Annotated in this window: 51 protein-coding genes, 8 tRNA genes and 1 other RNA gene (2 of these 60 cut by a window edge); 36 read left to right on the forward strand and 24 right to left on the reverse strand. The window is 70.4% G+C overall.

Annotated elements, in window-relative coordinates; translation table 11 throughout:
• Positions 1-376 carry the 3' portion of an HD domain-containing protein gene (locus ACIRJT_RS24220; RefSeq protein ID WP_403912477.1) on the forward strand. The gene continues 194 nt to the left of window position 1, outside the view, so the window shows 376 of its 570 coding nt (coding positions 195-570); its start codon lies beyond the left edge, outside the window; the stop codon is at positions 374-376.
• Here the strand turns inward: ACIRJT_RS24220 and ACIRJT_RS24225 are convergent.
• Positions 364-831 carry an NUDIX hydrolase gene (locus ACIRJT_RS24225; protein WP_403912480.1) on the reverse strand — a complete coding sequence of 156 codons (468 nt, stop codon included), beginning with the start codon at positions 829-831 and terminating at the stop codon, positions 364-366. The two genes, ACIRJT_RS24220 and ACIRJT_RS24225, sit on opposite strands and share 13 nt — an antisense overlap.
• Positions 818-1,591: an XRE family transcriptional regulator gene (locus ACIRJT_RS24230; protein ID WP_403912482.1), complete on the reverse strand. Its 774-nt coding sequence runs from the start codon at positions 1,589-1,591 to the stop codon at positions 818-820. The genes ACIRJT_RS24225 and ACIRJT_RS24230 overlap by 14 nt, the downstream gene beginning before the upstream one ends.
• Before the next feature lie 98 nt (positions 1,592-1,689).
• On the opposite strand from ACIRJT_RS24230, the gene ACIRJT_RS24235 reads away from it, so the two are divergent.
• The 9 genes from ACIRJT_RS24235 to ACIRJT_RS24275 all read left to right on the forward strand — a co-directional run bounded on the left by ACIRJT_RS24235 (position 1,690) and on the right by ACIRJT_RS24275 (position 8,934).
• Complete coding sequence (locus tag ACIRJT_RS24235; protein WP_403912485.1) at positions 1,690-2,382, forward strand: HAD family hydrolase; 693 nt, start codon at positions 1,690-1,692, stop codon at positions 2,380-2,382.
• Between the two features lie 108 nt (positions 2,383-2,490).
• Entirely contained in the window at positions 2,491-3,342 is an 852-nt protein-coding gene (locus ACIRJT_RS24240) for a radical SAM protein (RefSeq protein ID WP_403912488.1), read from the forward strand.
• Positions 3,332-3,877, forward strand: coding sequence for a helix-turn-helix transcriptional regulator (locus ACIRJT_RS24245; protein ID WP_191861113.1), 546 nt, complete (start codon positions 3,332-3,334; stop codon positions 3,875-3,877). Before ACIRJT_RS24240 ends, ACIRJT_RS24245 begins: the two co-directional genes overlap by 11 nt.
• A gap of 133 nt (positions 3,878-4,010) precedes the next feature.
• On the forward strand, positions 4,011-4,310 hold the full coding sequence (locus ACIRJT_RS24250) for a helix-turn-helix domain-containing protein (RefSeq protein WP_403912491.1): 300 nt from the start codon (positions 4,011-4,013) through the stop codon (positions 4,308-4,310).
• Positions 4,307-6,073 carry a tyrosine-type recombinase/integrase gene (locus ACIRJT_RS24255; protein ID WP_403912494.1) on the forward strand — a complete coding sequence of 589 codons (1,767 nt, stop codon included), beginning with the start codon at positions 4,307-4,309 and terminating at the stop codon, positions 6,071-6,073. The genes ACIRJT_RS24250 and ACIRJT_RS24255 overlap by 4 nt, the downstream gene beginning before the upstream one ends.
• A gap of 54 nt (positions 6,074-6,127) precedes the next feature.
• Complete coding sequence (locus tag ACIRJT_RS24260; protein WP_009067517.1) at positions 6,128-6,640, forward strand: hypothetical protein; 513 nt, start codon at positions 6,128-6,130, stop codon at positions 6,638-6,640.
• A gap of 177 nt (positions 6,641-6,817) precedes the next feature.
• On the forward strand, positions 6,818-7,870 hold the full coding sequence (locus ACIRJT_RS24265; RefSeq protein WP_403912497.1) for a hypothetical protein: 1,053 nt from the start codon (positions 6,818-6,820) through the stop codon (positions 7,868-7,870).
• A gap of 37 nt (positions 7,871-7,907) precedes the next feature.
• Positions 7,908-8,333, forward strand: a complete 426-nt coding sequence (locus ACIRJT_RS24270; RefSeq protein WP_403912500.1) for a hypothetical protein — start codon at positions 7,908-7,910, stop codon at positions 8,331-8,333.
• Complete coding sequence (locus ACIRJT_RS24275) at positions 8,326-8,934, forward strand: hypothetical protein (protein ID WP_403912503.1); 609 nt, start codon at positions 8,326-8,328, stop codon at positions 8,932-8,934. Before ACIRJT_RS24270 ends, ACIRJT_RS24275 begins: the two co-directional genes overlap by 8 nt.
• Before the next feature lie 332 nt (positions 8,935-9,266).
• Here the strand turns inward: ACIRJT_RS24275 and ACIRJT_RS24280 are convergent, their stop codons facing one another.
• From ACIRJT_RS24280 to ACIRJT_RS24290, 3 genes are all read right to left on the reverse strand, one after another.
• On the reverse strand, positions 9,267-9,992 hold the full coding sequence (locus tag ACIRJT_RS24280; RefSeq protein ID WP_403912506.1) for a PaeR7I family type II restriction endonuclease: 726 nt from the start codon (positions 9,990-9,992) through the stop codon (positions 9,267-9,269).
• A gap of 11 nt (positions 9,993-10,003) precedes the next feature.
• Entirely contained in the window at positions 10,004-11,680 is a 1,677-nt protein-coding gene (locus ACIRJT_RS24285; protein ID WP_403912508.1) for an Eco57I restriction-modification methylase domain-containing protein, read from the reverse strand.
• A 306-nt stretch (positions 11,681-11,986) separates the two neighbouring features.
• Positions 11,987-12,074 (reverse strand) — tRNA-Ser (locus tag ACIRJT_RS24290).
• Positions 12,075-12,218: 144 nt separating this feature from the next.
• On the opposite strand from ACIRJT_RS24290, the gene ffs reads away from it, so the two are divergent.
• The 11 genes from ffs to ACIRJT_RS24345 all read left to right on the forward strand — a co-directional run bounded on the left by ffs (position 12,219) and on the right by ACIRJT_RS24345 (position 26,166).
• Positions 12,219-12,313, forward strand: an RNA gene (gene ffs, locus ACIRJT_RS24295) — signal recognition particle sRNA small type.
• A 139-nt stretch (positions 12,314-12,452) separates the two neighbouring features.
• On the forward strand, positions 12,453-14,729 hold the full coding sequence (locus ACIRJT_RS24300; RefSeq protein WP_403912511.1) for a DNA polymerase III subunit gamma and tau: 2,277 nt from the start codon (positions 12,453-12,455) through the stop codon (positions 14,727-14,729).
• A 165-nt stretch (positions 14,730-14,894) separates the two neighbouring features.
• Positions 14,895-16,145, forward strand: a complete 1,251-nt coding sequence (gene purD / locus ACIRJT_RS24305; RefSeq protein ID WP_403912514.1) for a phosphoribosylamine--glycine ligase — start codon at positions 14,895-14,897, stop codon at positions 16,143-16,145.
• Positions 16,146-16,526: 381 nt separating this feature from the next.
• Positions 16,527-18,203, forward strand: a complete 1,677-nt coding sequence (locus ACIRJT_RS24310; RefSeq protein WP_403912516.1) for a hypothetical protein — start codon at positions 16,527-16,529, stop codon at positions 18,201-18,203.
• 388 nt (positions 18,204-18,591) lie between these two features.
• Positions 18,592-20,046, forward strand: a complete 1,455-nt coding sequence (locus ACIRJT_RS24315; RefSeq protein ID WP_403912519.1) for a N,N-dimethylformamidase beta subunit family domain-containing protein — start codon at positions 18,592-18,594, stop codon at positions 20,044-20,046.
• A gap of 217 nt (positions 20,047-20,263) precedes the next feature.
• Positions 20,264-20,683: a hypothetical protein gene (locus tag ACIRJT_RS24320; RefSeq protein ID WP_403912522.1), complete on the forward strand. Its 420-nt coding sequence runs from the start codon at positions 20,264-20,266 to the stop codon at positions 20,681-20,683.
• A gap of 5 nt (positions 20,684-20,688) precedes the next feature.
• Entirely contained in the window at positions 20,689-21,666 is a 978-nt protein-coding gene (locus ACIRJT_RS24325; protein ID WP_403912525.1) for a hypothetical protein, read from the forward strand.
• Complete coding sequence (locus tag ACIRJT_RS24330; protein ID WP_403912528.1) at positions 21,638-23,065, forward strand: peptidoglycan-binding protein; 1,428 nt, start codon at positions 21,638-21,640, stop codon at positions 23,063-23,065. The genes ACIRJT_RS24325 and ACIRJT_RS24330 overlap by 29 nt, the downstream gene beginning before the upstream one ends.
• Positions 23,062-23,796 carry an ABC transporter ATP-binding protein gene (locus ACIRJT_RS24335; protein WP_403912530.1) on the forward strand — a complete coding sequence of 245 codons (735 nt, stop codon included), beginning with the start codon at positions 23,062-23,064 and terminating at the stop codon, positions 23,794-23,796. The genes ACIRJT_RS24330 and ACIRJT_RS24335 overlap by 4 nt, the downstream gene beginning before the upstream one ends.
• Entirely contained in the window at positions 23,793-25,079 is a 1,287-nt protein-coding gene (locus ACIRJT_RS24340) for an ABC transporter permease (RefSeq protein WP_403912533.1), read from the forward strand. The genes ACIRJT_RS24335 and ACIRJT_RS24340 overlap by 4 nt, the downstream gene beginning before the upstream one ends.
• A 172-nt stretch (positions 25,080-25,251) precedes the next feature.
• On the forward strand, positions 25,252-26,166 hold the full coding sequence (locus ACIRJT_RS24345; RefSeq protein WP_403912536.1) for a phosphoribosylaminoimidazolesuccinocarboxamide synthase: 915 nt from the start codon (positions 25,252-25,254) through the stop codon (positions 26,164-26,166).
• A gap of 56 nt (positions 26,167-26,222) precedes the next feature.
• Here the strand turns inward: ACIRJT_RS24345 and ACIRJT_RS24350 are convergent.
• From ACIRJT_RS24350 to ACIRJT_RS24385, 8 genes are all read right to left on the reverse strand, one after another.
• Positions 26,223-26,298, reverse strand: a tRNA-Gly gene (locus tag ACIRJT_RS24350).
• 23 nt (positions 26,299-26,321) lie between these two features.
• Positions 26,322-26,942, reverse strand: coding sequence for a response regulator transcription factor (locus ACIRJT_RS24355; protein ID WP_003968028.1), 621 nt, complete (start codon positions 26,940-26,942; stop codon positions 26,322-26,324).
• Complete coding sequence (locus ACIRJT_RS24360; RefSeq protein ID WP_403912539.1) at positions 26,939-28,312, reverse strand: sensor histidine kinase; 1,374 nt, start codon at positions 28,310-28,312, stop codon at positions 26,939-26,941. Before ACIRJT_RS24360 ends, ACIRJT_RS24355 begins: the two co-directional genes overlap by 4 nt.
• Position 28,313: 1 nt before the next feature.
• Positions 28,314-29,135, reverse strand: a complete 822-nt coding sequence (locus ACIRJT_RS24365) for an ABC transporter permease (protein WP_403912541.1) — start codon at positions 29,133-29,135, stop codon at positions 28,314-28,316.
• Positions 29,132-30,148 carry an ABC transporter ATP-binding protein gene (locus tag ACIRJT_RS24370; RefSeq protein WP_403912544.1) on the reverse strand — a complete coding sequence of 339 codons (1,017 nt, stop codon included), beginning with the start codon at positions 30,146-30,148 and terminating at the stop codon, positions 29,132-29,134. The genes ACIRJT_RS24365 and ACIRJT_RS24370 overlap by 4 nt, the downstream gene beginning before the upstream one ends.
• 149 nt (positions 30,149-30,297) lie before the next feature.
• Positions 30,298-30,370, reverse strand: a tRNA-Gly gene (locus ACIRJT_RS24375).
• Between the two features lie 78 nt (positions 30,371-30,448).
• Positions 30,449-30,520 (reverse strand) — tRNA-Gly (locus ACIRJT_RS24380).
• 269 nt (positions 30,521-30,789) lie between these two features.
• A complete protein-coding gene (locus ACIRJT_RS24385; RefSeq protein ID WP_403912547.1) occupies positions 30,790-31,125 on the reverse strand; it encodes an Lsr2 family protein in 336 nt (111 codons plus the stop codon).
• A 421-nt stretch (positions 31,126-31,546) separates the two neighbouring features.
• On the opposite strand from ACIRJT_RS24385, the gene purS reads away from it, so the two are divergent.
• The 7 genes from purS to ACIRJT_RS24420 all read left to right on the forward strand — a co-directional run bounded on the left by purS (position 31,547) and on the right by ACIRJT_RS24420 (position 38,004).
• Positions 31,547-31,798 (forward strand): phosphoribosylformylglycinamidine synthase subunit PurS, encoded by a 252-nt coding sequence (gene purS / locus ACIRJT_RS24390; protein WP_003968034.1) that lies wholly within the window; start codon positions 31,547-31,549, stop codon positions 31,796-31,798.
• Positions 31,795-32,475 (forward strand): phosphoribosylformylglycinamidine synthase subunit PurQ, encoded by a 681-nt coding sequence (gene purQ / locus ACIRJT_RS24395; protein WP_402103510.1) that lies wholly within the window; start codon positions 31,795-31,797, stop codon positions 32,473-32,475. The genes purS and purQ overlap by 4 nt, the downstream gene beginning before the upstream one ends.
• Positions 32,472-34,721 (forward strand): phosphoribosylformylglycinamidine synthase subunit PurL, encoded by a 2,250-nt coding sequence (purL, locus tag ACIRJT_RS24400; protein ID WP_403912550.1) that lies wholly within the window; start codon positions 32,472-32,474, stop codon positions 34,719-34,721. The genes purQ and purL overlap by 4 nt, the downstream gene beginning before the upstream one ends.
• 113 nt (positions 34,722-34,834) lie before the next feature.
• Complete coding sequence (locus tag ACIRJT_RS24405) at positions 34,835-35,341, forward strand: ArsR/SmtB family transcription factor (protein WP_403912553.1); 507 nt, start codon at positions 34,835-34,837, stop codon at positions 35,339-35,341.
• 31 nt (positions 35,342-35,372) lie between these two features.
• On the forward strand, positions 35,373-36,248 hold the full coding sequence (locus tag ACIRJT_RS24410) for a M23 family metallopeptidase (protein WP_403912556.1): 876 nt from the start codon (positions 35,373-35,375) through the stop codon (positions 36,246-36,248).
• Between the two features lie 42 nt (positions 36,249-36,290).
• On the forward strand, positions 36,291-37,094 hold the full coding sequence (locus ACIRJT_RS24415; RefSeq protein WP_403912558.1) for a sterol carrier family protein: 804 nt from the start codon (positions 36,291-36,293) through the stop codon (positions 37,092-37,094).
• Positions 37,095-37,155: 61 nt separating this feature from the next.
• The gene (locus ACIRJT_RS24420; RefSeq protein WP_403912561.1) at positions 37,156-38,004 is read left to right on the forward strand and encodes an META domain-containing protein; all 849 of its coding nucleotides are present in this window, start codon (positions 37,156-37,158) and stop codon (positions 38,002-38,004) included.
• Between the two features lie 171 nt (positions 38,005-38,175).
• Here ACIRJT_RS24420 and ACIRJT_RS24425 read toward each other — a convergent pair whose 3' ends face one another.
• Complete coding sequence (locus ACIRJT_RS24425) at positions 38,176-39,639, reverse strand: sulfatase-like hydrolase/transferase (protein WP_403912564.1); 1,464 nt, start codon at positions 39,637-39,639, stop codon at positions 38,176-38,178.
• A 195-nt stretch (positions 39,640-39,834) separates the two neighbouring features.
• A complete protein-coding gene (locus ACIRJT_RS24430; RefSeq protein WP_350827157.1) occupies positions 39,835-39,927 on the reverse strand; it encodes a putative leader peptide in 93 nt (30 codons plus the stop codon).
• 518 nt (positions 39,928-40,445) lie between these two features.
• Between ACIRJT_RS24430 and purF the strand changes: the two genes are divergently transcribed.
• Complete coding sequence (gene purF, locus ACIRJT_RS24435) at positions 40,446-41,972, forward strand: amidophosphoribosyltransferase (RefSeq protein WP_403912566.1); 1,527 nt, start codon at positions 40,446-40,448, stop codon at positions 41,970-41,972.
• A gap of 59 nt (positions 41,973-42,031) precedes the next feature.
• Positions 42,032-43,105, forward strand: coding sequence for a phosphoribosylformylglycinamidine cyclo-ligase (purM, locus tag ACIRJT_RS24440; RefSeq protein ID WP_403912569.1), 1,074 nt, complete (start codon positions 42,032-42,034; stop codon positions 43,103-43,105).
• A gap of 136 nt (positions 43,106-43,241) precedes the next feature.
• Here purM and ACIRJT_RS24445 read toward each other — a convergent pair whose 3' ends face one another.
• Positions 43,242-43,499: a DUF3073 domain-containing protein gene (locus ACIRJT_RS24445; protein ID WP_007447468.1), complete on the reverse strand. Its 258-nt coding sequence runs from the start codon at positions 43,497-43,499 to the stop codon at positions 43,242-43,244.
• 290 nt (positions 43,500-43,789) lie between these two features.
• Positions 43,790-44,872, reverse strand: coding sequence for a Leu/Phe/Val dehydrogenase (locus ACIRJT_RS24450; protein ID WP_403912572.1), 1,083 nt, complete (start codon positions 44,870-44,872; stop codon positions 43,790-43,792).
• 174 nt (positions 44,873-45,046) lie between these two features.
• On the opposite strand from ACIRJT_RS24450, the gene ACIRJT_RS24455 reads away from it, so the two are divergent.
• Together ACIRJT_RS24455 and bldC are read left to right on the forward strand one after the other, a co-directional pair.
• Positions 45,047-45,892: a hypothetical protein gene (locus ACIRJT_RS24455; protein ID WP_403912575.1), complete on the forward strand. Its 846-nt coding sequence runs from the start codon at positions 45,047-45,049 to the stop codon at positions 45,890-45,892.
• Positions 45,893-46,579: 687 nt separating this feature from the next.
• A complete protein-coding gene (bldC, locus tag ACIRJT_RS24460) occupies positions 46,580-46,786 on the forward strand; it encodes a developmental transcriptional regulator BldC (protein ID WP_003949541.1) in 207 nt (68 codons plus the stop codon).
• A gap of 536 nt (positions 46,787-47,322) precedes the next feature.
• On the opposite strand, the gene ACIRJT_RS24465 is transcribed toward bldC, so the two are convergent.
• The 3 genes from ACIRJT_RS24465 to hrpA all read right to left on the reverse strand — a co-directional run bounded on the left by ACIRJT_RS24465 (position 47,323) and on the right by hrpA (position 51,938).
• The gene (locus ACIRJT_RS24465; RefSeq protein ID WP_403912577.1) at positions 47,323-47,607 is read right to left on the reverse strand and encodes a DUF6274 family protein; all 285 of its coding nucleotides are present in this window, start codon (positions 47,605-47,607) and stop codon (positions 47,323-47,325) included.
• Positions 47,608-47,785: 178 nt separating this feature from the next.
• Positions 47,786-47,860, reverse strand: a tRNA-Asp gene (locus tag ACIRJT_RS24470).
• Positions 47,861-47,987: 127 nt separating this feature from the next.
• Complete coding sequence (gene hrpA / locus ACIRJT_RS24475; RefSeq protein WP_403912579.1) at positions 47,988-51,938, reverse strand: ATP-dependent RNA helicase HrpA; 3,951 nt, start codon at positions 51,936-51,938, stop codon at positions 47,988-47,990.
• A 132-nt stretch (positions 51,939-52,070) separates the two neighbouring features.
• Here hrpA and ACIRJT_RS24480 point away from each other — a divergent pair, with 132 nt between their 5' ends.
• The 3 genes from ACIRJT_RS24480 to ACIRJT_RS24490 all read left to right on the forward strand — a co-directional run bounded on the left by ACIRJT_RS24480 (position 52,071) and on the right by ACIRJT_RS24490 (position 54,302).
• Positions 52,071-52,538 (forward strand): hypothetical protein, encoded by a 468-nt coding sequence (locus ACIRJT_RS24480; RefSeq protein ID WP_403912582.1) that lies wholly within the window; start codon positions 52,071-52,073, stop codon positions 52,536-52,538.
• 64 nt (positions 52,539-52,602) lie between these two features.
• On the forward strand, positions 52,603-53,424 hold the full coding sequence (locus tag ACIRJT_RS24485) for a DsbA family protein (protein WP_403912585.1): 822 nt from the start codon (positions 52,603-52,605) through the stop codon (positions 53,422-53,424).
• Positions 53,421-54,302: a cytochrome c biogenesis CcdA family protein gene (locus ACIRJT_RS24490; protein ID WP_403912588.1), complete on the forward strand. Its 882-nt coding sequence runs from the start codon at positions 53,421-53,423 to the stop codon at positions 54,300-54,302. Before ACIRJT_RS24485 ends, ACIRJT_RS24490 begins: the two co-directional genes overlap by 4 nt.
• 38 nt (positions 54,303-54,340) lie before the next feature.
• Here the strand turns inward: ACIRJT_RS24490 and ACIRJT_RS24495 are convergent.
• The 4 genes from ACIRJT_RS24495 to ACIRJT_RS24510 form a co-directional block, all read right to left on the reverse strand.
• Positions 54,341-54,417 (reverse strand) — tRNA-Phe (locus ACIRJT_RS24495).
• Positions 54,418-54,438: 21 nt separating this feature from the next.
• Positions 54,439-54,513: transfer RNA gene (locus ACIRJT_RS24500), tRNA-Asp, on the reverse strand.
• A 38-nt stretch (positions 54,514-54,551) separates the two neighbouring features.
• Positions 54,552-54,624, reverse strand: a tRNA-Glu gene (locus ACIRJT_RS24505).
• An 80-nt stretch (positions 54,625-54,704) separates the two neighbouring features.
• Entirely contained in the window at positions 54,705-56,324 is a 1,620-nt protein-coding gene (locus tag ACIRJT_RS24510; protein WP_403912661.1) for a metallophosphoesterase, read from the reverse strand.
• 112 nt (positions 56,325-56,436) lie between these two features.
• Between ACIRJT_RS24510 and ACIRJT_RS24515 the strand changes: the two genes are divergently transcribed.
• Positions 56,437-56,783, forward strand: partial view of a metallopeptidase family protein gene (locus tag ACIRJT_RS24515; protein ID WP_012380216.1) — the 5' portion only. 4 nt of this gene lie beyond the right edge of the window; the window shows 347 of its 351 coding nt (coding positions 1-347); its start codon is at positions 56,437-56,439; its stop codon lies off the right edge, out of view.

The following is a 56,783-nucleotide window of genomic DNA, read 5'->3' on the forward strand; positions in this document are numbered from 1 at the left end:
GCTGGCAGCGACAGGCTTTCATCCGCTGGATGGTGCCCGGTTCCTTCGTGACGGCCACGCTGCGGATGAGCGGCTGGTGCGGTTGGTGGCGAACCACTCGTTGGCGTTGCTGGAGGCCGAGGAGCGCGGCTTGCGGGGCGATCTGGAAGCCGAGTTTCTGCTGCTCGATGACCACCAGCTCGTGGATGCCTTGGTGTATTGCGACATGACGACGACCCCTGATGGGAAGGGCACGTCTGCCGAGGATCGGCTGGAGGAGATCATGGAGCGCTACGGTGCGGACAGCCTGGTGGCGCGATTCATCCGCCGGGCGAAGCCGGAGATCTCCGCTGCCGTGGAGCGCGTGGAGGTCGCGCTGGCGGCTCAGCCCAGGTAGGGGTACGTGCCGGCGAGGTAGTCGCCGATCTGTTGGCGCATGCTGGGGTGGATGTCGTACTGGTCCAGGTCGTTTGGGTGTACGTAGCGGACGCCGTCGGCTTCATCGTTGATCGTGGGCTCGCCGCCTACGGGGCGGCCGATGTAGGTGTTCTCGTACTGCTGGCGGATCTCGCCGTCGGTGTAGGCCACGATGTGGTTCGGGTTCGTGTAGACCCCCAGGAACCCCGTGACCTCGGCGATGATCCCGGTCTCTTCCAGGCATTCCCGCACGGCGCACTGGGCCGCCGTCTCGCCGATGTCCTGGGCTCCTCCGGGCAGGGCCCACTGGCCGGTGTCCCGGCGGCGTTGGAGGAGTATGGCGCCGTTGTCGTCGACGACGAGCAGGTTGTTGGCGGGGATGAGTGTGTTCGCCTTGGGGGCCTTGGGGTCGTTGTAGTACTCAGTCCTGCCCATGTGGCGAGGGCCCCTCCTGGTCTGGTGTCCAGGGCCGTGCGGTGGCCCAGACAGCTTCGAAACTATGAGCGTAGTTGTCGAACCAGCCCGCCGTGTCTGCTCTGCGGAGATGGAGGAGGGGGTTGGCGCTGGCCGGCTGGCCCCAGACGTGCGGGTTGATCAGAAGGTCATCGTCGTACCGGAACATGGAGGTGTAGAGCGTGGTGTCGTGCAGTCTCACCTCGCAGCCGGCCTCGGACAACAAGGGCCGGTAGTAGGTGAGGGAGGCGCGGATCTTGGCGGCGAGTGTGTCGCCGATTCCCTCTTCGTGGCCGCGGATTGCTGCGGCCTGGCCCTTCGAGTCGCCGAAGCAGAGCCGCACTCGCACCCCGCTCGATGCGCGCTCGGCGAGCATCTTGGCGACGTGCGGGTTGGACTGCGCGAAGAAGGTGCCGGAGAAGACGAGGACGCTGATCTGCTCCTGCGCGCTATTGAGCAGCGACAGCCACGTGTCCCGTGGGACGCTCGCCCGGTTCTGGTAGGTCCCGACCAGCTCCTGACCTGAACCTGCGAGTTGCTGGGGCGTGCTCGGCGCCGGTGCGGGCCAGAGGAACAGTTCTTCGACCCGTAAGTGCTTGGCGACGCGGAAGCGGTGGCGAGGATGGGGAACGCGCCCGCCGAGCCACCGGCCAACGGTCTTGGGGTCCACCTCGCAGACTTCCGCGAGTGATTCAGGTGGGATGCCGCGCTGGGCGAGCACGGAGTGCAATCGCTCGTTCACAGACGCCATACAAGCCGAGACCGGTCAGGAGCGGCAAGGACGTTTCGGGACGTTCCACGGAAGGAGGGGGTCATGGCTGCTGTATTTACGCTGGATGCATGGAGCTCATCGTCCTGTGGGACATCGACCACACCCTCATCGAGAACGCCGGGGTCAGCAAGGAGATCTACGCCGCCGCCTTCACGGCCCTGGCGGGAAAGGCGCCCGCAGGGCCGGCGCGGACGGAAGGGCGTACGGACCGGCTGATCATGCGCGACATGTTCGAGCGGAACGGCTTGGCCGAGCCGGACTGGGCAGCGGTCGAGGGGGCGCTGTCCGACGCAGGGGAGGCGCGTCTCCAGGACCTCAGCCGTCGGGGAACAGCCTTGCCCGGCGTACGGGAAGTCCTGAAGGAGGTCTCCGTGCACAGCAGTTGGGTGTCGTCGGTGCTCACAGGCAATATCGCGGACAACGCCCGCGTAAAGGTCGCGGCCTTCGGCCTTGATCCCCTCCTCGACCTTCCGGTTGGCGCCTACGGGGCTGATGCCCTCCAACGCCCCGACCTGGTCGCTGTCGCCCGGGAGCGGGCCCGGCGGCTGCGGGGCGCCCCGGATGGCGTGCCCGTCGTGCTCGTCGGAGACACTCCGAGGGACGTGGAGGCCGCACTCGTCACGGGTTCCGAGATCATCGCGGTCGCCTCCGGCGTCCACAGCACCGAAGAGCTGGCAGCCGCCGGTGCCCGTACGGTCCTGCCCGATCTGACGGACACCGGCTGTTTACTCGGGATTCTGGAGGCGCTCTCCGCACGCTGAAAACGTCCCAGGACGTCCTCGGAGCGTCCCGATACGCGGTGACGAGGTCCGTACCTGTCCCGCCAATATCAGGTCTCCCACCAGGCAAGCGCCTCGAAGGAGACCCTCGTGATCAGCGAAGTCACCGGGATCCGCAGGATCCGGATGCTGTACCTGCAGCTGCTCTACCGCTGCAACTTCGAATGCCTGCACTGCTTCCACGGCAAACGGCTCCAGCACGCCGACGCCTTCACCACGGACGAGGCGGTCAACCTCCTCACGCTGATGCGCGACGAGTACGGCACCGAGGCTGTCACCCTGCTGGGCGGCGAGCCGTTCGTCTACCGAGACCTCGCCCAGGTCGTCCGGTACGCCAAGCGGGACCTGGGCATGCAGGTCGAGATCTGCACCAACGGCTACCGGATCGAGCGCCGGCTGACCGAGATCGCCCCCGACCTGGACCTGCTCCGGGTGTCGCTGGAGGGCATCGGTACGACCAACGACAAGATCCGGAAGTTCGGAAGCTACCGCAGTGCCCTGAGCGCCCTCGAAATCGCCCAGCAGCTCGGCGTCCGCGCTGGCGCGACCATGACGGTCACCTCACGCAACATCGACGAGGTCGCGGTGAGGTCGCCCGGCGTGGGCTGGCGGCCGGTTCCCGCGAGGTGTGGCGCATTCGGCCGGGGTTCGTCCATACTGGACATTGAGCTCCTCAACTTGCGGGCCGTACGGGACGGCGAATCCCAGGCCATGCGGGTCAATCGTTCAGGGATGGGCGGTTACGAGAGTTCGTGCTTGGCCCCCGACGTTCGTAGCGTCGGGGGCTTTTTGCGTTCACCGCCGTTCGAGGGCGGACGTCTACAGTACCCGACGTTTTTGGAAGCGCAACGGTTGCATTCGTCTCCGGAATGGTGTTTAGTTTTCACCATCGCCCCGGCTGTCCGTCGGGCCCCGGCAAGGAGGTGCAGTGATGAGCAGTGACGAAGGCGCCTCCCGCGCGGGGCCGGACCGGCCGCCGGCCGAGGAGCATGTCGCGGAGCGGATCAAGCTCGAACGCGAGGCACGCGGGTGGAGCACGGTCACGCTCGCCGAGCGGATGGCTGATGCCGGCCACCCGGTCAACCAGTCCGCGATCTGGCGCATCGAGAGTGGGAAGCCCCGCCGAAGGGTCAACCTCGATGAGGCGCTCGGCTTCTGCAAGGTCTTCGATCTGACCTTCGACGAGCTGACCAGCCCGCCCGGCCAGCTCGCCAATCCGCTGGTCCGACGTCTCGTCGGCGAGTACGTCGCGAGATGGAGGGAATGGCGGGATCTAGGCAAGGACATGCGCCGAATCCAGGACGAACTGGCGGCGTACACGGACGCCAATCCCAACCAGGACGACATGGTCAAGGCGCTACTGACCCACGAGTTGACCATCGCCTCGAATGGCGAATTCCATCACCACCGCGGAGCCCCGACGCGGCTCCGCAGCTTCCTCGGCGAGCGCATGGACACGCCACCCGAACAGAGCTAACCGGCTCCCTCGCTGCTACGAACAGCGCGGGTCTTGCCATCTATGGCTCCTTCTCTTCACGCCCATCCCTGAACGATTGACCCGCGTGGCCTGGGATTCGCCGTCCCGTGGCTTGCCAGGAGAGGACCCTCCCTTGCACCGAATCGAACTTCCGCTTGCCCTGATAGCCGACCTGCTGGACGTCCCCGAGGACGACCTGCGGAACCTGATCTCCGAACGTCGGCCGGCCCAAGACGACACCACCCTCGTCGCCCTCACCGTCGCTGAAGCCGCGCGACGCATCGGCATCGGCCGCACGAAGCTGTACGAGTACGTCACTTCCGGCGAAATCTCCTCGGTCAAGATCGGCAGCTTGCGCCGCATCCCAGCGGAGGCGGTGAACGACTTCCTGGCTCGGCGCCTCACGTCCGGCGACTTCGGGACCGCAGCATGACGCGGGGCGCGACGGCGAATAGTCGTCAGCCCAACGGAGCCTCCAGCATCTATCTGGGCAAGGACGGTCGCTGGCACGGCCGTGTCACCGTCGGCGTGAAGGACGACGGCAAGCCCGACCGCCGTCACGTCAGCCGCAAGACCCGAGCCGAGGTCACCAAGGTCGTACGGGAGCTGGAGCGGCAACGAGACAAGGGTTCGGTTCGCAAGGCCGGACAGAGCTGGACGCTGGAGACCTGGCTTACCCACTGGGTCGAAAACATTGCCGCGCCGAACGTCTCCGAGAACACTATCGACGGCTACCGCGTCGCGGTGAATCATCACCTCATCCCCGGCCTGGGTGCCCACCGCCTGGAGAAGTTGGAGCCGGAACACCTGGAGCGCTTCTACAAGAAGATGCAGGAGACCGGCAGCGCCGCAGGCACCGCCCACCAGGCACACCGCACCATCCGTACCGCCCTCAACGAGGCCGTGCGCCGTGGCCACCTCACCCGCAACCCAGCCACGATCGCGAAGGCGCCACGCCTCGAAGAGGACGAAGTCGAGCCGTACTCGGTTGAGGAGGTCCAGCGCCTCTTGGCGGAGGCGGGAAAGCACCGCAATGCGGCCCGCTGGGTCATCGCCCTGGCTCTCGGCCTCCGCCAGGGAGAGGTCCTCGGCATGCAATGGACCGACGTCGACTTCGAACTCGGAGTCATCCGCGTCCGACGAGGCCGCCTGCGGCCCCGCTACGAGCACGGCTGCGGCAACCGCTGCGGGCGCAAGCCCGGCTTCTGCCCGCAGAAGATCAACGTCCGGCGCGAGACCAAGAACGTGAAGTCACGGGCCGGGCAGCGGCCAATCGGCGTTCCTGACGAGCTGATGACCCTGCTCCGCCGGCACAAGGAGGAGCAGGGCCGAGAGCGCGCTCTCGCCCGTGACCTCTGGACGGAGAAGGAGTACGTCTTCACCTCGCCGGTCGGCGAACCCCTGAACCCGAACACCGACTTCCACCGGTGGAAGGACCTGCTGAAGGCTGCGGGGGTTCGCGACGGCCGCCTTCACGACGCCCGCCACACGGCGGCCACGGTCCTGCTCATCCTCGGGATCTCCGACGCCGTCGTCGACAGCATCATGGGCTGGGAGCCCGGCAAGTCCGCACGGATGCGCCGCCGCTACCAGCACATGACCGGCCCCGTCCTGCAGCAGACTGCTGCCAAGATCGGAGCCCTGCTCTGGGCCGTGCCTGCGGACGCCGCGGAGGAGGTTGGCTCCCGTGCCGCCGTGCGCTCCGGCCCTGCCTCGGTCGACTCAGCTGTCTACCTCGCTGACCTTGGCGGCCGACGCCTGGCCTTCGCCGCCCGCGAGCACGCGGAGCAAGTGATTGCCCAGTGGAGCGAGGACCGGCCAGCCCAGGCGGCACAGGTCGAGGAGATGGAGCGGGAACACTGGGAGGCCGAGGCGGGAGGTGGAGCCCAGCTCATCCGCCATGAGGTTCCCGACCGCCGAATGGTGCACCACGCTCATGCCGTGTTCCTGACGGGAGGTGAACGGCTCAACGTCGGGCGTCCTGCCCGATGGTCAACATGGGCCTGGGACTTCGAGCCCGATCTGTACACGGACCTGCCGGTCCGCTGGCACACTTCTCGTCGGCCAGGCCAGGAGATCGAGGCGCACGTGCGGGGCACGGACGAGAACGCGGTCTCGTCGGCCTACGGGGAGGCGTGCGCACAGGCTGTGGACCGGGCGCGTAATCCCGCCACGTACGGCGATGGGCAGAGTTAGCGGCCCGCAGCGCGAGGAACGCGCTGCGAAGGAGAGCGATGGAGGCCCCACGGCATGAAGTACAAGAACGAAGCCGAGATCATGCACGCGCTCGGGATCGACACCTGGAGGCATCTTTCCAAGGAGAAAGCGGTCAAGTTCGCGGCCATGATGCCTGACATGGACACCGAAGTGGCCATGAAGATCGTCGAACAGTTCCCCGAGTTCAGGAAGTTCGCCACGGATGCCTTCGGAGCCATCGAGAAGGCCCACGAGGCCACTCTCGCGGACGGCAGGCATAGCCTGGATCAGGTCTACCAGGCCCTCCGGGAGAACCGGGTGATCTTCGAGCGAGAACTCCACAGAGGCGACCTGACCTGGGAACAGAGGAAGCACCTCCTCGAACTCATCCAGGAAACGGCAAGACTTGCTTCTCAGAAGGACTCTGAGCACAAGCGCCACGTGGACGGTCTACTGAAGAAGGTCATGGTCGGTGTCGGTTCCGGGCTGGCTCTGGCTGTGGTCTTCGTCGGAGGCCGGATCCTGATCCAGGGCAAGGAAGAACCCGATGACTCTGGGGAGTCGTGAGACCTGGCGGCCCCGGTCCTTGACCTCGGTGACCGTCTTATCGACCGGGCCGCGCTGGGCCGTGACTCCCGCTCAGAACGGGGGCGTTGTCAGTGGCGTGCGTCAGACTCGGAGCACGGTACACACCCGTGCCGGCTGTCTGTCCACGCACCGCACCTCCGCCCGCAAGGAACGGTCATGGCACATCTGCACAATCAGTTCGACGACCTGCTCACTCTGATCAACGTAGATCCCGACGTCCTCGCGGCGACGCGCGAACGTCTGGTGCTGGCGCGCAGGTTGGCCGAGCAGCACCCCGAGGGCCGTACGTCGTACAGCTCGGGTTCGATCCCCGTTCGCACCCACATTCAGCCGCACGCGGGAGCCGTCAGCGATGGGGACGGCGGGATCATCCTGGATCGTGTCCAGCACCCGGAGCTTGGTCCTGACGGAGAAGGGGAGGCTCCACACACCATCACCGACGAACTTGTCGCGTTCATCGGCCCGAAGCTCCGCGACCCGGAGCGCACCCCGTTCTACCCCAAGGCGCGGGTGTGCACGTCCCGGCGGGGCCTCAAGATTCACTTCGGCGCCCCGGTCAACGGCACGGATGTCACGGTCGATCTCATCGTGGCGCTGCGCCGCCGTGATGGGCGCGGGCTGTGGATCCCCGACCTGGAGCAGGCCCCTGGCTCCGCAAAGGCATGGAGTGCGAGCGACCCTCAGGGCCACGTAGAGCTGCTGACGTCCGGCGCCGACGCCCTGCGGCGCACCCGGCGCCGCGCCATCCGCATCCTCAAGGCGTGGAATGCTCAGGCCGCGAAGCCGGGCTTCTCCTCACACCAACTCTCCGTCTGGGCTTACGAGTTCGTCGAGCCGAGAATGGGCCTCGTCAGCGCCGTCCACACGGCGCTGCTGAAGGCCGCCCTGCGCCTTCAGCGCGGCGAGTCGACCAAGGATCCGCGCTCCGTCTCGCCCGACCTCAAGCCGCTGATCCCCGACGCGGATGCCGAGCGACGGCTACGGGTCGCGGCCGACAGGCTCGCGAAGGCCATAGCCGACCCCGACGATGTAGACACGGTGGCGGAGGTCCTGGAGTACCTCTTCCCCAAGACGATGCGTGAACGTGAGCGCGCCTTCTCCGTCGCGTCCTCTCCCCTGAGCACCACTGCCAGCCTCGGTCTCGCGGGTGCGAGCCTGCTCATCCCGAAGACGCGCTCGTGGCGGGAGGACACGGCCGTTGAGGGGTGACGGGCGTCCTGCGCGGCGTCCTTGGTTCGCACGTCCGATGGCCCGCGCCGAGCTGCTGACCGGGATGCGCTCAACGGGGCTCGACGCGCGCGAGGTGGACAAACCTGCCGACTTCGCGTTCGGTTTCACTGTCCAGGTCTACCCGCACGTTCGGATCCTGCCCTCACACAATCTCCGGATCGCCTTCGCCGCCGGCGATCCGGCATTCCCTCGCGTCCACGCACGCGGACCGGACTGCCCCGCCCACCGCAACCCCGACGGTTCCCTTTGCCTCTGGTACCCGAAGGACGCGCCCTCGCGCCGCTGGTCGCCCGGTGACGGCGGGCGGGTCCTCGTCGCGATCATCGTCCGCCATCTGCGATGGGAATCTGCCTATCGCGCCACCAACATCTGGCCGGGCTTCGAAGCACCCCACGGCCACGGTTCGCCGGGCCTCGACGAACAGGACCACATCATTGGCTGACGCGATCAAAGTCTTCGGCCCCTACGCCGCTGTTTTCGCCGCACTCGTGACCGGCATCGTCCTCGGCCTCCAGGCGCGGATTGGCCGTCGCGCCCAGCTACAGGAGCGGAAGCAGGAATTGTTCGCGAGCGCGTACGAGGTGAGCATCCAGTACGCGGAGATGGCTTACGCCGTGCGGCGCCGCCGCGCGGACGCTGCCGCCGAGGAGCGGGTCCGCCTGTCGGAGCAGCTGCGAGAGATCCAGTCCAGACTGACCTGGCACGAGGCGTGGGTCCGCTTCGAGGCTCCGGAGGTGGGCGCCGCGTATGACGAACTCGTCGCCCGTACGCGGACGGTGGCCGGGCAGAGCATGAAGGATGCGTGGCTCTCGCCCCCAGGGGCGGACGACACGGCGATGGTGATCCCGACGTCGGTGATCGACCTGCGGGCGCTGGCGGATGTCCGCGAGCGCTACATGGCCGCGGTGGAAGCACACCTTCGCCCCCGGGGCCGCGCCCGCCGCCTTTTCCCGCGCCCGCGCCGCGCCATGCCACCCCCACCCGTGCCTGCTCCCCCGGCCGGTGGGACGACCCCCGGCGGCCCCGTCGACGGCTCGCCGTGAGACGAAATACACGCACACCCCCGCCTCCGGCCGGCACTGGCCCTGGACCCACGTGATCATCGACGCCCTCGAACGGCTCGCTCTCCTACCGAACCCCGGGTGACCAGCAGGTCTCCCCGTTCCCACGCGAGCCCTTCACCCGGAGCAGTGGAACCCCGCGCCACCCCGAGACGACATTTGGGCCCCCGACCTGCCCCCTCTACCCACCACACGAAACGGCCGACCGACTCCGCGGCGGACCGTCAAGCAAGATCGAGTTTAGGGACCTCGCCCCTGCGAAGGCATCCGAATGCGGGGCCTCGACCGGATCGGTCGGGGCCCGTTCGTCTTTCCTAGCCGGGGATCCCGAGATCCTTCAGGTACGTGAGGCGGGCGTTTATGGCAGCCGAGAAGTGCCGCCAGTCAAGGCTGTTCACCAGTTCGACGGGCTTGGGGTCCTCGGCTGAGGACGTGACATAGCAAGCGGCGTCGTACAGCTGCTCGGCCACAAGGCGCTCGCAGAAGATCCCGAACCGGTCCTGATACGAGGTGCCGTGCCAGATTGAATCGGCAGGCAGCGCGCCCCCCGCGATGCTGACCGGCCTCCGAGAGCCGCTGCCGTCCTCCATGATGAAGAAGTAGCCGAGCCAGGGCTTCTCCTGCGGATACAGCTCGGCCAAGGCGGCCCGTCGCAGATCCACCGCGGTGCCGAGTGCTTCCTCAACCCGGTTGTTGTAGTTGTTTCCGAACGAAGGCCCACCGAGGGCCTTCAGTTCGAAAGCCGCAACCAGCACTCCCTCGTGGACCACCACGAGGTCCCACTGTTTCTGGGGGCGGTAGTAACCGGGGAGTTCCAGACCTTGTTTCTTGGTGACCCGGATGCTCTCGGGCGGATAGTCGGCTTCGAGGAAGAACTTCGACAGGAGGATCGCGATCGCGTCGAAGTGCTTACCACCGCGCACGGAGCCGGCGGTGCCGGCGCCGACCGCGGCCTTGATCGCGGACTGCTCCCGCTGCAGCTGCTTGGCGCCCCAATAGGTCGCTATCGCGTCCTCGAAGTCCTGGCGGGTGACCGTCAAGATCCGCTCTCCTAGTCAGGAAGCTCGGCAAGTCCGTAGACGCGCAGGGCGGCCTCCGTGGCGGCCCTCACGTCTCGCTTGTCGAAAGCTGCCGCCAGGGCTTCTCGGTCGCGCTCGCTGATCGTTTCCGGGTCTGGGACCCGGATCTTGCGAAGGTACTGAGCCTGGAAGCGGAGGGTCCCCCCTCGCATCTTGACCGCGTACGCCTCCACGAATGCTTCCGCGACCTTGGAGAGTAGGAGACCACCCAGCACGCGCATGTCCCAGACGTCCGAGACGATGAAGTACAGGTTGTGGTGAGGGTACAGTCCGCCCTCGTCGAGTACCGGATGGATCGTCAGCTTCATGTCCGGGAACAGCAGCTTGGGCCGCCGGGTCAGCGCGTGATCGACCTTGTCGATGGTCTTGTACCAGCGGTGCGGCTGTTTGACCGCCACATAGCGCTGGCGCAGCGCTGCTCCGTTTTCGTCGAGATATCGGGCAAGCCGCGGATACGCAGCGAGGTCGACCAGGTCGCCGCTGGCCGACCAGGGGTTGACCAGATAGGTGCCGTTCCAGTTCAGGGTCCCGCTTGTGGTGTCGCGGACCATGGCCATCGGCAGCAGTCGATCTTCCTCGATCAACTTGCCGTTGTTGGTGAGGAAGATCTTGTCCGCGCCAGTGGCGATCCCGATGCCGACCCGGGTACCGGTGCCGTCGTTCTCGAGCAGTTGGAAGCGCTCCGTCAGCTCTTCGAGCACGGCCAGCCGGGCCGGAGAGGCACTCGGCCATGAGTCCTCGTCCGGGAACCAGTGCGGCATGCGAGCAGCCTGGAAGGCTTCCGTCACGACCGCTTCATCCCGACCACTCGCGTACCAGCGTGCGAAGGCGGTGGCCTCAGGAGCACCGAAGGCTCGCGTGGTGTCCGCTGCCACAGCGGTGCCTTGGGGCCGCTTGCTGATCAGGGTGATGGCGGGGTACGCGGAGACCTGGTCGTCGAAGGCGTCCACATCGTGCATGACCAGTGCCAGGTCCATGCTGAAGCTCTTGGTCACCAGTTGGCGCAACTGCCGACCGTACTGATTGCGCATCCAACGGTCCGCGCAGATGAAGCCCAGCTGTCCGCCTGCCCCGAGGCTTCGGAGTGCGACTTCGAAGAAGCCAACGTAGATGTCTGCGCGGCCGCCCATGGTGGGGCACGCGTGACGGTAGACCGCCATCCTGTCCGCGGGAACGTCCTCCAGGCGGATGTAGGGCGGGTTGCCGACCACGTAGTCCGCGTGCTGGGTCCCTTCGGGCTGGAGTAGGTAGTCACCCTGCTCGACCCAGGCCGCCGCCACCTGCTGGGCATCTGTGGGGTTCCAGCCGTCGTCGACCAAGTGCTGCTCGACGACTTCGCGGCTCCTGCGGACGTTGCGTTCCAGTAGATCGAGCGCACGCACGGCATGGCTTGCGTCACTGATGGGACGGTTTTGCTCGCGGCAGGATGCGCTGATCCGCGAAGCCACGGCTCCTAGAAAGGCTCCTGAACCGCAGGCCGGCTCCACGAGCTTCAGGTCGCAGAGGGTTTTGTCAGAGGTGTAGCCCACAAGGTCGAGGATCAGATCGACGACCCAACGCCGCGTGAACACCTCGCCGTGCTCCACGGCCTCCTCGGGGACTGAGGGGAGGGTGTGGAGGGCGGTGTCGAAGAACAGGGGAGTGGCCACGTCTTGACACTACTAGGGAGGATTTCGGCCACGAGAGTTATCCACAGGGGCGCTCGCGCTCAACGGAGTGATCTGTTCCATCTGCGGAGCATCGGGCCCGTGGGATCGACATCCACTCGTACCCATGATCAACGGGAGCGCGCTTCGGCTCGTCGGCCGTGAGGGGGTGCGCGGCGGAGGAGAGCGGACCGGCAACCGAGCCGACGCGTCGCCTCGGAGCAACTGAGACCAAAACTGAGACCACCAACGTCGAAGGCCCCCGCAGCGAGCTGCGGGGGCCTTCGACGTATTGCCCGGTGAGAGCAATGGCGGAGGATACGAGATTCGAACTCGTGAGGGGTTGCCCCCAACACGCTTTCCAAGCGTGCGCCCTAGGCCACTAGGCGAATCCTCCGCCGCAAACAATACAAGACGTTGGAGGGTGCTCGCGAACACGTTCGCCGAAGATCGTCCGGAGGGGGTCTGCCGGGCGGTTCTGCTGTCGTCCGACGGGGTGGGCGGGTGGACCGGAGGGGGTGGGGATCCGCTAAGGTGGGCGTCAGCCCCTCACGTGGCGCTATCTGACTGAACTCCCCCAGGGCCGGAAGGCAGCAAGGGTAGGTCGGCTCTGGCGGGTGCGTGGGGGGCCCTTTGCGTTCCGGGGCGTTGGCCCCCCGGGGGCAGGCCCTCGGGCGGGCCGGGCGGTACCGGGTGGTGCTGTGCGGTGGTCTGGCGGTGAGGGGCTCGGGCGGCGTGGGGCCGGTTGTCGGTGGGCCCCGATAACCTCGTAGGTGTGTCGTCCCTTGCGCTGTACCGCCGCTACCGCCCCGAGTCGTTCGCCGAGGTCATCGGTCAGGAGCATGTCACTGACCCGCTCCAGCAGGCCCTGCGGAACAACCGGGTCAATCACGCGTACCTGTTCAGCGGGCCGCGCGGCTGTGGAAAGACGACCAGCGCGCGCATCCTCGCCCGCTGTCTGAACTGCGAGCAGGGGCCCACGCCGACCCCGTGCGGGGAGTGTCAGTCCTGCCAGGACCTCGCGCGCAACGGGCCGGGTTCCATCGATGTGATCGAGATCGACGCCGCCTCGCACGGTGGTGTGGACGACGCCCGTGATCTGCGCGAGAAGGCGTTCTTCGGGCCCGCCTCCAGCCGTTACAAGATCTACATCATCGACGAGGCGCACATGGTCACCCCGGCGGGCTTCAACGCCCTGCTGAAGGTGGTCGAGGAGCCGCCGGAGCACCTCAAGTTCATCTTCGCGACGACCGAGCCCGAGAAGGTCATCGGAACGATCCGGTCGCGTACGCACCACTATCCGTTCCGGCTGGTTCCACCGGGGACCCTCCGCAGCTATCTCGCCGATGTCTGCGGGCGGGAGAACAGCACCGTCGAGGACGGCGTCCTCCCGCTCGTCGTGCGCGCCGGGGCCGGGTCCGTCCGTGACTCGATGTCCGTCATGGACCAACTGCTGGCCGGTGCGGGCGACGACGGTGTGACGTATGCCATGGCCACCTCGCTCCTCGGGTACACCGACGGCTCCCTGCTCGACTCGATCGTCGACGCCTTCGCCGCCGGCGACGGTGCCGCCGCCTTCGAGGTCGTCGACCGGGTCATCGAGGGCGGGAACGATCCGCGTCGCTTCGTCGCGGACCTCCTGGAGCGGCTGCGCGATCTGGTGATCCTCGCCGCCGTGCCCGACGCCGGCGAGAAGGGCCTCATCGACGCCCCCGCCGATGTCGTCGAGCGCATGCAGGCCCAGGCTTCCGTCTTCGGTGCCGCCGAGCTGAGCCGTGCCGCCGATCTGGTCAACGACGGGCTCACGGAGATGCGCGGGGCCACCTCGCCGCGGCTCCAGGTGGAGCTGATCTGCGCCCGGGTCCTGCTGCCCGCCGCCTACGACGACGAGCGGTCGCTTCAGGCCCGCCTCGACCGGCTGGAGCGCGGGGCCTCGGCCGCCGCTGCCGCCGGGTTCGTCGCCCCGCCCGCCGCCGCGGCGCCGATGGGGTACGCACCGGGCGCCGACGCCCGCCCCTCCCAGGACCACGTCCCGCAGGCCTACGCCCCGCAGGCCGCCGGTCCGGACACGGCCCGTGCGGCCGTACGGGGCGATGCGCCCGCCGCTCCCGCACCCGCGACGCCCCCCGCCGCCTACGCACCGCCCGCCGTCCAGCCCGCCCCGCAGGCTCCCGCCGAGGCCCACCCGGCCGCCCCGCAGGCCGCCGAGCCCGCCCAGCGGCCCGGTTCCTGGCCCGCGGCGGCCGGCGGGGACCAGTCCCGTCGCCCCGGCGGCTGGCCCACCGCGTCCGCCCCCGGCAGCGGCCCGGCCGCCGCCACCCCGCCGCCCGCCGCCGCCCCGGCCGCCTCGGCGGCCCCCGCCGCGCCGGTCGCGCCCGAGGGCGGTCAGAGCATGGCCCAGGGCGCCGCCCAGGTGCGGAACATGTGGCCGGACATCCTGGAGGCGGTCAAGAGCCGCCGGCGCTTCACCTGGATCCTGCTCAGTCAGAACGCCCAGGTCGCCGGGTTCGACGGGACGACGCTGCGCATCGGCTTCCTCAACGCGGGAGCCCGGGACAACTTCGCGAGCAGCGGCAGCGAGGAGATCCTCAAGCAGGCCCTCGTCGAACGGTTCAACGCACAGTGGCGCATCGAGGCGGTCATCGACACCTCCGGTGGCGGCGGGATGCCCCCGGGCCCCGGCGCGGGAGCCGGACGTCCTGCCCCGCAGTACCAGCCCGCCCCGGCAGCCCCCGCCGCCCCGGTCGCGTACGAGCCCCGGCCCCAGCACTCCGCCCCGCAGCAGTCCCCGCCCTCGCCGCTGGGGCAGCACGCGCAGCCTCCCCAGCAGCAGCCGCCTGCCTCCGCGCCGCCACAGGGCCGGGAGGCCGCACCCGCCCCCGAGGCCTCCCACAGCTCGTACGGGGCGGAGCCGCCGCGGAACGTCGCCCCCGAGGACGACACCCCGGAGGCAGACGATCCGGATCTGGTCGACTCCGCCCTCTCCGGTCACGAGCTGATCGTCCGCGAGCTGGGGGCCACGGTCGTCGAGGAGTTCACCAACGAGCAGTAGCGCCGAGCAGCGCCGAGCAGTCACGAGAAGTTACGAGACATGACGAGCGGAGTGCGCGGCGAGGCGCATGGCCGGGTGACGCGGTGAGGGCGAGAACGCGAGGCCCTCTGTCCACGGAGCGGCGGCCGTCCGGGCTGCCCGCGACCGGCGGCTAGGCTGCACCCCGTGAAGGTCCTCGTCATCGGCGGCGGCGCCCGCGAACACGCCCTGTGCCGCTCTCTGTCCCTCGACCCCGATGTCACCGCTCTGTACTGCGCCCCCGGCAACGCCGGCATCGCAGAGGTGGCCGAACTGCACCCGGTCGACGCGCTCGACGGTGACTCCGTCGCGCGCCTCGCGACCGAGCTGGGCGCCGGGCTGGTGGTCGTCGGCCCGGAGGCGCCGCTGGTCGCCGGGGTCGCCGACGCCGTGCGCGCGGCCGGCATCCCCTGCTTCGGCCCCTCCGGCCGAGCCGCACAGCTGGAAGGCTCCAAGGCGTTCGCCAAGGACGTCATGGCCGGCGCCGGCGTTCCCACCGCCCGCAGCTACGTCTGCACCACCCCCGCGCAGATCGACGAGGCTCTCGACGCCTTCGGCGCCCCGTACGTCGTCAAGGACGACGGCCTCGCGGCCGGCAAGGGCGTCGTCGTCACCGACGACCTGGCCGCGGCCCGCGACCACGCGCTGTCCTGCGACCGCGTGGTCATCGAGGAGTTCCTCGACGGCCCCGAGGTCAGTCTCTTCGCGATCACCGACGGCACCACCGTGCTGCCGCTCCAGCCCGCCCAGGACTTCAAGCGCGCCCTCGACGGCGACGAGGGCCCGAACACCGGCGGCATGGGCGCCTACTCCCCGCTCCCGTGGGCGGACCCCAAGCTGGTCGACGAGGTCCTCCAGTCCGTGCTCCAGCCGACCGTCGACGAGCTGCGCCGACGCGGCACGCCCTTCTCCGGGCTGCTCTACGCGGGCCTCGCGATCACCTCGCGCGGTGTGCGGGTCATCGAGTTCAACGCCCGCTTCGGCGACCCGGAGACCCAGGTCGTGCTGGCCCGGCTGAAGACCCCGCTGGCCGGTGTCCTGCTCGCCTCCGCCAACGGCACCCTCGACACCCTCCCGCCGCTGAACTGGCGCGACGACGCCGCGGTCACCGTGGTCATCGCCTCGCACAACTACCCGGACACCCCGCGCACCGGCGACCCGATCGACGGGCTCGCGGACGTCGCGGCGCAGGATGCTCCCGACGCGTACGTCCTGCACGCCGGGACCCGCGCCGAGGGCGGAGCGGTGCTCAGCGCGGGCGGCCGGGTGCTCTCGGTGACCGCGACCGGCAAGGACCTCACGGCGGCCCGGGAGCGCGCCTACACCGCGCTCGGCCGGATCCGCCTGGACGGCTCCCAGCACCGTACGGACATCGCCCTGAAGGCCTCTCGGGGCTGACTGCCCCGGTCGACCCCGGTCAGCCCCGGTGAACCCTGGCTAACCCCGGTCGGCCTGGGCCCCGCGCACCGCAGCCCCTCCGCCCGCCCCCGTACGCCACCGGCGTACGCGGAAGGCGCGAGGGGCTGCCGCTTGTCCGGGCGCGGCGGCGAGCGGTCGGCCGGGGCACTTGCCCATGGACGCGAACACGTCAGCAGCTTTGCCCAAAGCCATTCCATCGGGTGACGACTGCGCCATCCGGATGACGGCTGCCGGAGCCCCAACTAGGGTGCGGCGCAAGCGTTCGGGCACTTGGCCCACCGGCATTGCGATGTCGGTGACGGGTGCCACAGTGGGGGAGTGAGCAACACCGTCGCGTGGCAGAGGGGGTGACGTCCGGCCGTGTCCGGTATCGATGTGGGTGAGGAGCTGGGGGCGCGGGCCGCACAGGCCCGAGCGCTCTCCCTGCTGCGGATCCGCAGCAGAGCACTGGCCGTGGCGATCCTGCCGGCGGCCGTCGCCGTCGTGCTGTTCGCGGCGGGTGCGCAGGGCCACCTGGCCGGTCCGGGCTGGGACGCCGTGCGCTGGACGGTCCTCGGCGTCGCGGTCGTCGTGCTGCTGGTGACCGTCCTGGTCGCCGTCTCGGTGGCCCGCGCGCGGCCCGCCATGAGCCCGACCGTGCCCGTGCCGGAGGAAGGGGCCCCCGACCTCTACCGCCTGGTCCGCGACCTGGCCGACCGGCTCGACGTGCCCGCGCCCTCGGCCATAGCGCTGACCCCTGACTGCGACAGCTGGCTGGAGGACCGGACGCACCGTGCGCTCCGGAGGGGCCCGGTGACCGCGGCGGAGGCCGGGGACGCCGCCCCCGTCCTGGTCATCGGGTCGCCGTTCCTGTGGTGGATGCGGGTCGCCGAGCTCCGCGCGGTCCTCGCTCCCGTGGTGGCGGGCACCGGCCCGTCCGCGCACCCCGACATAGCCGCCGCCCGCCGCTTCGTACGCGGTCTGGACGCCTCGATCGCCGATGCCGCCGCCCCAGGCCGGGGCAGGGTGCGCGGGGCGCCGCTCGCCTTCGCCGGGTGGGTCTCCCGGCTGCTGCTGCGGGCCTGCCGGGACCATGCCGCCGAGATGGAGCGCTGTGTGGCTGCGGCCGCGTCCATGCGGGCCCAGACGGTCGACCACGGGCTGCGGATCGCCGCCCAGGAACAGGTCGGCCTCGCCTATGCCGGCTGGGACCGGCTGCTGACCCGGGTGGCGCTGCCCGCCTGGCGGATGGGCCGCTGGCCCTCCCGGCTGGACGCCGGCGTCGTCTCCGCGCTCACCGAGCTGTCCCGTCGCGACCGGCTGGCCGACGGCTTCGCCCTGCGCCTCGGCGAGCGGCCCGCGTGCGACCTGCTGGAGCAGCCCGGGGTGGCCGACGAGGCGGCGTCCCTGCTCGCCGCGCGGCTCTTCCACGGCGGCCCCGCCGAGAGCGGTCCGGGCTGGGCGCCGGTGGACTGGCAGCAGTATCCCGACGAGGTCGTCGACCGGAAGTGGCGTTCGGAAGCGGCTCGGCTGCACCGGGTCCTGGACAATCTGGGCGTCCCCCGGGCCTCCGCCGCCGACCCGGCCGTGCCCACCCTGGCCCGGGTCATGGAACATCTTTCCGGTTCCGGCGGGCCCGGCGGTCCGGGCGAGGAGCTCGCGGCGGGCATCGGCGCCGCGGTCGCCCGTGAGGAGGCCGAGGCCCCGGGGCACGGCGGACCGGAGCACAGCGGTTCCGGTCACGGCGCGTCCGGCGATCCGCTCGACCTCTGGGGGCCCGGCCCGCTGCCCCTCTTCCCGCTCCAGCCGCCGCGTACGGGCACCGAGCTGCTCGCCGACCACGTCGCGGCCATGGTCTGCTGCGCCGCCGTGGACACGGCGGGCGCGACCCCCGGCCTCGACTGGCTGGACGGTCCCGCCCTGCTCGTCGGCGGCGAGCGCAGGGCGGACCTCGCGACCCCGGTCCTCAGCCTCGTGGAGGACGGCGATCCGGACCCGCTGCTGTCCTGGCTGGCCGAGGTGGGAGTGCGCTCCGACAAGCCGGTCCGGCTGGTCTGAACACAGACCCGTCAGGCTGGTTCGACCACGGGCCGGCCCGGCTGGTTCGGGCACGAGTCCGTCCAGCGCGCCGGTCCGACCACAAGCCGGTCGGCCGGTCCGACCAAAAGCCTGTCGGCCGGTCCGGCCGCTAGCCCGTCCGGCTGGTCCGAGCACAGGATCGACGGGTCCGACGACGAGCTCCGGCCGGTATGACGATCAGGGCGACCAGGCGCGACAGGTCCCATCGACAGGGCCTGAGGGCTCCCCGGTCCCGCCGATTCGCGACGAAGGGTGACGAACCGCGTGCGTTATGTGATGTGCTGGGGCTCGGCGCTGACATTCGGCGCACCAGAGTTGTCCGGGGGATCCCCAGAGCTGTCCGAGGGATCCGAGGGAGGGGCGCGGCATGGGGGCGGAGCAGATTCGCCGGTGGGAGTCGGGCGCCCTCGCGCACGCGGTGAGCGATCCCTTCGGGCAGGGCCCGCTGCCCTGGTTGCGCGGCAGTGAGAACTACTTCGACGACACCGGTCAGGTGGTCCCCTGGTACGCCGATCTCGCCCGCTCCACCGGCGGCGGCACCCGTACCGCCGACGACGTGCACCGCCAGATCAAGGGCTTCGTCTCGCCCGGCGCGGCGGCCCCCGGCGAGGCCATCGACTTCCACATCACCGTGGACCCTCCCCAGCAGTTCTCCGTCGACGTCTACCGGATCGGTCATTACGGCGGCGACGGCGCGGCCAAGATCACCACGAGCCCGCGGCTCTCCGGTATCGTCCAGCCCCCGCCGCTCGCCGCCGACCGGACCGTCTCCTGCCACCACTGGTGGATGTCCTGGCGGCTCCAGATCCCGAGCTACTGGTCCGTCGGCGCGTACGTGGCCGTCCTGACCACCGCCGACGGCTACCGTTCGCACATCCCCTTCACCGTGCGCCACGACCACCCCGCCGACCTGCTGCTCCTGCTGCCCGACATCACCTGGCAGGCGTACAACCTCTACCCGGAGGACGGCCGTACCGGCGCCAGCCTCTACCACGCGTGGGACGAGCGGGGGCGGCTGCTCGGCGAGGAGGACGCCGCCGTCACGATCTCCTTCGACCGCCCGTACGCCGGGGCCGGCCTGCCGCTGCACGTGGGGCACGCGTACGACTTCATCCGCTGGGCCGAGCGGTACGGCTACGACCTCGCCTACGCCGACGCCCGCGACCTGCACGCGGGCCGCGTCGACCCCAGCCGCTACCGGGGCCTGGTATTCCCCGGCCACGACGAGTACTGGACGCTGCCGATGCGCCGGGCCGCCGAGCGTGCCCGGGACTCCGGCACCTCGCTCGTCTTCCTCTCCGCCAACACCATGTACTGGCAGGTGGGCCTCGCCCCCTCCGCCTCCGGCGAGGCGGACCGGTTGCTGACCTGCCGCAAGCGCCGGGGGCCCGGGAAGTCCGCGCTGTGGCGCGAGGTGGACCGGCCCGAGCAGCAGCTCCTGGGCATCCAGTACGCGGGCCGGGTACCCGATCCCCGCCCGCTCGTCGTGCGCAACGCGGAGCACTGGCTGTGGGACGCCACGGGCGCGGTCGAGGGCGACGAGATCCCGGGCCTGGTCGCCGGCGAGGCCGACCGCTACTTCCCGCGCACCAGCCTGCCCGAGCACGACAACCGGATCCTGCTGGCCCATTCCCCGTACGAGGACTCCGAGGGCGCCACCCGGCACCAGGAGACCTCGCTCTACCAGTCCCCCTCCGGCGCGTACGTCTTCGCTTCCGGCACCTTCGCCTGGTCCCCGGCCCTGGACCGCCCCGGGCACACGGACCCCCGGATCCAACGGGCCACGGCCAACCTCCTCGACCGGATCTGCAAGCGGGACTGAGGCCGGGGAAGCGGTCAAGCCCCTCCGCGTCGACCGTGTCCGCACCACATCTTCACGCGATCTTGTTCCGTGTGCAGCTGCCGTGTAAGTTCGCCTCGTCTAGGGCGGGTTGACCGTAGTCGGACAGTTGCACTGCTGCCCAGGGGGGGAATCCCTGGTGCTTTCGTTCTCAAGCGCGAGGCCACAACAAGGCCTCGCACCATGAGGAGATCACGTCATGGGTTCCAAGAGACCTGCGCTGACCCGTGCCGCCACTGTGGCTGCCGTGTCGGTCGCCCTGCTTGCGTCCGCCACCTCGACGGCGATGGCCGACGGTGACGGCGACTGCACGAACACCGGGAACATCTGTGTGTTCAACCAGCAGCAGCCCACCAGTTACCACAACGGCTACTACGACCTGAACGACCCGCATTCCAATTTCAACGGCAAGTACTACCTGCTCAAGCGTGCGTACCTCGGCGACTCGATCAGTGCCGCATCGAATGACGCCAACTCGCCCACCGGGTGTGCCGGCTTCACCTTCTACTGGGACACCGGATACGGCGGTACGAGCTACTTCGCCAGTCGGAACTTCAGCTACCTGACCTTCTACGACAACAACGACGAGTTCTCCTCGTTCCGGAAGACCGGGTGCTGACGAAGGTGACCGCACTTCCGCGCGTCGTCGGGGTGACCGCACTGCTCGCCCTGACGATGTGTGCCTGCTCGACCTCGGGGGCGGGGGCCGGTGAGCCGAAGCTCAGCTCCGTGCCCACCCCCGGGCATCTCGACCCGGCGCAGATCACTACGCCACTCGATGCCTACCTTCCGTCGCCGGAGGAGAATTACACGCTTAAGAAGGCGCGTGTGCTTCTGGTCAACGCCTGTATGAGAAAGCTTGGTTACGAGCAGAACCCGCAGCCCCTGACACGGTTCAGCGGCAAACCGTACCTGGCGCACGGCGAGTTCCTCGTGGTGCCGGTCGACCAGGCGGAGCGATACGGCTACAAGCAGCCGTCCGACGACAGAGAGGGCGGCGGCCAGAAGGCCGGTGCGGGGGCCGAGTCGCGGTATGCGAAGAACGTGACGGATGCTCAGGGGAGTCTGCTGACCGGCAAGGTCCCCACGTTCGACGGCAAGAAGGTCCCGGCAGGGGGCTGTGAGGGCGAGGCCCTGCGGATCGTCACGAAGGGGGCGGCGACCGCGGAGGAAGTCACCATGCCGGACGGATCCGCGGCCGGCTCCGGCAAGGGCGGCTTCGGCGAGGGCTACGCCGAGATGGTGGTCTCGTCGGCTCGTGGAAAGGCCATGGCCGAGGTCCGGGACGACAGCCGCTTCCAGGACGTCACCGAACGCTGGTCGGACTGCATGGAGAAGCAGGGGTACGACTACGACTCCCCGGACAGCGCCTGGAACGACAAGAAGTGGTCCGACGCCACCCGGGCAGGGAAGCAGGAGATCGCCGTAGCGGTCGCTGATATGGGCTGCAAGACGAAGGTCAACTACCTGGGCGTGGGCATCGCGGTGGAGACGGCCTACGAGAAGCAGGTGATCGAAGAGAGCGCGGAAGTTCTCGAGGACGCCAAGGACAAGACAGCCAGGTGGATCCAGAATGCGAACCAGGCGATCGAAGCGCGCTGACCGTGACGCGGCCGCCGGTGCCCCGGCGCACGGCGCCCCCGCCCCGGCCCTGGCCCGCCGCAGGCGGGTGCTGATCGCCGTGGTCGTGGGGGCACTGGTGACGGGGGGCGCGGGCTTCGGGCTCTCCACCGTGGTTCGCTCACCCTCGCAGGCCGCTGCCGAGGCGGGGGCCCCGGAACGCGACGTGCTCACGGCCGATGTCGAGCACCGCGTTCTGCGCTCCTCGTTGGTGGTCCGCGGGGAGGTGGCCGCCGAGCGCACCCTCGCTGTTTCCGCGGCAGTGAGCGCGGCCGAGGGAGCCGAACCCCTGGTCACCAAGGCGCCCCTGCGGGCCGGTGACCGCGTGCAGGCGGGGAGCGTGCTCGTGGAGATCTCCGGGCGTCCGGTCTTCGCGCTACCCGGGCCCCTGCCCGCTTACCGCGACCTCAAGCCCGGGTCCCGCGGGCAGGACGTGACCCAGCTGCGTGGTGCGCTGGCCGGACAAGGCTTCCCGTCGGCGGCTGATCCCGCGGGAGAGTTCGGCGCCGCGACCCAGACCGCGCTGGAGGCCTTCTACCGGTCCCTCGGGTACGACCCCCGCCCGGTCGTCGAGGACGGGGCCGCCCAGGTCGAGTCCGCCAGGACGGCCGTCACCGATGCCGAAAGGGCGCTGCAGGACGTTCGGGCAGCGGACCCGCGGGAGGAGAAGGCCGTCGTGCGGGCCGAGGAGGACCTGAGCCGGGCCCAGAGAGCGCTGACCGCCGCGCTCCTCCAGGCCGGGGCCATGCTCCCCGCATCGGAAGTCGTCTTCCTGGACCGCTTCCCGGCCCGGGTGGAGTCCGTCTCCGCGCGCGTCGGGGACCGGACCTCCGGCGACGTGATGACCATTTCCTCCGGCTCCCTCGGCGTACGGGGAGCGCTGACACCCAGCCAGCGCAACGCCGTGACGGCCGGCCAGAAGGTACGCATCCTCGCCGAGGCGACCGGTGAGGAGTTTGCCGGTACGACCGGCCCTGTCACCGAACCCGACAGTTCGGAGCAGCAGCCACAGGGCGACGGCGGCACGGAGGACGGTGACACGGGGGAGCCCGGCGGGGGCGCCCTGGCGGTCCTGAACGTCACACCGGACCAGAAGCTGGACGCGGCCCTCGTCGGCCAGGAGGTACGTCTCACCATCGAGATCAAGGCCTCCCGGGGCAAGGTCCTGGTCGTCCCCTTCTCCGCCGTGTCGTCCGCCGCGGACGGCAGCACCGTCGTCACGGTCCTCGCCTCGAACGGCGACCGCCGCCAGGTGCGCGTACGTCCCGGCCTGGAGGGTGACGGCAGCGTCCAGGTGACCCCCTCGCCGCGGGACGCGCTCACGCCCGGAGACCGGGTCGTTGTGGGCAAGGCTCCGAGTGGCGAGGGTGCCGCCGGGTGAGCCCCCTACCGGTCATCGAGTTCCGCGGTGTCGGTCTCACCTATCCCGGTCCACCGTCGGTTCCCGCCTTCCTTCCCGCCGACCTCGTCGTCGGCGGTGGCGAGTACGTCACGATCACCGGGCCGTCCGGGTCGGGCAAGTCGACGTTCCTCAACATCGCGGGTCTCATCGACGCGCCGACCCAGGGGCGCTACCTGCTCGACGGTGTGGACACCACCGGCCTCCCGGACTCCGAGCGGGCCGCTCTGCGCGGGCGGCGCATCGGCTTCGTGTTCCAGTCGTTCCACCTGCTGCCGCACCGCAGCGCCGTCGACAACGTGGCGCTGGCCATGGTGTACACCGGGGTGCGCCGCCGGGAACGGGCCGCTCGTGCCCGGGAGGCCCTGGTGAGAGTGGGGCTCAGCCACCGCATAGACGCCATGCCGACCAGGCTCTCCGGCGGTGAGCGGCAGCGCGTGGCCATCGCGCGCGCCCTGGTCGCGCGGCCCTCGCTCCTGCTGTGCGACGAGCCGACCGGCAACCTCGACACGGCGACCGCCCATGCGGTTCTCGCCCTTCTCGACGATCTGCACAAGGATGGAATGACTGTCGTCGTCATCACCCACGACACCTCGGTAGCGGCCCGCGGCAGCCGCACCCTGACCATCCGGGACGGCCGGCTCACCGAGCCGCCGGGCCGGGAGGCGATGCCCACCGTGCTCCGCGCGCCGGCGGACCGGGCCGGAGCGTGACGCCCCCCGGGCGAGGAGCTCGGCGAGCCGGACGGCGTCGACGAGGCAGGGGCCGTCGCCCGGACCGGGCCTCCGTCTCCCGGTTCGCGCCCCGCGATCTGCTGTCGGAGGCCGTCGCAGGCATACTCCAGCGACCGGCTCGCTCCGCGCTCACCGCCCTCGGCACGGTACTGGGCATCGGGGCGTTCGTGGCTGTCCTCGGCCTGACGGCGACGACCTCGTCCCAGATCGACGGCCGCTTCAACGCCCTGACCGCCACCGAGATCACGGTCGAGGACGTCGGCGCGTCCGATGGATCGGCCATCGGTGTCTCCTTCCCGGAGGACGCGGCCGCCCGGATCGAACGGCTCAACGGCGTCTCCCACGCGGGTGTCTACTGGCCGGTGAGCCTCCCCGACGGCGACAGCGTCCGGGCGTCTCCCGTCGGTGCGACCGTCGGCGAGGAGGAAACCCAGGTGGCGGCGGCCGAGCCGGGGGTGCTGCGCGCGGCGCAGCCCACGCTGAAGGAGGGCCGCCTCTTCGACGCGTACCACGAGAAGCAAGCCGTGCCGGTGGCCGTCGTCGGCTCGGGGATGGCCGCCAGGCTCGGCATCACCACACTGGAGAGCCGCCCGGTGGTGTTCATCGGGGATCGTCCGTTCACGGTCATCGGCATCATGAGCGATGTCCGGCGCAAGGCGGACCTGCTCCTCTCCGTGGTGGTTCCGGCCGGCGTCGCCGCGCACGAGTGGGGCGAGCCGGGCACCGGGGCCCCCGCCAAGATGCTGATTTCCACCCGGCTGGGCGCGGCCGCCCAGGTCGCGGACCAGACGCCTCTGGCCCTCGACCCGGCGCACCCGGAGCGTTTCAAGGCGGTCCCCCCGCCGGACCCCAAGGCGCTGCGCGACACCGTCGGCTCGGACCTGAACCAGCTGTTCCTGCTGCTGGCCGTCGTCTGCCTGGTCATCGGGGCGGTGGGCATCGCCAACACGACGTTGGTCGCCGTGCTCGAACGTACGGGGGAGATCGGGCTGCGCCGCACGCTGGGCGCGCGGGGTCGGCACATCACCAGCCAGTTCCTGGCCGAGTCCGCGGCCCTGGGCGCGCTGGGAGGCCTGGTGGGGACCGCCTTGGGCGCACTGACCGTGGTGGCCGTCGCGATGGCACGGGAGTGGACGCCGGTCGTGCACCCCGCGACCCTGCTCGCCGCCCCTCTGATCGGCCTGGTGACGGGGCTGCTCGCCGGTGGGTATCCGGCGTGGCGTGCCAGCCGGATCGAACCCGCCGAGGCGCTGCGACGCTGAGGGCGTATCTGACGCGCCCGACACGGTGCAGACGGCCCGGTCCAGGAGCCCTGGCGTACCCGGCAGCGAAGCCGGGCCCCGCGCGAGGATGGTCACCGGGCCCCGGGCGCGGACCTCGCCGCTGATACGGGACAATCGGAACCGCTCCTGGATCAATCTACGCGGAGGCACCGTGTCCGGTTTTGTAGAAAAGCCCGAGCCCGTGCAGGTACCGGGCCTCACCCACCTGCACACCGGCAAGGTCCGTGACCTGTACCGGAACGAGGCGGGCGACCTCGTCATGGTCGCCAGCGACCGTATCTCCGCGTACGACTGGGTCCTGCCCACCGAGATCCCCGACAAGGGCCGTGTCCTCACCCGGCTCTCGCTCTGGTGGTTCGACCAGCTCGCCGACCTGGTGCCCAACCACGTCATCTCCACCGAGCTGCCCGCCGGCGCCCCGGCCGACTGGGCGGGCCGCACCCTCATCTGCACGTCGCTGCGGATGGTCGAGGTCGAGTGCGTGGCCCGCGGCTATCTGACCGGCTCCGGGCTCGTCGAGTACGACGCCACCCGTACGGTCTGCGGCATCGGTCTCCCCGAGGGCCTGGTCAACGGATCCGAGCTGCCCGGCCCGATCTTCACCCCGGCCACCAAGGCGGCCGTCGGCGACCACGACGAGAACGTCAGCTACGAGGACGTCGCCCGCGAGGTCGGTGCGGAGACGGCCGCAGAGCTGCGGCGCACGACCCTCGACGTCTACCGCCGGGCCCGGGACATCGCGCACGGGCGCGGGATCATCCTGGCCGACACCAAGTTCGAGTTCGGCTTCGAGACCACGGCGGACGGGACCGAGCGGCTGATCATCGCCGACGAGGTGCTGACGCCGGACTCCTCGCGCTTCTGGCCCGCCGCCACCTGGGAGCCCGGCCGGGCGCAGCCCAGCTACGACAAGCAGTTCGTGCGCGACTGGCTGACGTCGCCGGCCTCCGGCTGGGACCGTGCGAGCGAGCAGCCGCCCCCGGCGCTGCCGCAGGAGATCGTGGCGGCGACCCGCGCCAAGTACATCGAGGCGTACGAGGTGCTGACCGGCACCAACTGGTCGTAACGGCAGCCGGATACGCAAGAAGCCCCGGTCCGAAAAGGACTGGGGCTTCTTCCATCTGGAGCGGACGACCAGGTTCGAACTGGCGACCTCAACCTTGGCAAGGTTGCGCTCTACCAACTGAGCTACGTCCGCAGTGCGCCGCAGCGCGATGCTTACTATACCCAACCCCGCTCGCGTGCGAGACGCACTGCCGTGTGCCGGTTCTCCGCCCCGATCTTGGTGGCGGCCGAGGAGAGGTAGTTGCGGACCGTCCCCTGCGAGAGCGAGGCCCGCTCCGCGATCTCCGCGACCGGTGCCCCGTCCGCCGCCAGTTCGAGCACCTCGGCCTCCCTGGCGGTCAGCGGGGAGTCCCCGGCGGAGATGGCGTCGGCCGCCAACTCGGGATCGACGTAACGGTTTCCGGCGTGAACGGTACGGATGATCTCCGCCAGCCGCCGGGCGCTGACCGTCTTCGGCACGAACCCCCGTACGCCGGCGGCCAGGGCCCGCTTGAGGTGCCCGGGGCGGCCGTGGCTGGTCACGATCATGGTGCGGCAGTGGGGCAGCTCGGTCCGCAGCGATGTGGCGACCTTCACACCGTCCGCGCCCGGCATCTGAAGGTCCAGGACGGCGACGTCGGGCCGGTGCGCCAGGGCCATCGCCAGGGCCTCGGGGCCGCTCGCCGCCTCCGCGACCACGACGAGGTCCTCCTCCAGGGCGAGCAGCGCGGCCAGCGCGCCCCGGATCAGGTGCTCGTCGTCGGCCAGCAGGACCCGTAGGGGCTGCGCGGTGGTCATCGTTCCTCCGGGAGGGCGGAAGGGGCGGCGGGAGGGGCGGCGGAAGGTGCGGCGGAAGGTCCGGGGGACGGTGCGAGGTGGCCGTTCGCGTCCGGGCGGGGAGCCGTGAGCGGCACCGTCGCCGTCACCCGGAAGAGATCGTCCCCGGCGGATCCGGCGGTGAGCGATCCGCCGAGCGCGCCGAGCCGTACCCGCAGCCCGGCCAGGCCCGAACCGCCGCCGTCGTCGTCGTCCGCGCCGCCGAGCGGGCGGGTGGCGCCGGCCCCGTCGTTCTCGACCTCCAGGACCACCGCGTCCCGGGTCCGCGCGAGCCGGATCCAGCAATGGCGCGGGTCGCCGTGGCGCAGGACGTTCGTCGCGGTCTCGCGCACCACCCAGCCGAGCGCGGCCTGGACGGCGTCGGGAGCCCCGATTCCGGCCGGGCCGTCCGCGCCCTCGACGGTGCAGGTGATTCCGGCGGCCTGCAACACGCCCTGTGCGCCCATGAGTTCGGTGGGCAGGTCGGCCTCCCGGTAGCCGCGTACGACATCGCGGACCTCCTGCTGGGAGGCGCGGGCGATCCGCTGCACCTCGACCATCTGGTCCATCGCCGCGGGGTTCCCGCGTTGGGCCAGCTCCACGGCCAGCTCGCTCTTCAGGGCGATCACCGACAGGTTCCGGCCGAGCACGTCGTGCATGTCCCGGCCGAACCGCAGCCGCTCCTCCGCCACCGCCAGCCGGGCCTGCATGTCCCGCGCCTCCTCCGCCTGCCACATCACGGACAGGCTCCAGACGCTCGGCCGGGCCGAGACGAGCACCAGCAGGACGACGACGACCAGCGAGACGACCGACCCGAACAGCAGCCCACCCGGCACGCCCACGGCCGCGAGGAGCGCCACGACGGCTGCCGCGTAGGAGGCGGAGTGGAGCAGGAACCTCCGGACCGGGACGAGCAGGACGTACGGGATGCCGAACGCCACGGGCAGGTCCAGCACCAGCAGGACGAGCCCCTCGTCCTTCACGCCGCCCACCGCCGCGAGTGCCACCAGAAGGCCGGTCATCAGCGCCTGGAGCGCGGCGGGCAGGCGCAACCGCCCCGGAGGGAACGGCTTCGTCCCCCGGTAGTCGTCGAAGGCGGGCGCCAGATTGCGGTTGCTCAGCACCGACTGGGTGATATTGGCGGCGAGGAACGCCCCTCCCAGGGCCATCGCCACCGGTCCCTCGTCCAGGGTCTCGCCGAGGGGCAGCAGGCCCCAGGACACCGCGAAGAACCAGGTGATCGAGCAGAGCGTCACCCTGCTGTAGAGGTCGATGCGCTCCAGCTTGCTGCGCTCGTGCCAGCCGCGTCGCCAGCCCCGTACCCGACCGATCACACCCCTCAGCCCCTTCATGTCAGCCGCGCGGGTCCCAGCGGAACCACCGTCGCACAGCAAACACGCCGAAAGCGGTCCAGGCCAGCGCGGTCACTCCGGCCGTGAACAGGTCGCCGCTCTCCACGCCGCCGAGCCAGCCGTGCCGGATCAGGGTCATCACGCCCGTCATCGGCAGCAGCTCCAGGACGGAGGCCAGCTTGTCCGGGAAGATCGCCAGCGGGATGAACAGCCCGGAGCCGAACATCGAGACGAAGAACAGCGGCAGGGTCGTGAGCTGCGAGGTCTGCACCGTCCGGGTGAGCACGGTGGTCGCCGCCGCCAGGGCGGACATCAGGAAGAAGGCCAGCAGCAGTCCGGCCAGCAGGAGGTCGGGGCGGTGCGGGGCACTCAGGTCGAAGGCGATCGCGCCGGCCACCACCAGCAGCACGCACTGGGCGAGCGCCAGCGCGACGGACGGCAGCGCGGTGCCGATGAGGATCTCGCGGTCGGAGATCTCGCCGGTGCGCAGCCGCTTCAGGACGAGTTCCTCGCGCCGGGCGACGTACGCGGAGACGAGGTTCATGTAGACGACCTGGACGAGCACCATGCCGATGCCGCCGGTCAGGGTGGCGCCCGCGACGGTGAGCCCGGTGCCGCCGAGGTCGATCTGTTCGAGCGAGGACCGCATCGCGAAGATCATCGTGAGCGGCAGCAGCAGGGCCACGACGATCGCGGTCCGGTTGCGCAGCAGGAGGATCAGCTCGGCGCGGCCGAGGGCGGTCAGCCGCCGGGCCACGGCCGCCGCGCCCGTGGGGGAGGCGGCGGACGTCCGGTCGCGGACGGGGGTCGTGGTGGTCGTCATGCCGTCACCTTCTTCGTGCTCTTCGTGCCGCCGGAGCGGGTGGAGCGGTCCGGGACCTGGCGCGGGTCCTGGTCCCGGGGCGCGTGCTGGGTCTTCGCGATGTCGAGGAACGCCTCTTCCAGGGAGGCGGAGCGGGCGTCGAGGCCGTGCAGCCGTACGCCGGACTCCCGGGCCCACTCCAGGAGTTCGTGCAGCGACTCCTGGAGGGCGGGGGTGCGGATCTCGACCCGGGACCCTTCCGCCGCGGCCCGCAGCGAGAGCGGCAGGCGCGCCGCCGGCACGGCCTCGGGCAGCACGAACCGGATCCTGGCGGGCTGCTGCGCGGTCACCTCGGCGATGGTCCCGGTCGTCACGATCCTCCCCTGATGCATGATCGCCAGCCGGTCCGCGAGCGCCTCGGCCTCCTCCAGGTAGTGCGTGGTCAGCAGCACGGTCGTGCCGTTGTCCCGCAGTGCCCGGACGAGCTCCCAGGTCTCCTGCCGGCCCTCGGCGTCCAGCCCGGTCGTCGGCTCGTCGAGGAAGAGCACCTCGGGCCGGGACGTCAGGGCCAGCGCCAGGTCGAGGCGGCGCTTCTCGCCGCCGGACAGCTGCTTGACCCGCACGTTTCCCCGGCCGGTCAGGCCGACCATCCCCAGGGCCTCGCCGGCCGGGCGTGCGCCGGTGGTGCAGGCCGACCACATGCGTACGGTCTCCATGACCGTGAGGTCGGAGGGGAAGCCGCCTTCCTGGAGCATCACTCCGGTACGGGGGCGGACGGCGGCGCGCTCGCGGTACGGGTCGTGGCCGAGGACCCGCACCGTCCCGTCGGTCGGCGGCGCCAGGCCTTCGAGGAGTTCCACGGTGGAGGTCTTGCCCGCGCCGTTCGTCCCGAGCAGGGCGAACAGTTCGCCGCGGGCCACGGAGAAGGAGATCCCGGACACGGCCTCGAAGCCGCCGGCGTAACGTCGGCGGACCTCGTTCGCCTCGATCACGGGACCGTCCACGCGGTCGCTGAGAATGTCGTCGCTGGTCATGCTTCAAGGTTTCCGCCGGAACGGGCCCGCGAGCAGTGCGCGCTGTCACCACTGCTCATGACAAACCTCATGAGGGGCTTCGACGGAGTCACGGGGGTCCGGGAGCACGACAAAGGCCCCGACCGAGAAGGTCAGGGCCTTTGATGCTGAGCGGACGACCAGGTTCGAACTGGCGACCTCAACCTTGGCAAGGTTGCGCTCTACCAACTGAGCTACGTCCGCAGTGCAACCACTCGGCTTTCACCGGTGGAGCGAGCACTACTCTACCTGATCCACGAAGTGGTCCGAAGAGTTGTGCAGAGCGGGTGACAGGAATTGCACACTGCGCCTTCCCCCTGGAAGGGGGATGTTCTACTACTGAACTACACCCGCACGCTGCGTGGGATTCGGCTTTGCGGCCTCGCCCCTCGGCGTGCTCCAGACTCTAGCCGACCTGCGGGGGTGTCGCGCAAGTCGGCTCCCCGAGGGCCCCGCGGAACGGGCCTCCGGACCCGGCCGGCGGGGCGCCCGGGGCCGCCTGACGGAGCGTCCGGCTCCCGGGTCCGCCGCGCCCGACGGGCAGCCCGGTCCGGCCGGCCCGGAACCACCGCGGCTCGCCCTACCGACATCGCAGCGGTTCCACCGGCCGTCACCGCCACGGCTCAACTCGCCGCGTCGAACGCCTCGTAGACCTTCTTCGGGATGCGGCCCCGGGCCGGCACCTCCATCCGGTGCGAGCGGGCCCAGGCGCGGACGGCCGCGGGGTCCGGGGCGAGGGAGGTGTGGTGGTAGGTCGTGGGCGTCCTGCCGTGCTTGCTGGCATTTGTCTGCTTTCGGCCGGCGGCCACGTAAGGAGCCAGGGCCTTCCGCAGTTTCTTCGCATTGGCGGGATTGAGATCGATCTCGTACGTCTTCCCGTCCAGGGCGAAGGTCACCGTTTCCGCCGCTGCTCCCCCGTCGATGTCGTCGGAGAGCGTCACCACTACGCGCTGAGCCACGGATATCGGTCCTTTCCTACGGCGCCCGCGCGTCCTTCGTGCGCGGATGCCTGCCTTCCGGCTGCCAGGCGGGCGGATGTGGATCGACGAGACGTCGACTGTTCCGTTGTCCCCGGGGCAATGTTGCTTTCCCCGGTAATCATTTGTACAGCGGTGGGTACCGCATTGTGAAGCCCAGCCAATTACATCCGCGTGTCCGTGTGCAATCCGTGTGCAATCCGGGCGCGATTTTTCCAGACCTTTTCCTGTGCGGTGTCGCGGCCGATATCCCGGCGTGATCCGCGCAGAGTGCCCGCGGTGTCCGTCCCGCCCGATATCTACCCGCGTAGAAATTTTGGCCAGGTACGCTGAGTGGACCCGCGGGGGTCTGGGGAACCCCCCGGAGAGACAGCCGCACCACACCACCACACCGGGAGTGCCAGTGGCACGCGTCGTAGTCGACGTCATGCTCAAGCCCGAGATCCTCGACCCGCAGGGACAGGCGGTGCAGCGTGCACTGCCCCGTCTCGGCTTCGAGGGAATCGCGGACGTTCGTCAGGGAAAGCGTTTCGAGCTGGAGGTCGAGGGGCCGGTCGACGACGCCGCCCTCGCCCGTATTAACGAGCTGGCCGAGACGTTCCTCGCCAACACCGTCATCGAGGACTTCGTCGTGAAGGTGGAGGAGGAGAAGTGACCACCCGTATCGGCGTCGTCACTTTTCCCGGCACCCTCGACGATCAGGACGCCCTGCGCGCCGTCCGGATCGCGGGCGCCGAGCCCGTATCCCTCTGGCACCGCGACAAGGACCTGCACCAGGTCGACGCGGTCGTCCTGGCGGGCGGTTTCTCCTACGGGGACTACCTCCGCGCCGGAGCGATTTCCCGCTTCTCGCCGGTCATGGAAACCCTCATCGAGCAGGCGAAGGCCGGTATGCCGGTCCTCGGGATCTGCAACGGTTTCCAGATCCTGACCGAGGCGCACCTGCTGCCCGGCGCGATGCTGCGCAACAACCACCTCCACTTCATCTGCCGCGACCAGAGCCTGCGGGTGGAGAACGCGGAGACCGCCTGGACCTCGGACTACACCGCCGGCCAGGAGATCAGGGTCCCGCTCAAGAACATGGACGGCCGGTACACCGCCGACGAGCACACGCTCGACGAGCTGGAGGCCGAGGGCCGCGTCGCCTTCCGCTACCTGGACGGCAACCCCAACGGCTCGCTCCGCGACATCGCGGGCATCACCAACGCCGCGGGCAACATCGTCGGCCTGATGCCGCACCCGGAGCACGCCGTGGAACCGCTCATCGGCACCGGTCGCACCGACGGCCTGGGTTTCTTCACCTCGATCATCAAGAAGCTGGTCAACGCATGAGCCTGGATACGGTCAAGCACGCGGCCGGGACCCCGGACGCCGAACAGCCCTGGAAGGAGCTCGGCCTCAAGGAGGACGAGTACGCCCGGATCCGCGAGATCCTGGGCCGCCGCCCCACCGGCGCCGAGCTCGCCATGTACTCCGTGATGTGGTCGGAGCACTGCTCGTACAAGAGCAGCAAGGTCCACCTCAAGCAGTTCGGCGAGAAGGTCCCCGCCAACGACGCCATGCTCGTCGGCATCGGCGAGAACGCCGGCGTCGTCGACGTCGGCCAGGGGTACGCGGTCACCTTCAAGGTCGAGTCGCACAACCACCCCTCGTACATCGAGCCCTACCAGGGCGCGGCCACCGGCATCGGCGGCATCGTCCGCGACATCCTCGCCATGGGCGCCCGCCCGATCGCGGTCGTCGACCCGCTGCGCTTCGGCGCGGCCGACCACCCCGACACCAAGCGCGTGCTGCCGGGCGTCGTCGCGGGCATCGGCGGCTACGGCAACTGCCTGGGCCTGCCCAACATCGGCGGCGAGGTCGTCTTCGACGCCTGCTACCAGGGCAACCCGCTGGTCAACGCCGGCTGCATCGGCGTGATGAAGCACGAGGACATCCACCTCGCGCAGGCGTCCGGCCCCGGCAACAAGGTCATCCTGTACGGCGCCCGCACCGGCGGCGACGGCATCGGCGGCGTCTCCGTGCTGGCGAGCGAGACCTTCGAGTCCACCGGCCCGGCCAAGCGCCCGGCCGTCCAGGTCGGCGACCCGTTCCAGGAGAAGCTCCTCATCGAGTGCACCCTGGAGATCTTCGGCGAGAAGCTCGTCGCGGGCATCCAGGACCTCGGCGGCGCCGGGCTCTCCTGCGCCACCAGTGAGCTGGCCTCCGCCGGTTCCGGCGGCATGCGCGTCGAGCTGGACACCGTGCCGCTGCGCGACTCCTCGCTCTCGCCCGAGGAAATCCTCATGAGCGAGTCGCAGGAGCGCATGTGCGCGATCGTCGAGCCGCAGCACGTGGACCGCTTCCTGGAGATCTGCGAGAAGTGGGACGTCATCGCCACCGTCATCGGTGAGGTGACCGAGGGATCCCAGCTGGAGATCTTCTGGCACGGCGAGCAGATCGTGGACGTACCCCCGCGCTCGGTCGCCCACGACGGCCCGGTCTACCACCGCCCGTTCGCCCGCCCGTCCTGGCAGGACGCGCTCCAGGCGGACGACGCCGGCAAGCTCGCCCGCCCGGGAGACGCGGCCGAGCTGCGCGAGCAGGTCCTGAAGCTGGTCGCCTCCCCGAACCAGGCCTCCAAGGCGTGGATCACCGACCAGTACGACCGCTTCGTGCAGGGCAACACCGTCCTCGCGATGCCCGAGGACGCGGGCATGGTCCGCATCGACGCCGAGTCGAACCTGGGCGTGGCCATGGCGACCGACGGCAACGGCCGGTACGCCAAGCTCGACCCGTACACCGGCGCGCAGCTCGCGCTGGCGGAGTCGTACCGCAACGTCGCCGCCTCCGGCGCGAAGCCGCTGGCCATCTCGGACTGCCTGAACTTCGGCTCCCCGGAGGACCCGGACGTCATGTGGCAGTTCGCCGAGGCCACCCGCGGTCTCGCGGACGGCTGCCTGGAGCTGGGCACCCCGGTCACCGGCGGCAACGTCTCGCTGTACAACCAGACCGGTGAGACGGCGATCCACCCGACGCCGGTCGTGGCCGTGCTCGGCGTGATCGACGACGTCAACCGGCGTACGCCGGTCGCCTTCGCGGAAGAGGGCCAGCTCCTCTACCTGCTGGGCGACACGACCGAGGAGTTCGGCGGCTCGGCCTGGTCCGAGGTCGTCCACCAGCACCTGGGCGGCCTGCCGCCGAAGGTGGACCTCGGTCGCGAGAAGCTGCTCGCCGAGATCCTCATCTCGGCCTCCCGCGACGGCATGATCGACGCCGCGCACGACCTGAGCGACGGCGGCCTGATCCAGGCCGTCACCGAGTCCTGCCTGCGCGGCGGGAAGGGCGCCAGGCTGGTCGTGCCGGACGGTCTGGACGCGTTCACGTTCCTCTTCTCCGAGTCGGCGGGACGCGCGGTCGTCTCGATCCCGCGCAGCGAGGAGCTCCGCTTCAACGACATGTGCGGCGCGCGCGGTCTGCCCGTCACCCGCATCGGTGTCGTGGACGGCGAGGAGATCGAGATCCAGGGCGAGTTCAGCATCCCGCTGAGCGAGCTCCGTACGGCACACGAGGCGACGATCCCCGCGCTGCTCGCCTGAGCCGCGCGCCGACCGGCGCCGCTGAAGCCCCCGCCCGGGTCCTCCGGGCGGGGGCTTCAGCCGTTTCCCTCACACTCTTGTAAGAGATTACGTAATTACGTAAGGTTGGTGTCATGGAGCTGGAGCAGCGGGTCGCCGAGTTGGAGAGGCGGCTCACGGCACTGGAGCGGCGGGACTCCGAGTCCCCTCGTCTGGGCGACGGCGACTTCTGGGCGCTGGACGGGCTGAAACAGCAGCTCGCCCAGGTCGGGGAGGCCGCGGCCGACGGGGGAGTGCTCTACACGGGCTCGGTCCGGCTGCCCACCGGCGAGAGTTACGAGTGGCAGTACGGCGCCCTCACCGAGGCCCTGTTCGACGGGGACTGGGCGGACGCCGCCGATTCGTTCGCCGCGCTGGGCCACCCGGTCCGGCTGCGGCTGCTCCGCGAGATCCTCGGCGGCCTGAGGACGACCGCCGAACTGGCCGCGCTCGACGAGCTGGGCACCACCGGCCAGATCTACCACCACCTGCGCCAGCTGACCGGCGCGGGCTGGCTGCACGCCGCGGGCCGCGGCCGCTACGAGGTCCCGGCGGTCCGCGTGGTGCCGCTGCTGGTGGTGCTGACGGCGGCGCGGCCCTGAAGCCAAGACCATGAAACCAGGGGGAAAGATCATGTCCGTCCGCAAAGCCATGATGCTGCTCTACCGAGTGAGCTGGCTCGTCTTTCTCGCGCTGGTGCTCACCGGAGTCCTCTCCGAACCGTTGTTGCCGGTCGGCCTCACCTTCGTGCCCATGGGCGTGGCTCTGGTCATCGGGCTCACCCTGAGCCGTAGCGGCCCGAAGGGGGAGGCGAAGCAACGCCCGGCCGTGGAGGTCGAACCGCCGGTGACCGGCCGCTGGACCGCCCTCAACAGCCCGGCGGACAAGGTGCCGAGCCACGGTACGCACGTCTACGGGCAGACGTACGCGATCGACATCGTGGCCGATCCGGAGACGGAGGAGGGTGGGGCCCCGGCCCGCCCGCCGTTCCGCCTCTTCTGGCCGGTCGTACGCCGCAACCGCGACTTCCCGGCCTTCGGCGCCCCGCTGCTCGCGGTGGCCGACGCCACGGTCGTGAAGGCGAGCGACGGCCAGCGCGACCACCTGAGCCGCAACTCGCTGCCGGCCCTCGCCTACCTGATGCTGATCGAGGGAGCTGCACGAGACCTTCTCGGCGCACGTCGGATCATCGGCAACCACGTGATCCTCGACCTCGGCGGTGGCACGTACGCCGTGTACGCCCACGTCCAGCGCGGCTCGCTCCGGGTCAAGGCCGGGGAGACCGTGCGCGCCGGCCAGATGCTCGGGCGGGTGGGAAACTCCGGCAACACCACCGAACCGCACCTCCACTTCCATCTGATGGACAGCCCGGACCTCGACGCCGCCCGGGGCGTCCCCTTCACCTGGCGGGGCGTCGGAGTGCCCGCGAACAAGGAGACGTTCACGGTCGGCGAGCAGGCCGAGGTGCAGGCCGGGACGCCGGCCGGGGAGCAGGTCGCGGAGGCCTGACCCGGGCGGGCGATGTCAGTGGGGCCGGTTAGTCTCGGCCCCATGCCCCCGGCCAAGAAGCGCCCGCGCGCCTACGACCACCTCAGGACCCGGACGGCGGTCCTCGCCCAGTTCGCCCATGTCCGGGACGCCGTCCCCGTGTTGACGCCCGACCAGCTCGCCCGGCCGACCCGGCTCGGCGACTGGACGGTGCGCGAGCTCGTCGTGCACATCGCGATGGGGCTGAGCAGCGTCGCCCGGTCCGTGGACCTGCCGGAGCCGCCCGGGCCCAAGCCCCAGCTCACCCTGCTGGAGTGGCCGGCGGCCCCCGCCGCGCACGCCGCCCGGATCGCCGAGGACGTCGAGGAGGTGGCGGCCGGCCGCCCCGACCTCGCCACGCTGTTCGAGGAGGCGGAAGCGGGGTTCGCCGAGGCGGTCCCGGCCACCGGCACGGGGGAGCGGCTGCTGTCCGTCCGGGTCGGCTCCATGCGGCTGACCGACTATCTGGTCACCCGGACCGTCGAGCTGGTCGTCCACACGGACGACCTGAACGAGGCGCTCGGGCTGGAGATCCCCTACGACCGCCAGGCCCTGGCCGCCTGCACCCGGCTGCTGGCGGACGCCCTCGCGGACCGGGCGCCCGGCGGTTCGGTCGAGGTGCGGGTCCCGCCGTTCGCGGTGGTGCAGTGCGTCGGCGGGCCCAAGCACACCCGGGGCACCCCGCCGAATGTCGTGGAGGCTGGCCCGCTGACCTGGATCCGGCTCGCCACCGGGCGTACGGAGTGGGCGCGGGCCGTGGAGGACGCCGAGGTCAGCGCCAGTGGTGAGCGCGCCGACCTGGCCGCGCTGCTGCCGCTGATGGGCTGAGGCGGCCGCCGCGAAGCGGAGCGGGCGGAACCGGATCCGCCCCCCGTTCCGTCACATCGCCATGCGCACACAACGGATGACCCTCAGCGTCAGTGTCCTGGCCCTCCTCACCCTCGCCGCCTGCGGTACGGAGTCGGGTTCCGGTTCCGGCTCCGGCGACGGCGGCGACACCGTGCGGAGCGACGTCCCCGTCACCGGGGTCGCCTGGAGCGTCGACTCGGTGACCGTCGGCGGCACGAAGACCGAGGCCCCGGAGGGGGCCCGGATGGAGATCGACCCGAAGGGCCGGGCCACGGCCGACTTCGGCTGCAACCACATCGGTGTGGACGCCCGCGTGGAGGGCGACCGGATCACCCTGGGCAAGCCCGTCACCACGCAGATGGCGTGCGACGAGGACATCGAGAAGTTCGAGAAGGCCGCCATCGACGCGATGGGCGGCGAGCTCACCGCGAAGCTCTCCGGGGAGAAGCTGACCCTCACCAAGGAAGGCGGCCACACCATGGAGCTCAGCGAGGAGAAGCCCGCCGATCTGGTCGGCACCCGGTGGGCGGTGACCACGCTGCTCAGCGGTGAGACCGCCACGACCGTACCGGCGGATCTGCCGAAGGAGCGGGCACCTCATCTGACCTTCGCCGACGACGGCACCGTACGGGGCAACTCCGGCTGCAACTCCTTCAGCGGCCGGGCGACGGTCAAGGGCTCCACGATCACGTTCGGGCCGGTGGCCGGCACCCGGAAGATGTGCCCGGAGGCGGAGATGGAGACGGAGCGCGCGGTGCTCGCCGCCCTGGACGGCAAGGTCACGTACACGATCAAGGGCAAGGCCCTCACCCTCACCGCCGACGACGGCAAGGGCCTCGGTGCCACGGCCGCCCGCCCGGGGTCCGAAAGCGCCTCCCAGCACGGCTGAACCCGGAAGGCAGACGTGCCCGGAGCCGCGGCGCGCGCCGAGCGGGCGGACGCCGGCCCCGCCCCGACCGGCCCCGCCCCGACCGGCCCCGCCCCGGCGGGACGTCGGCCCCCGCCCCGACCGGCCGGGGCCGACCGGCCGGGGTTCGACCACCGGGCACCAGGAAGCGGCTCAGGAACGCGTCGGATACGGGAGCAGGCCGGAGTCCGTCCTCTCCCACGACGCCCGCAGCTCGGCCAGCCGCTCCGGATCCGCCTTCGCGCGGTCGGCCTGCTCGCGCCGGTCGTCGGCCAGGTTGAACAGCTGGTCGGTCCCGCTCTTTCCCCGGTAGTACTTCCAGTCGCCGCGCCGCAGCGCCCGCTCGCCGCGCACCCGCCAGAACAGGTCGCGTTCCTTCGGCGTCTCGCCCCGCAGCAGATAGCCCGCGAGGCTGACGCCGTCCAGCGGGTGGGCGGGGTCCGGTCGCGCTCCGCCCAGCTCCAGCAGGGTGGCCGTCCAGTCGGGCGAGAACACCGGGAGGTCGCTGACCTGGTGGCCATCGACGCGGGCGGGCCAGCGCAGCACCGAGGGGACGCGGATGCCGCCTTCCTGGAGCGAGCTCTTGCCGCCGGCGAGCGGCCAGTTGTAGGAGAACCGTTCGCCGCCGTTGTCGCTGGCGAAGAAGACCAGGGTGTCCTTCTCCTGCCCCGACCGCTTCAGTGCCTTCAGCACCTCGCCGACCGAGCGGTCCAGGTCCTCGACCATCTCCGTGTACTTCTCGATCGAGCCGCCGTCGGCGTGCCGGAGGGCGGACCGGTCGCCCGCCTTGATCCGGCGGACGATCTCGGCGCTCGCCTCCGTGTCGCCGTCGGCTATCCAGGGCCAGTGCGGAGTGGTGAAGTTCAGGTTGAGCAGCCACGGACTGTCGCCGTGGTCACGCTGTACGTACTCGCTCGCCCGCTCCGTGAGGACCCGGGTGTAGTACCGCAGGTCCTTGTACTCGGCGTCGCCCTCGTACAGGTCGTACTCGCCCGCCAGGCCGAGCTTGGAGTAGTACTCCAGGGCACCGCCGAAGTTGCCGAAGAACTCGTCGTAGCCCGACCTGGTCGGGCTGTAGTCCGGCAGGTACCCGCAGTGCCACTTGCCGATCAGCGCGGTCGAGTAGCCGACGCCGCGCAGCAGGGAGGCCAGTGTCGGGTGGGTGGGCTCCAGCCCCACCGACCTGTCGGCGATGGGCTCGGCGAGCCCGCCCTTCGTACGTCCCGGATAGCGCCCCGTGTAGAGGCTGAACCGGGTGGGGGAGCAGGTCGCCGACCCCGAGTACGCATCGGTGAAGCGCACGCCCTGCCGCGCCAGCCGGTCCAGGTGGGGCGTCCGGATGTGCGGAGATCCGTACGAGGAGAGATCCGCCCAGCCGAGGTCGTCGCCGAGGATGAAGAGGATGTTGGGACGGCGCGCGTGCCTGCCGCGGGCGGCACGGAACGGACGTTCCCGTGTCACGGCGTCGTCGGCCGTTCCGGCGGCGGCAGCCGGAACGGCCGCCTGTATTCCGGCCGCGGTGACGGCGGTGGCGCCGACCGCGGTCGTGAAGGCGCGGCGGCTCAGCGGCGTACCGGATCGGTTGTCCGGACGTGCGTGTACATCGCGAGAGGTCATGAGGGCTCCTGGGAGGGCCTCGGGCGCCGGTCGGAGGAGGCGGCGCGAGGCAGTGGGCGCGACTTCCCGGCGGGCGGGGGCCCACGGACGGGCGCACCCGTCCGCAGGGGGCGGAGGAGGGAGGGAGATGAACGCGGGCACGCATGCCGGAGCCCGGGGCGGAGGCCCCGCGGGGGTTCGGGAGGTGCGGCAGTCTCAGGCGCGGCGACAGATGGCGCTCGCTACACGTCCCAGATCGACGTGCCGGCGCTCCACGAGCGTGATCGAGAGATCACCGAGGGGCTGCATGGGGAAGGAGCCTGCCAACGAGGCATGGGCCTGTCAACGGTGGTCTCGCACTGCGGACGGCGGCCCTCACCTTCCACCGTCCGCGCCGCTCACCCCGCCGCACAGGCTTGAGCCGCTCGCTCTTCGCCGCACGGGCGGCCCGTTTCCGCGGTTCGTCGTCGCCCGGGGAGCGGCTCACTCCTCCCCGGCCGAGTCCCGGGGTGTGAGGCTCACCACGAAACGAGTGTTCGGCCGGCGGCCGAGGCGGTGATCGGGCAGGTTCACCGAGCGCCACGGTCACCCGGGCGCCCTCGCCGGCCCCTACCCGTTGGTAATCGGCCTCCCGGCCCGGAAGTGAGCGCCGCGCTCGCCTCGCGGACCCCGTCCCGCCCACGCGGTGATCACGGAGCGTCACTGGCCGAAGTCCCGCGAATCGCCCGCCCCGGTCGGCGGGCGCGCCCGTTCCCCATGGACCGCCGCGGGTTTGCCCACCGGTCCCCAATTCGGACCAGTGGTCGATCTCGCCTACACTCGGTGCCGTGCCCCGTGGTGATGGACGACTCAACCACGACCTGCTCCCCGGAGAGAAAGGCCCCCAGGACGCTTGTGGCGTCTTCGGTGTCTGGGCTCCGGGTGAAGAGGTCGCCAAGCTCACCTATTTCGGACTGTATGCCCTGCAGCACCGTGGACAGGAATCCGCGGGCATCGCAGTGAGCAACGGGTCCCAGATCCTGGTCTTCAAGGACATGGGACTGGTCTCGCAGGTCTTCGACGAAACGTCTCTGGGTTCCCTCCAGGGCCATATCGCGGTCGGTCATGCCCGCTACTCCACCACCGGCGCCTCGGTGTGGGAGAACGCGCAGCCGACGTTCCGTGCCACCGCGCACGGCTCGATCGCCCTCGGTCACAACGGGAACCTGGTCAACACCGCCCAGCTCGCGGAGATGGTCGCCGACCTCCCGCGCAAGGACGGCCGTGCCACCCAGGTCGCCGCGACCAACGACACCGACCTGGTGACCGCGCTGCTCGCCGGGCAGCGCGACGAGAACGACAAGCCGCTCACCATCGAGGAAGCCGCCGCCAAGGTGCTCCCCGACGTCAAGGGCGCGTTCTCCCTCGTCTTCATGGACGAACACACGCTGTACGCCGCCCGCGACCCGCAGGGCATCCGCCCGCTGGTCCTCGGCCGGCTGGAGCGCGGCTGGGTGGTCGCCTCCGAGTCCGCCGCGCTCGACATCTGCGGCGCCAGCTACGTACGCGAGATCGAGCCGGGCGAGCTCGTCGCCATCGACGAGAACGGCCTGCGCACCTCCCGATTCGCTGAAGCGAAGCCCAAGGGCTGTGTCTTCGAGTACGTCTACCTGGCCCGTCCCGACACCGACATCGCCGGGCGCAACGTCTACCTCTCCCGGGTGGAGATGGGCCGCAGGCTGGCCGCCGAGGCCCCCGCCGACGCGGATCTCGTCATAGCGACCCCGGAATCCGGCACCCCCGCGGCCGTCGGTTACGCCGAAGCCAGCGGAATCCCGTTCGGCGTCGGACTGGTCAAGAACGCCTACGTCGGCCGGACCTTCATCCAGCCCTCGCAGACCATCCGCCAGCTCGGCATCCGGCTCAAGCTGAATCCGCTGAAGGAAGTCATCAAGGGCAAGCGCCTGGTGGTCGTCGACGACTCGATCGTCCGCGGCAACACCCAGCGGGCCCTGGTCCGGATGCTCCGCGAGGCGGGCGCCGCCGAGATCCACATCCGGATCTCCTCGCCGCCGGTGAAGTGGCCCTGCTTCTTCGGGATCGACTTCGCGACCCGCGCCGAACTGATCGCCAACGGCATGACCGTCGACGAGATCTGCACCTCCATGGGTGCCGACTCCCTCTCGTACATCTCGATCGACGCGATGATCGAGGCGACGACGATCCCCAAGCCGAACCTCTGCCGCGCCTGCTTCGACGGTGAGTACCCGATGGAGCTCCCGGACCCGGAGCTGCTCGGCAAGCAGCTGCTGGAGACCGAGCTGGCGGCGGGCCCGGCGGCGACCGCCGCGGCCGACGCGCTGCGCCGTCCGTGACCGGACGCGCCGCCGCATCCCCCACCAGCCCCGTATCTCCACACGAAAGATCCCAGGCCATGTCTGAGACAACAGGTGCTTCCTACGCGGCGGCCGGCGTCGACATCGAAGCCGGTGACCGTGCCGTCGAGCTGATGAAGGAGTGGGTGAAGAAGACGCAGCGCCCCGAGGTCGCGGGCCTCGGCGGCCTGGGCGGCTTCGCCGGCCTCTTCGACGCCTCGGCGCTGAAGCGCTACGAGCGCCCGCTCCTGGCCTCCGCCACGGACGGTGTCGGCACCAAGGTGGACCTGGCGCGTCGGATGGGCGTGTACGACACCATCGGCCACGACCTCGTCGGCATGGTCGTGGACGACCTCGTCGTCTGCGGCGCCGAGCCGCTGTTCATGACCGACTACATCTGCGTCGGCAAGGTGCACCCCGAGCGTGTCGCGGCCATCGTGAAGGGCATCGCCGAAGGCTGCGTCCTGGCGGGCTGCTCCCTGGTCGGCGGCGAGACGGCCGAGCACCCGGGCCTCCTCGGCCCGGACGACTTCGACGTCGCCGGAGCCGGTACGGGCGTGGTCGAGGCCGACCGCCTGCTCGGCCCGGACCGTATCCGCGCGGGTGACGCCGTGATCGCCATGGCGTCCTCCGGTCTTCACTCCAACGGGTACTCGCTCGTCCGCCACGTGGTCTTCGACCGGGCCGGCTGGTCCCTGGACCGCGAGGTCGAGGAGTTCGGCCGCACGCTCGGCGAGGAACTCCTGGAGCCCACCCGGATCTACTCCCTGGACTGCCTGGCCCTCACCCGGACGACCGAGGTGCACGGCTTCAGCCACGTCACCGGCGGCGGCCTGGCGAACAACCTGGCCCGGGTCATCCCGGACGGCCTGCACGCCACCGTGGACCGCTCCACGTGGACGCCCGGCGCGGTCTTCGACCTGGTCGGCAAGGCCGGTCAGGTCGAGCGGCTGGAGCTGGAGAAGACGCTCAACATGGGCGTCGGCATGATCGCGATCGTCCCGGCCGACTCGGTGGACGCCGCGCTGACGACCCTGGCCGACCGCGGGGTCGACTCCTGGGTCGCGGGTGAGATCACCGAGCGCGGTGAGCACACCACGGGCGCCGAGCTGACCGGCGACTACGCCCGCTAGGCACCGTCACGCCGTGGTGCGCGGGGCGGCGGCCCGCCCGGCGCACCACGGCCCCACGACAGCTGGGAAGCCGGATCGGGACACACAGAACCCGGCCCGGGGCAGGCCCGGACCGGGTTGATGTGTCAGCGCGAGGTCAAGCGCCGCGGCGCTGTGACGACGGACCGGACTGATCGTCCTGATCCTCGTCATCATCCTGGTTGTAGCGATCCGCGTACTGTGCGTACGGGTCATCTTCCTCGTCGTCGTCCTCGAACGGCTCTGCGTTCGGTGGCTGACTCGAAGGCGATGCGCCCAGCTCATTGGCCAGACGCGACAGGTCAGTCCCGCCGCTGCTGTACTTCAGCTGGCGGGCGACCTTGGTCTGCTTGGCCTTTGCCCGGCCGCGCCCCATGGCTCGACCCCCTCGGTGACGGGGCTCGACGGCCCCAGAGTCTTGACACGCGTTCATGTTTCAGGACGGACTCTCGGCAGAGAGACCGTGCCCGTAGAGCTTTAACGGTACCTGCTTCCGTGGCCATACGGTACGCCGCCCGCATCCCGGTCCCGGCACAGGGCCAGCGAGGAGCCCCGTCCTCCCTGGTCAACTGCGATTTTAACCTCTTGTGGAGGTACGACCCGCCGACCGGCGTGAATCTTGTCTCGCCGGTCGGCGGGCCGTAGCGGTGGCCGAGGGGCGCCCGGTCAGCGGGCGCGCGCCTGAGCCATCCGCTGTTCGGCGAGCCGGTCGGCCGCCGCGGCCGGCGGAATCCCATCCGCCTTCGCACGTGCGAATATTTCCAGCGTGGTGTCGAAGATCTTCGTGGCCTTCGCCTTGCACCGGTCGAAGTCGAACCCGTGCAGCTCGTCGGCCACCTGGATCACGCCTCCGGCGTTGACCACGTAGTCCGGCGCGTAGAGAACCGACCGGTCGGCCAGGTCCTTCTCGACGCCCGGGTGCGCCAGCTGGTTGTTGGCCGCGCCGCACACCACCTTCGCGGTGAGCACGGGGACGGTGTCGTCGTTCAGCGCGCCGCCGAGCGCGCACGGCGCGTAGACGTCCAGGTCCTCGGTGCGGATCAGCGTGTCGGTGTCCGCCACCACGCTGACCTCGGGGTGCAGATCGGTGATCCGACGCAGCGACTCCTCGCGGACGTCGGTGATCACGACCTCGGCCCCGTCGGAGAGCAGGTGCTCGACGAGGTGGCGGCCCACCTTGCCGACCCCGGCGACGCCGACCTTGCGGCCGCGCAGCGTCGGGTCGCCCCACAGGTGCTGGGCCGAGGCCCGCATGCCCTGGAAGACGCCGAACGCGGTGAGCACCGAGGAGTCGCCCGCGCCGCCGTTCTCGGGGGAGCGGCCGGTGGTCCAGCGGCACTCCCGGGCGACGACGTCCATGTCGGCGACGTAGGTGCCGACGTCGCAGGCGGTCACGTAGCGGCCGCCGAGCGAGGCGACGAACCGGCCGTAGGCGAGCAGGAGTTCCTCGGTCTTGATCTTCTCCGGGTCGCCGATGATGACGGCCTTGCCGCCACCGTGGTCGAGACCGGCCAGGGCGTTCTTGTACGACATACCGCGCGACAGGTTCAGCGCGTCGGCGACGGCGTCCGCCTCGGAGGCGTACGGGTAGAAGCGGGTGCCGCCGAGGGCCGGGCCCAGGGCGGTGGAGTGGAGGGCGATGACGGCCTTGAGGCCGGTGGCACGGTCCTGGCAGATCACGACTTGCTCGTGACCTCCCTGATCCGAGTGGAACAGGGTGTGCAGGACGCCGTTAGTCACATCGGTCACTGTGGTGACTCCCAAGTACGAAGCGGCGGAGGCCCTCCTGGGGGTGGGGAGGGCCCCGGACCGACCGGCACGGCCGGTCCGATGGGCAAGAGCGTAAGTCCTCCGGCGGCGCGGATCCGCCCCCGTGCGGAGGATCACCCCCTGGGGGTGTACCGCCGTGACACGATGCGTTGCATGTCGGTGGTGTCTTCGGTGCTCGTCCCTTACACGTCCTACCTCCGGATCTACGAGCCGCTCGCCGCGTTCGCCGAGCCCGAGCGAAGCCACTGGGCGCGCTACGCGCGGCGCGAGGACCTTCCCACGGCCCAGGACGAACTGCGTCGCTCGCTGGCCGACTTGGCGTCGACGCCGCCGGTCGGGGTGCCCGTGCACGAGAGCGGCGACGCGTTCGTGGCGGAGCTGGACGGGGTGGTGTGCGTCTGCCCGTGGCGTACCAGGCTGCGGGGCTGGCTGGCCCTGGAGGAACTGGAGGGCATGTTTCCGGCCAACGTGCTCGACGCCGTGCTGCCTGCGGTGGTGCGTGGCCAGACCTCGGCGGATCACGAGCGCTGGCGGCGGCGCCACCCGGACGCGAGGCCCTGGATCCGCACCACGGTGTGGCAGGTCCCGGTGCGCTGGTTCGTCCTCTTCCGCGACGAGGAGCGGGAGTACGCGGCGGCGGACGGCGAGGGGACGGGCCCCGCGCTGCGCTACCGCACCCCGATGGTCGAGGCCCGCCGCCGGCTGGCGCGGGCGCTGCGCACGCTGCGCGAGAACGTGCCCGAGGGCCCGCTGACCGAGGGCCTGGTGGACGTGGGGCGCTGGCTGGAGGAGTTCCATCCGCGCTCCCTGGTCGAGCTGGACTACGGGGGCCTCGTGCACGCGTTGCCGGCGGAGCGGCTCGCCGGGGACCGGTCGGCGGCGGATGTGGCGGAGGGGCTCGCCGCGCTGCGGGACGGCGACGGCGAGGGCGCGGGGAAGGCGTACGCGCGGCTCGCGGAGCGCTGGCGGGCGGTCCGGGACCTCCAGTTCACCAATTGACGTGAAAAGGCCCACAGCGGCATCAAGGTGACGGAACCGGGGCATCCTTCATCCAGGACGGCCGAGAGACCGGCGGACGGGCCGCGAGGCCGGGGTGTACGGAAGGAGGGGGAAGCCGGGTCGCCTCGACGGAAGGCGACGGTGGGCGACGAAGAGGGGCTCGGCAGACAGTTGACGGGCCGTGAACCTGCGTCCTGTGTGGCGCGTGTGATGTGTGGGGCGGAAGCGTACTCCGCTGGGCCCGGGACCTACGTCCTGAACCGGGCCTTTGCCTCAAGCGTGATGGACAGCACTAACGGGGCCCTTGCGCCTATCCCTACTCCTCATGCCAAAATAGGACAAGGAGTCCGGGGAGGGCTCCTTCTGTCCAAGTAAGGGCAGGATGCTCGACATTGCACTGTATGGGGGGTCTGACGACTCCTGATCGCTCTGTGACTGATCGTTACTGGGGCGTGACTGTCCGCTATGGCATGGTCCATCGGCTTCCGTCGCTGATGAACACCTGGGAGGGCAATTCCATCGGTTTGGCCGACGTGGCTGGACGGATGGTGTAGTTGTAGTGCCGAGGACAAGCCGTTCGTCCTATAACCGACTCGGCCCGCGTCCGCCATTTCGGGCAACGCGGGTCAAGGTGCAGAATTTAGAGGAAAGAACCGAGAAGGTTCGGTTCTCCCGAGGAGGCCGCTCATGACCGCTCGCACCCCTGATGCCGAGCCGCTGCTGACCCCGGCTGAGGTTGCCACGATGTTCCGCGTGGACCCGAAGACGGTCACCCGTTGGGCCAAGGCTGGCAAGCTCACGTCCATCCGCACGCTCGGTGGACATCGCCGGTACCGCGAGGCTGAGGTCCGCGCACTGCTCGCGGGTATTCCGCAGCAGCGCAGCGAGGCCTGACACACCCCGTCTCGCAGCAATACAGCAGCACAGCATCACCATCCGGGCAGCTGCAAGGTCCCCCAACCCCAGCCGCCCACCCATAGCTCCACTCGACGGACGCCTGCCCCAACGGGCGTCATACCTGTGTCCTACGGGTGCCGTCGTATCGATCGCGCTGGACTCCGCCGGGTCCAGCGCGATCTTTTTTGTGCCCGGGGCGGGTCCCCGCGGCCCTCTCCCGGCCCTCGGTGGCGGCCGTTCCAGAACCGCGCGGTCGGTCGGCTTTCAGGGGCTGACGGGGGCGTTCGTGGGTCTGTGAGCGGGTCTGTGCGGGAGTGTGGGTGAGCGTCCGGGACGCGGTGGGACAGCCCCGGACGGAACGGTCCTCGTGAGCCTGCCACCCGCGTGCAATTGCACATATTAAATTCACCAGTTGTAGGGGAGGCGTAAAATCCCCCGGTCTGAAAACTGGTTCGGTGACTACCGTCACACCATCTGATGCTTGCCAACTTCGAGCCTGCCACTGCGCGGACGCGGAAGCATCCGGCCGATGGTCATGTCGCGGAGGGTCTTTCGGCCCCTGCCCCAGCCCCGGTCCCTGCTCCGGTCTCGCCCTCGTCGGGCCGTCCGGCGGGCCGCCGGCCCCCGGAGGCGCCCTGCGGGGCCTCGGAGGGGCCTTCGGGCGCCCTCCGCTCCCTGTCGCCCCCGGGCTCCATGGCGAGGCGCAGGAGGCGATGGCAGACCGCGCAGTGCCGGGTGAGGTGGCGATAGGCGGAAGCGGCCGCCAGATGGGCGCGCAGCAGTGCGCGGATCTCGTGCCGTGCTGTGGACGCGGACATACGAGCCACCTCCCGGTGAGCCCGGCCGTCCCCCGCCGTGCGAAGCGACGCGGAACGCCGAGAAGCATGGACGGCCTCTGCTTCTACGGGGTACCGGTGGCGGTGGTCCGCGTCAAGACGGTCTGCGTCACGACGCGAGAAAGCCCGGATCGAAAACGATCCGGGCTTTCTTCTACTGCGGTCCTGACGGGATTTGAACCCGCGGCCTCCACCTTGACAGGGTGGCGAGCACTCCAAACTGCTCCACAGGACCAGGTTTTCGCCGCTTGCCTTGCGGCTTGCTGCGAAACCAGACTGTACAGGAGGTGGGAGGCCCAGGTCGACTTCACTTCTGGTGGTGACTCCGTCACCGTCTCCCGGGCCTCTCCGGAGCCTCCGCGTCAGGGTGCGAGGGCGTCGATCGCCTTCACGATCCGCTTGTCCGAGACGGGGAACGCGGTGCCCAGCGCGTGGGCGAAGTAGCTGACCCGCAGCTCCTCGATCATCCAGCGGACGTCCAGCGCCTCCTGCGGCACCGGTCGGCCCCGCGGGAACTGTTCGAGCAGCCAGGCGTACTCGTCCTGCATCTCGTGGACCTTCGCCATCCGCGTGGTGTCCCGCTGGACGGCCGTCGGCATTTGCTGGAGCCGCCGGTCGGCCGCCACGAGGTAGCGCATCAGGTCCGGCAGCCGGCGCAGTCCGGTGGCCGTAACGAAACCGGGCGGTACGAGACGGGCCAGCTGATCCCGTACGTCCGTGACGTTGGCCACCAGCGTCAGGCTGTTCGTCGACTTCAGCCGGCGTTCACAGGCCTGCCACGCGGCCAGGATCTGCTGCACCTGGTCGATCGTGCGGACGGTCAGGTCCACCAGATCGGCGCGCACCTTGTCGTGCAGCGCCCGGAACGCCTTCTCGTCCCACGCCGGCCCGCCGTGCGCGGCGATCAGCCGGTCGGCGGCGGCGGTGGCGCAGTCCTCGAAGAGCGCCTGGACCGAGCCGTGCGGATTACGGGAGAGGGCCAGCTTCTGCTGGTTGGAGAGCCGGTCCGAGGCGAACTTCGCCGGGTGCACCGGGATGTTCAGCATGATCAGCCGCCGGGTGCCGCGCCACATCGCCTGCTGCTGCTCGGCCTCGGTGTCGAAGAGGCGTACGGCCACGGTCTCGCCCTGGTCGACGAGGGCCGGATAGGCCTTGACCGGCTGCCCGGCGCGACGCGTCTCGAAGACCTTGTTCAGTGAGCCGATCGTCCAGTCGGTGAGCCCGGACCGCTCGATGGACTCCCCGGAGGGCCCCGCGGTCGCCGCGGCCGCCTTGGAGAGCGCCTGCCGGGCCTTCGGCCGCAGCTGGAGCTTCAGCGCCTCCAGGTCCTTGTCCTCGGCGACCTTCCGCCGCCGCTCGTCGACGATCCGGAACGTGATCTTCAGATGGTCCGGGACCCGGGAGAGGTCGAAGTCTTCGGCCGTGACCGGCACGCCGACCATCCGCTGAAGCTCCCGGGCCAGGGTGAACGGCAGCGGTTCCTGGAGCGGGACCGCCCGGTCGAGGAACTTGTCGGCGTAGTTCGGGGCGGGGACGTAGTGCCGGCGGATCGGCTTGGGCAGCGAGCGGATCAGCTCGGTGACGACCTCCTCGCGCAGCCCCGGAATCTGCCAGTCGAAGCCCTCGGACGTGACCTGGTTGAGCACCTGGAGCGGTACGTGGACGGTCACGCCGTCCGCGTCCGCACCGGGCTCGAACTGGTAGGTCACCTTGAACTTGAGCTTCCCCTGCCGCCAGGAGTCCGGGTAGTCGTCCTTGGTGACGGCCCCGGCCTTCTCGTTGATGAGCATGGAGCGCTCGAAGTCGAGCGCGTCCGGCTCCTCGCGCTTCTTGTTCTTCCACCAGGAGTCGAAGTGCGCCCCGGACACGACGTGCTCGGGAATCCGCTGGTCGTAGAAGTCGAACAGCGTCTCGTCGTCCACGAGGATGTCGCGGCGGCGGGCGCGGTGCTCCAACTCCTCGACCTCGCCGAGGAGTTTGCGATTGTCATGGAAGAACTGGTGGTGGGTGCGCCAGTCGCCCTCGACCAGGGCGTTGCGGATGAACAGATCCCGCGAGGCCTCCTGGTCGATACGACCGAAATTGACCTTGCGCTGAGCGACGATCGGCACCCCGTAGAGGGTGACCCGCTCGAACGCCATCACCGCGGCCTGGTCCTTCTCCCAGTGCGGCTCGCTGTAGGTGCGCTTCAGCAGATGCCCGGCCAGCGGCTCGATCCACTCGGGCTCGACCTTGGCGTTGACCCGCGCCCACAGCCGGGAGGTCTCCACCAGCTCCGCCGACATCACGAACCGGGGCTGCTTCTTGAACAGCGCCGACCCGGGGAAGATCGCGAACTTGGCGCTGCGCGCGCCCAGGTACTCGTTCTTCTCGGTGTCCTTCAGTCCGATGTGGGACAGCAGCCCGGCCAGCAGCGAGGTGTGCACCGCCTGCTCGGGGATGGAGGCCTCCGCCTTGGGCTCCTCGACGGTGATGCCCATCTGCTTGGCGACCGTCCGCAGTTGCGCGTAGATGTCCTGCCATTCGCGGATGCGCAGGAAGTTCAGGTACTCCTGCTTGCACATCCGGCGGAACGAGGACGAGCCGCGTTCCTTCTGCTGCTCGCGGACGTAGGCCCAGAGGTTCAGATACGCCAGGAAGTCGGACGTCTCGTCCTTGAACCGGGCGTGGTTCTGGTCGGCCTGGGTCTGCTTCTCCGCGGGCCGCTCGCGCGGGTCCTGGATGGAGAGCGCGGCGGCGATGACCATGACCTCGCGGGCGCAGCCGTTCCTGTCGGCCTCGATGACCATGCGGGCCAGGCGCGGGTCGACGGGCAGCTGGGAGAGCTTCCGGCCGAGGGGCGTCAGGCGTTTCTTCGGATCCTTCTCACCGGGATCGAGCGCCCCCAGCTCCTGGAGGAGTTGCACGCCGTCACGGATGTTGCGGTGGTCCGGCGGGTCGATGAAGGGGAACTTCTCGATGTCGCCGAGCCCGGCGGCGGTCATCTGGAGGATGACGGAGGCCAGGTTGGTCCGCAGGATCTCCGGGTCGGTGAACTCCGGCCGGGTGACGAAGTCGTCCTCGGAGTACAGCCGGATGCAGATGCCGTCCGACGTACGGCCGCAGCGGCCCTTGCGCTGGTTGGCGCTGGCCTGGGAGATCCGCTCGATCGGCAGCCGCTGGACCTTGGTGCGGTGGCTGTAGCGGGAGATACGGGCGTTGCCCGGGTCGATCACGTACTTGATGCCGGGGACCGTCAGCGAGGTCTCGGCGACGTTGGTCGCCAGCACGATGCGGCGGACGACGCCGTTGGGGGTCCGCTGGAAGACGCGGTGCTGCTCGGCGTGGGAGAGGCGCGCGTAGAGGGGGAGCACCTCGGTGTGCCGGAGGTTGCGCTTGTTCAGCGCGTCCGCGGTGTCCCGGATCTCGCGCTCGCCGGAGAGGAAGACCAGGACGTGACCGGGGGCCTCGTGGCCCAGCTCGTCGACGGCGTCGCAGATCGCGGTGATCTGGTCGCGGTCGGAGTCCGCTGTGTCGTCGTCGGCCCCTTCGAGCAGAGGGCGGTACCGCACCTCCACCGGATACGTCCGCCCGCTGACCTCCACGATCGGCGCCTCGCCGAAGTGGCGCGCGAACCGCTCCGGGTCGATGGTCGCCGAGGTGATGACGACCTTCAGGTCAGGGCGCTTCGGGAGCAGCCGGGCCAGATAGCCGAGCAGGAAGTCGATGTTCAGCGACCGCTCGTGGGCCTCGTCGATGATGATCGTGTCGTACGCCAGCAGCTCGCGGTCCGTCTGGATCTCGGCGAGCAGGATGCCGTCCGTCATCAGCTTCAGATACGTCGACTCCGGGTTCACCTGGTCGGTGAAGCGGACCTTCCAGCCCACCGTCTCGCCCAGCGGCGTCTTCAGCTCGTCCGCGACCCGCTCCGCGACCGTCCGGGCGGCGATCCGCCGGGGCTGGGTGTGCCCGATCATGCCCCGGACACCGCGCCCCAGCTCCATACAGATCTTCGGGATCTGCGTGGTCTTGCCGGACCCGGTCTCCCCGGCGACGATCACGACCTGGTGGTCGCGTATCGCCTCCAGGATCTCGTCCTTCTTCTGGCTGACGGGCAGCTCTTGCGGGTACGACAGGGCCGGCAGCCGGGCCGCGCGCGCCGCGAGCCGGCTCGCGGCTTGGCCCGCCTCGGCCGCGATCTCGTCCAGCACGGACTGGCGGGCCTCGGGCTTGCGGATGCGGCGCGCTCCTTCGAGGCGCCGGCCGAGCCGGTTCGCGTCACGGAGCGAGAGCTGTCCGAGCTGGGACTGGAGATCGGCGAAGGAAGTAGACATACGGCCCCCAGGATCTCACCCGGGCCCACGGAGTGGCGACCTCATTTCGCGCGGACTGCGTCACGCGGCACGTACCATTTCGGGCAGTCGAGCGCTCCGTCACCGTCGCTTCCGAGAGAAAGGCCCGGTCCCGTGTCCCGTACGCAGTGGTGGAGCCTCACCGCGCTGCTCGCGGTCGTCGTGGGACTGCTGTGCGGACCGGCGGCGCTTCCGGCCGCCGCGCTCGGAGCTCCGGCGCCTTCCGCTTCGGCGCCGCCTTCCGCTTCCGTGCCTTCCGCTTCGGCGCCGCCCTCCGCTTCCGCGCCCTCCGCTTTCGCGCCGGAGACGACCGGAGTGCGGGAAACGCCACCGGCCCCGGTGGCCGAAGCCGCCGGAGCCGACACCCCGGTCCCCGGCTGCGGGAAGCTCCGCGACCACGACGGCGAGCCGGCCGTCCCCACCCGCGCCCGCTCCGCGCACGACCAGGCGCCCGGCCTCGCCCCGTGGGGGCTGCCCGCGGCGACGGGCGCGCTGCCGGCCGAGCCGCCGCCGGGGACCCGGGCCCGCGCCCCGGCCCCGCACACCCCGACCCCCGTGGAACTCTCCGTGCTGCGGGTGTAGGCGGGCACCGCCCGACCCGCGCCCTTCTTCCCTCTCCTCCCGCACCACCAGCCCGGAGTGCCGCATGCCCACGCCCAAGAAGCCCGTTTCCACGGGCCAGAAGTCCTCCTCCCGCAAGCCTTTGGTCTACGGCGCCGTGATCGTCGCTGCCGCCGGTCTCCTCGGCTTCGCCTCCTACCGGGCCACCGCGCCCGACGACACCGCCCCGGACACCTCCTCCGCCCCGGCCGCCGAGGTCTCCGCCGACCCGAACGAGGGCGTCTACCCGGAGCTGGCGAAGCTCGCCCGCCGGGACGCGGACGACAAGCTGGCCATCGGCCGCGCGGACGCCCCGGTCGTCCTGATCGAGTACGCCGACTTCAAGTGCGGCTACTGCGGCAAGTTCGCCCGGGACACCGAGCCGAAGCTCATCGAGAAGTACGTCGAGGACGGCACGCTGCGCATCGAGTGGCGCAACTTCCCGATCTTCGGCGAGGAGTCCGAGAACGCCGCGCGCGGCGCGTGGGCCGCCGGGCAGCAGGGCCGCTTCTGGGAGTTCCACAGCGCCGCCTACGCCGAAGGGGCGAAGGAGAAGGGCTTCGGCAAGGACCGGGTCGAGGCGCTCGCCGAAGAGGCCGGGGTGAAGGACCTGAACCGCTTCCGGGAGGACCTCGACGGCAAGCCCGCCCGGGACGCCGTCGCGAAGGACCAGGAGCAGGCGTACAGCATCGGCGCGACGTCCACCCCGTCGTTCCTGATCAACGGCCGCCCGATCGCGGGAGCACAGCCGGACGAGACGTTCACGCAGGCCATCGAGACCGCCGCCGAGCAGGCGAAGGCCACCGGCAAGGACGCGGCCAAGGACACCGGCAACGCGGGCAACGACGCCGAGGACCCCGCCAAGTGACGGCGGACATCGGCTACTTCGCGGCCTTCCTCGGCGGGCTGCTCGCCCTGGTCAGCCCGTGCAGCGCGCTGCTGCTGCCGGCCTTCTTCGCGTACTCCATCGACTCCACCTCCCGACTGCTGGCCCGCACCGGCATCTTCTACGCCGGGCTCGCCACGACCCTCGTCCCGCTCGGCGCGGCCGGCAGCTACGCGGGACGGCTGTTCTACGGACACCGCGACGCCCTCGTCACGGGCGCGGGCTGGCTGATCATCGTGCTCGGCGTCGCGCAGATCATCGGCCTGGGCTTCGCGTCCCGGCGGATCGCGGCCCTCAGCGGCCGGATCCGTCCCACCACGGCGTTCTCCGTCTACGCCCTGGGCGCGGTCTACGGCCTGGCCGGATTCTGCGCGGGTCCGATCCTCGGCAGCGTCCTGACCGTCGCGGCGGTCAGCGGCAGTCCGGTCTACGGCGGGCTGCTGCTGGCGGTCTACGCGCTCGGGATGGCCGTACCGCTCTTTCTGCTCGCCCTGCTCTGGGAACGCTTCGACCTCGGCCGCCGGGCCTGGCTGCGCGGCCGTGCCGTCCGGCTCGGCCGGTTCGAGCTGCACACCACGTCGCTGCTGTCGGGGCTGTTCTTCATCGGGCTCGGCGCGCTGTTCCTCGTGTACGACGGGACGACCGCGCTGCCCGGCCTGCTGGGGGTCGACGACTCGTTCGCGGTCGAGCAGTGGGCGCGGAACCTGGGCGAACAGGTGCCGGACGGGGTGCTGTTGGGAGCGGTGGTGCTCGTGGCGCTGCTGGTCCTGGGTGCCCGGGCCCGGCGGCGGCGCGACACCGACGTACCCACGGAAGAGGCGGAGAGGGCCGAGGAGACGGGGAAGGCCGAGAAGGTGTGACACGGCGAAGGCCCCGTCCATCGGACGGGGCCTTCGGGTGGTGGCTGGGGCCGGGATCGAACCGGCGACCTATCGCTTTTCAGGCGATCGCTCGTACCAACTGAGCTACCCAGCCACGCAGCCACTGGGGCTGCAGCGGTCCTGACGGGATTTGAACCCGCGGCCTCCACCTTGACAGGGTGGCGAGCACTCCAAACTGCTCCACAGGACCAAGCAATGCGCGAGACAAGTCTCGCACACGGTGAAACGTGCCCCCAACGGGATTCGAACCCGTGCTACCGCCTTGAAAGGGCGGCGTCCTGGGCCACTAGACGATGAGGGCTATTGGCCCGCCTGTTCGCTTTGCAGCGCGTCGGGGACGTGAGAAGCATATGGGATGTGCGGGGCTATCGCCAAAACGGTTTACGGCGAGGGAGTGGAGCGTGCCGGGGAGCGGGTGGCGGAGGGCGAGGGGGACGGCGACGGGGTGGAGGAGCGCGGCGCGTCCTTCTTCAGGTTCTCCTCCGGAAGATGGCGGCTGACCTCGGCGGTCGTCAGCCCGAGACCGCCCAGCGTGATCTCGTCCCAGGCCTGGAGCCGGCGGGTGGAGCGGTCCATGTAGAGCACCGAGGCGTGCACCTTCTCCGGCTTCTCGTTCTGCACGGCGCGCAGCCCGCCGCCGCCCGTGGAGCCCTCCACCTTCAGCCGCGTGCCGAGCTTCAGCTGCTCGTTGATGCGGCGGTGCAGGTGGCCCGACAGCACCAGCGGGACCGTGCCGTCGGTCTCCCGGGCGGTGTTCGGGTCGTGAGCGACGGCGATGTCGACCGGGGTGCCCGCGCGCTCCTGGTCGCGCAGCGCGGAGGCCAGCCGCGCCCCTTCGAGCTGGGCCGCCTCCTTGCCGCCGACCGGGGCGGTCCGGTCCGGGGTGAAGGAGGCGTCGCCGGTGCCCGCGATCCGCAGCCCGCCGACGTTCACCGCGCCGCCGTCGTCCAGGACGCTCACGTTCTTGAACTTCTCCAGATAGGCCTGGGTGATGGGGGAGTCGTGGTTGCCGCGCACCCAGACGTAGGGCGCGCCGAGATCGCGGATCGGGTCGAGGAAGCCGTTCTCGGGAGCGGAGCCGTGGTCCATCGTGTCGCCGGAGTCGACGATGACGTCGATCTCGTACTGCTCCACGAGCGAGGCGATGATGTGCCAGGCCGCCGGGTTGAGATGGATGTCGGAGACGTGCAGGACCCGGATGGTGCCGGGATCGGGCTGGTAGACGGGGAGCGTGGAGGTCGCGTCGTACAGCTTGGTGACGTTGGTGACCAGGCGGGCCAGTTCCTGCTGGTAGATGTCGAACTCGGTGACGATGGAGCGGGCGTCGCCGACCAGGGACGGGGCGCTGGAGAGCAGCCCGGAGAACTTCGGCTCCAGGACGGACTTCGGGTTCCAGGTGGCGTACGCGCTGACGCCGGACGCGGCCAGCAGGGTGAGGGCGAGCCCGCCGGCGGCCAGGGCGCGGCGGGGGCGGCGGTAGACGACGAGGCCGAGCGCGGTCGCTCCGGAGACGACGGCGACACAGGAGCGCACGGCCAGCTCCCGGGTGCCGGCGGCGACGTCCCGGGTGACCTCGTCCTGGAGGCTGGAGAACCGTTCCGGCTGGTCGACCAGGGCCTGGGAGCGTTCGGGGTCGAGGCGGTCCACGTCCACGTCGAGCCGGAGCGGCGCGCTGTGCGAGTCCAGCTCCAGGGCGCCGAGCGGGGACACGTTGATCTTGCTGCCACCGGTCAGGGAGGGGCGCAGCGTCATGTTGGTGTCCATGGGGCCGACCGGCGTACGGACGGAGCCCACGGCGAGCAGCCCCAGCCAGGCCCCGAGCACGACGACGGCGAGCATGCCGAGGGCGCGGAGGTACGGGCGGCGGACCGGGCCCGCCAGGCCGGGGCGGCCGGGCGTACGGGTACGGACGGTGTCGCGGCCCCGGGACTTCGGGCCGACGAGCTGGCTGAGGCGGTGCCGGACGCGGTCGGCTGCGGCACGGAACGGGGCGCGGACCATTGGGCCCGTATGCCCCGGTACGGCCTTCGCCATGCCGGGCGGGCTCCCCGGTCATGAGTCCGGTTCGGTCGCCATCCGCCCGCACTCCGCCCCCGTACGGGACAATGGCCGGGTGCTGGAGATGACGCGCGAACAGTTCGAGGAGCTGGTGAGCCAGGCTCTGGACCGGATCCCGCCGGAGCTGACACGGCTGATGGACAACGTGGCGGTGTTCGTCGAGGACGAACCGGAGCCCGGCGACCCCGATCTGCTCGGGCTCTACGAGGGCACCCCGCTCACCGATCGCGGTGAGTGGTACGCCGGGGTGCTGCCGGACCGGATCACCATCTACCGGGGGCCGACGCTGCGGATGTGCGAGACGCAGGAGGACGTCGTCGCGGAGACCGAGATCACCGTGGTCCACGAGATCGCCCACCACTTCGGCATCGACGACGAGCGGCTGCACGCCCTGGGCTACGG

It is taken from the genome of Streptomyces sp. NPDC102283 (assembly GCF_044766265.1).
GTDB lineage: Bacteria > Actinomycetota > Actinomycetes > Streptomycetales > Streptomycetaceae > Streptomyces.

Coding starts and splice junctions, on each gene's coding strand:
- ACIRJT_RS24225 (WP_403912480.1), bottom strand. CDS start 831: ATGGGCAGGACTGAGTACTACAACGACCCCAAGGCCCCCAAGGCGAAC.
- ACIRJT_RS24235 (WP_403912485.1), top strand. CDS start 1,690: ATGGAGCTCATCGTCCTGTGGGACATCGACCACACCCTCATCGAGAAC.
- ACIRJT_RS24245 (WP_191861113.1), top strand. CDS start 3,332: ATGAGCAGTGACGAAGGCGCCTCCCGCGCGGGGCCGGACCGGCCGCCG.
- ACIRJT_RS24255 (WP_403912494.1), top strand. CDS start 4,307: ATGACGCGGGGCGCGACGGCGAATAGTCGTCAGCCCAACGGAGCCTCC.
- ACIRJT_RS24260 (WP_009067517.1), top strand. CDS start 6,128: ATGAAGTACAAGAACGAAGCCGAGATCATGCACGCGCTCGGGATCGAC.
- ACIRJT_RS24265 (WP_403912497.1), top strand. CDS start 6,818: ATGGCACATCTGCACAATCAGTTCGACGACCTGCTCACTCTGATCAAC.
- ACIRJT_RS24270 (WP_403912500.1), top strand. CDS start 7,908: ATGGCCCGCGCCGAGCTGCTGACCGGGATGCGCTCAACGGGGCTCGAC.
- ACIRJT_RS24315 (WP_403912519.1), top strand. CDS start 18,592: ATGGGGGCGGAGCAGATTCGCCGGTGGGAGTCGGGCGCCCTCGCGCAC.
- ACIRJT_RS24320 (WP_403912522.1), top strand. CDS start 20,264: ATGGGTTCCAAGAGACCTGCGCTGACCCGTGCCGCCACTGTGGCTGCC.
- ACIRJT_RS24330 (WP_403912528.1), top strand. CDS start 21,638: ATGCGAACCAGGCGATCGAAGCGCGCTGACCGTGACGCGGCCGCCGGT.
- ACIRJT_RS24355 (WP_003968028.1), bottom strand. CDS start 26,942: ATGACCACCGCGCAGCCCCTACGGGTCCTGCTGGCCGACGACGAGCAC.
- ACIRJT_RS24360 (WP_403912539.1), bottom strand. CDS start 28,312: ATGAAGGGGCTGAGGGGTGTGATCGGTCGGGTACGGGGCTGGCGACGC.
- ACIRJT_RS24365 (WP_403912541.1), bottom strand. CDS start 29,135: ATGACGACCACCACGACCCCCGTCCGCGACCGGACGTCCGCCGCCTCC.
- ACIRJT_RS24370 (WP_403912544.1), bottom strand. CDS start 30,148: ATGACCAGCGACGACATTCTCAGCGACCGCGTGGACGGTCCCGTGATC.
- purL (WP_403912550.1), top strand. CDS start 32,472: ATGAGCCTGGATACGGTCAAGCACGCGGCCGGGACCCCGGACGCCGAA.
- ACIRJT_RS24405 (WP_403912553.1), top strand. CDS start 34,835: ATGGAGCTGGAGCAGCGGGTCGCCGAGTTGGAGAGGCGGCTCACGGCA.
- ACIRJT_RS24410 (WP_403912556.1), top strand. CDS start 35,373: ATGTCCGTCCGCAAAGCCATGATGCTGCTCTACCGAGTGAGCTGGCTC.
- ACIRJT_RS24415 (WP_403912558.1), top strand. CDS start 36,291: ATGCCCCCGGCCAAGAAGCGCCCGCGCGCCTACGACCACCTCAGGACC.
- ACIRJT_RS24420 (WP_403912561.1), top strand. CDS start 37,156: ATGCGCACACAACGGATGACCCTCAGCGTCAGTGTCCTGGCCCTCCTC.
- ACIRJT_RS24425 (WP_403912564.1), bottom strand. CDS start 39,639: ATGACCTCTCGCGATGTACACGCACGTCCGGACAACCGATCCGGTACG.
- ACIRJT_RS24430 (WP_350827157.1), bottom strand. CDS start 39,927: ATGCAGCCCCTCGGTGATCTCTCGATCACGCTCGTGGAGCGCCGGCAC.
- purM (WP_403912569.1), top strand. CDS start 42,032: ATGTCTGAGACAACAGGTGCTTCCTACGCGGCGGCCGGCGTCGACATC.
- ACIRJT_RS24445 (WP_007447468.1), bottom strand. CDS start 43,499: ATGGGGCGCGGCCGGGCAAAGGCCAAGCAGACCAAGGTCGCCCGCCAG.
- ACIRJT_RS24455 (WP_403912575.1), top strand. CDS start 45,047: ATGTCGGTGGTGTCTTCGGTGCTCGTCCCTTACACGTCCTACCTCCGG.
- bldC (WP_003949541.1), top strand. CDS start 46,580: ATGACCGCTCGCACCCCTGATGCCGAGCCGCTGCTGACCCCGGCTGAG.
- ACIRJT_RS24465 (WP_403912577.1), bottom strand. CDS start 47,607: ATGTCCGCGTCCACAGCACGGCACGAGATCCGCGCACTGCTGCGCGCC.
- hrpA (WP_403912579.1), bottom strand. CDS start 51,938: ATGTCTACTTCCTTCGCCGATCTCCAGTCCCAGCTCGGACAGCTCTCG.
- ACIRJT_RS24485 (WP_403912585.1), top strand. CDS start 52,603: ATGCCCACGCCCAAGAAGCCCGTTTCCACGGGCCAGAAGTCCTCCTCC.
- ACIRJT_RS24510 (WP_403912661.1), bottom strand. CDS start 56,324: ATGGTCCGCGCCCCGTTCCGTGCCGCAGCCGACCGCGTCCGGCACCGC.